The sequence below is a fragment of the Deinococcus sp. Leaf326 genome, assembly GCF_001424185.1.
GTDB lineage: Bacteria > Deinococcota > Deinococci > Deinococcales > Deinococcaceae > Deinococcus.
The window spans coordinates 111221-166826 of record NZ_LMOM01000021.1 but is presented as its reverse complement, the minus strand read 5'-3'; the positions used below and the strand labels follow the sequence as shown (position 1 = coordinate 166826).

The following is a 55606-nucleotide window of genomic DNA, read 5'->3' as shown; positions in this document are numbered from 1 at the left end:
GAGACGATGGCAAACGCCAGAAGCGCCCGCGCGTGGCTGCTGGCGGCCCTGAAGGACGACGCGGCGGTCGCGCGGCACTTCGTGGCCGTCTCGACGAACGCGGCGGAGGTCGGGAAGTTCGGCATCGACACCACCAATATGTTCGGCTTCTGGGACTGGGTCGGCGGACGCTACAGCATGGACAGCGCCATCGGCCTGAGCCTCATGCTGGCGGTCGGCCCGGACGGATTCCGCGAGCTGCTGGCCGGCTTCCATGACATGGACGAGCACTTCCGCACCGCGCCCGCCGAGAAGAACCTGCCGGTGCTGATGGGGATGCTGGGCGTCTGGTACAACAACTTCTTCGGCGCCGAGACGGTCGCCGTGCTGCCCTACGACCAGTACCTCGCGTACTTCAGCGCGTACCTCCAGCAGCTCGACATGGAGAGCAACGGCAAGCACGTGACCCTCTCGGGCGAGCACGTGAACTACCAGACCGGACCGGTCATCTGGGGCCAGCCGGGCACGAACGGCCAGCACGCCTTCTACCAGCTCATCCATCAGGGCACCAAACTCATTCCCTGCGACTTCATCGGCTTCTGCCAGACCCTCAACCCGCTGCCCATTCCCGGCGGCGCGCCGCACCACGACCTGCTCATGGCCAACGTCTTCGCGCAGACCGAGGCGCTGGCCTTCGGCAAGACGCTGGGCGAAGTGCTGGAGGGCGGCGTGGACCCGGCGGTCGCTCCGCACCGCGTCTTCGAGGGCAACCGCCCCACCAGCACCCTGCTCGCCGACCGCCTGACGCCGCGCACGCTGGGCGCCCTGATCGCGCTGTACGAGCACAAGGTCTTCGTGCAGGGGGCCATCTGGGATATCAACTCCTTCGACCAGTGGGGTGTGGAACTCGGCAAGGTACTTGCCGGCCGCATCGTGCCGGAACTGGGAGACGCGGAGCCGGAACTGGCCCACGACAGCAGCACGAACGCGCTCATCCGCCGCTACCGCACGCGCCGGAACGCGCAGTCGTGACCGCTCCCGAGATGGACGCCGAGACCCTGGCCTTCTTGCAGGGCGTGTTCGAGCTTGTCCGGGCGGGCGACACCGAGCAGCTCGCGCCTCTGCTTGAAGGTGGACTGCCGCCGAACCTGCGCAACCACAAGGGCGACAGCCTGCTCATGCTCGCGAGCTACCACGGCCACCACGCCCTGAGCGAGCTGCTGCTGACCCACGGCGCCGATCCCGAACTCGCCAACGATCAGGCGCAGACGCCGCTTCAGGGAGCCGCCTTCAAGGGTGACCTCGACATGGCGCGGCTGCTGCTGGCGCACGGCGCGCATGTCGAGGGCCGCGCCTTTGAAGGCGGCAAGACGGCCCTGACCTTCGCGGCGATGTTCGGCCGCACGGACCTCGTCGAAGAACTCCTCGCGCACGGCGCCGATCCCCGTGCCCGCGACGCCGACGGCACCACGCCCCTGGACGCGGCCCGCATGATGGGCGCGCACGACACCGCAGCTCAGCTCGAGCTCGTGCTGGCGCAGCACGGCGCCGACCCGTCCACCCTGAACTGAGCCCCCATAGAGCCGCCCCCACTTGAGCGTCCCTTGAGCGGGGACGGTACTTTGTCATCCGCTGTGCTTTGAGAAATGAGGTTTAGGCGCACACTGGGGGTATGTCTCCTTCCTCCCCCCTTCCCCTGTCGGTTCTTGACCTCGTGCCCGTGCCACTGGGCTCGGACGCGGCGCAGGGGGTCAAGGACGCCCTGACCCTCGCGCGGACGGCCGAGGCCCTGGGCTACGAGCGCTACTGGGTGGCCGAACACCACAACATGGCGTCGCTGGCGAGCAGCGTGCCGCTGGCGGTGCTCTCGGCAGCCTCCCAGGTCACGTCGCGCATCCGGCTGGGCTCGGGCGGCGTGATGCTGCCCAACCATGCGCCGCTGGCCGTCGCGGAAGGTTACCGCCTGCTCTCGGCATTGGCCCCAGACCGGGTGGACCTGGGCCTGGGCCGCGCGCCCGGCACCGACGGCCGCACGGCGAGCGCGCTGCGCGGCGCCGGCGCGTACATGGAAGAGCCCTTCGAGCGGCAGCTCGCCGACCTGATCGCCTTCGGCACGGGTGAGTTTCCGGCCGGACACCCCTACGCGGGCACCATTGCCTCGCCGGCTGGGGAGGGCCTGTTCCCGCCGCTGTGGATCCTGAGCAGCAGCGGCTACGGCGCACACGTGGCCGCCGGAGCGGGTGTGGGGCTGGCCTTCGCGTGGCACATCAACCCCGACACGGCGATGGCCCGCGCCGCCGCCGACGCCTACCGCCGCGCGTTCGTGCCTTCGGCGGCCTTCGCGCAGCCGCGCGTGCTCGTGGCCGCGAGCGTGATCTGCGCGGCCACACAGGAGGAGGCCGAGGAACTGAGCCTGCCCCTGGGCCTGATGTTCCTGCGCCTGCGCCGGGGCGAGACCGCGCCCTTCCCGACTGTCGAGGAGGCCAGGAACTACCCCTACACCCCGCAGGAGCGCGCCGTGGCCGAGGCCTCGCGGGCCCGGGCCATCGTGGGCGACCCGCAGACCGTGGCCCGGCGGCTGCGTCAGCTCGCGCGCGACACGGCCGCCGACGAGCTCATGCTGGGCGCGATGATGCCCGATCCCGCCACCCGCGCCGAGGGCTACCGCCTGATCATGGAGGCGGTCCGTGACCTGGAAGCCCAGGAGAGCCGCCGGGAGCCGACCACTTCTTATTGAGAATATTTCCTATTAGGAGTAAACTGGGGGCATGAACGCGCCTGCCCCTACCGTCTCCCCCGCGCCGCAGGCTCCCGCGCCCACCTCCACCGGGCATGACCCCGCGTTCGTGCTCCAGAAGGTGCAGCCCGCGCTGCTGGGGCTGATGGACGGATCGGTCAGCACCCTCGCGCCCATCTTCGCGGTGGCGGGACTGACAGGCAAGCCCATCGACGCCTTTTTCGTCGGTCTGGCCGCCAGCGTCGGCGCCGGTATCAGCATGGGGCTTGCCGAGGCCCTCAGCGACGACGGGGTGGTGTCGGGCCGCGGCACTCCCATCGCGCGCGGTGTCATCACCGGCCTGGCGACGGTGCTGGGCGGGATGCTCCACACCCTCCCCTTCCTGATTCCCGACCTGCGCACGGCGCTGACGCTGGCCTACGCGGTCGTGGTCGTCGAGTTGCTGCTCATCGCGCTGATCCGCTGGAAGTACATGAAGAGCCCGCTGGGCCAGACCATCTTTCAGGTCATCGTGGGCGGCGCGGTCGTCTTCGGTGTCGGTGTCTGGCTCGGCCGCCTGGGTGCGGGGGGCTGAACCCGGAGCCGACCGGACAACAGAAGCAGGGGGGAGACGTGTCGCCGCGTCTTCCCCCCTGTCCCTTGCAGGTGTCTCTTTCCGGCGCTCAGCCGAACGTCGCCCGCTCCGGCTCCGGCAGGCGCGAGGCGATCCAGGCACTGGGCAGCAGCAGCGACAGACTGACGAGCGCCGCCGTGGTCGGGCTGGTGGCGTCGGCCAGGGCGCCCACCAGGAACACCAGCATCCCCGCGAAGCCCCACGAGAACCCCATCATGATCGAGCTGGCGACCGCGACGTGCCCCGGCGCGTACTCCTGCGCCGTGACCACGCCCACCGGAATGCTGGCGTTCACGGCTGCCCCGACCAGGAAGGTCAGCGGGTAGAACCACCAGTTCGCCGGGTTGCTCAGGATCAGCAGGGCGAAAAACGGAACCGAGGCGAGGATGGCAGCGCGCAGGACGGGCGTGCGGCCGTAGCGGTCGCTCAGGCGGCCCCCCAGGATGCCCCCGGCGGCGCTGGCGACCGCAAACACGGCCAGCGTCACGGCGACCTCGCGCGCCCCGAACCCCTTGGCAAGCAGCATGAAGGGCAGCATGGCGTTGTAGCCCATGCTGGCGAGCGAGCGCAGCACCGCCATACCCCACAGCCACACGAGCGGCCCCCGGAAGATGCCCGCGTACTCGGCCAGCCCCACCCGCCGGGCCTTCTGGGTGCCGCTGGGGGTCACGGCGAAGGTGACGGCGGCGATCACCACCCCGATCAGGGCGAACCAGGGCAGGTGCGTGAGCCCCACCCCCGCGAAGACCGGCCCGAGCGCCATACCGGCCGTGCCGCCCGCACTGAACAGGCTGGCCCACAACCCGCGCTTGTCGGCTGGGCTGTGCTGCGCGACGTAGGCCGCCCCCGCCGGATGAAAGAACCCGCTGCCGAAGCCCGCGACCGCCACGAGCAGCACGAGCGCCCCGAACCAGGGCACGAAGCCCATCAGTGTGAGGCCCACCCCGGTCATGAGGGGCCCGAGCGCGGCGGCGTAGCGGCGGTCGACCCGCTCGCCCAGGATGCCCAGCAGCGGCTGGAGAACACTGCTCGTGAGGCTGTAGACACTGGACAGCAGCGTGACGGCGGCGATGGTCACCCCGTACTTGGCCTGAAGGGCGGGCGTCAGGGGCGTGAGCATGGCGCTGTAGGCGTCGTTGATGAAGTGGCCGGCCGTGACCGCCACCGCGATGGCGACGGCGGGACCGGCGACCGGCGTGGACCGGATCGCCTGGGCGACCGGGGAGGAAGGAGCGCGCATAGGCTCTACCCTACGCCCGGCCCGGCAGTCCCAAGAAGAGCCCAAGCCCAACTTCGGCCCGCCATGCCGGACTTTTGCTTATGCTGTAGGCAATGAATCCCACTTCTCCCTTCCGGGCCGCCGTCGCCGCGCAGCTTCCCTCCGAGGCGGCGGTGGACCGGCTGCTCGGCGCCATGACGCCGCGCGAGTGGCAGGAGGTGGGAAGTGTCTTCGCGGCCCGGCTGCCCGAGTTTGGGGTGGTGGTGGCTGCGCCGGGCGCGCACGATCTGGCGCGCGCCGTGGCCCAGGCACGCGGCGTGAGTGTGCTGGACGGTCCCTGGACGGGCGAGCCCGGCACGCTGGCCCTGGTCCTGACTGGGCAACTCCGCAGCGGCGAGGCCGAGCGTGACGCCGTACTGGCCGCGCGGGCGCAGGGCCTATGCGTCGAGGTCGTGGCCGCCGCCGTCGAGCGCACGTCCCTGGGCGGCCGGCACCTGCTGAGCGGGGTCGGCGTACGGGTCCGCGCCGCCCTGCAACTCGCCGACGCTCCCTGGGGCCTGCTGTTCGAGCGCCGCGCGCCGGACCGCTGGTCGGTGGCGAGCTGAGAGAAGCGGACGCTACAGTGACCCGCACAGGCTGACTTGGCTTTGCCGAGCTAGAGGAACCTATCGGTCAGGACAGCTGATCGGGTGCCCGAGAATCGGCCGATCCCCAGCGCTGCCGTTCCCAGAGAACCATGAACACCAGGCTGATCCCCACCAGGACAATACTGAACCGGGGCGTGGGCCGGCCCAGTAGGTAGGCCAGCGGCTCAACGTACAGCCACAGCCCCCAGAACAGCAGGGCCAGCCCGCCGTACAGGCGCCCCAGGGTCTCCGTGCCCATCACCGTCCGGCCTGACCTGCCGGACCGGTCCTGGCGGCATAGTCCTTCAGCGCCCGTTCCTCGGCCGGAATGCGGATGAAGAGCAGCAGCGCAGCGTTGAGCAGCGTGAAGGCCAGCGCTGTGCGCCACGCGCCGACCGCCAGCGGCGCCGAGGCGAGTTCCAGCGCCACAACGGCGTAGTTCGGATGCGGCAGGACCCGGAAGGGACCGCCCGTGACCCGCTCGCCCCCCGGCACGATCAGGATGCGGGTGTTCCAGTAGCACCCCAGCGTCCGGATGACCCAGTAGCGCAGCGGCTGCGCCAGCACGAACAGCAGCAGCGCGGGCACGTTCACCCGCCCGCGCGACGCCCGGCCCTCCAGCAGCAGACTCAGCATCCAGGCCGGGTGCAGCACGAAAAAGAGAGGGTAATGTTCGCGGCCGTACTCGACGGCTCCGTGTTCGCGGGCCCAGCGCTCGTTGGCGCGGGCGAGACGCAACTCCAGGAGACGCTGAACCGTGATGGCCAGCACCAGCCAGGGCGCCGCACGCCGGGCCGTCCAGCCGCTCATGCTGGCGCCCCCAGCAGCGTGTCGGCCGCCGCGTCGGCGTCCAGTTCGCCGTTCGCCACGCGGGCGTAGAGTTCGCCGCCCGCCGCCTGGGCGCGGCGCAGCAGCCGGGCCTGCACCAGCGTCCGGACCTCGAACTCGGCGCGGGCCTCGCGGCGGGCACCGAGGCCCGCCTCGCCCAGCCAGGCGCGGTGGGCCTCCACGGCCGCGACCAGTTCGGACACGCCCTGGGGTTCGCCGTCCACACCGCCGCCCGTTCGGCCCGCCACCGTGCGGCGCACCGGGGCCAGCCACGTCTCGGGGCCGTGGTGGCCCAGGCCCTGTGCGGCCAGCAGCTCGCGCACGGTGCGGTCGGCGCCGGGCAGGTCACTCTTGTTCACCGCGATCACGTCCGCTATTTCCATGATGCCCGCCTTGAAGGCCTGCACGCCGTCGCCGCCCGCCGGCGTCACCACGAGCAGGGTGTGATCGCAGGCGGCGGCCACGTCCACCTCGGACTGCCCGACCCCCACCGTCTCCAGAATGACCCAGCCGAAACCCGCGCCCTCCAGCAGCGCGAGCACGCCCAGAGTCCGCGCCGAGAGGCCGCCCAGCGCGCCCCGGCTGGCGAGCGAGCGCACGAACACACCCGCGTCGGCGTGATGGCGCAGCATCCGGATCCGGTCGCCCAGGATGGCCCCGCCCGAATACGGGCTGCTGGGGTCCACCGCCAGCACGGCCACCCGCTCGCCGCGCGCGCGCAGTTCGGCGATTAATGCGTCTACCAGGGTGCTCTTGCCACTGCCGGGGCTACCGGTCACGCCCAGCACCACGGCGCGCGTGCCCGGCGCGGCGGCGCGGGCGTGGGCAGCGCGCAGCAGGGGCCGGGCCGCGTCCTCGCCCGCCTCGGCCAGAGTCAGGGCGCGGGCCAGGGCGCGCAGGTCGCCCGCGAGGTAGCGCTCCAGCAGGGAGCCGGGGGAAACGGACGGGGAAGGCGCCGCGTCCGTCACGGCGTCGGCTCCCCTCTCGGGTGCGGGCGAGGTCTCATGATGACGGTCAGCCTAGAGCATTTGGGGCGCAGGCCGCGCCCAGAGGCGCGGGGTCCGGCCGGGTCACACGAACGCCGGCCGGCTCCGCCCGCAGAAGTTCAGGGCGCCTGACCCAGAACGTCGTCGGCCTCGGTGGCGTGGCTGAGGTCTTCGAGGTGCGCGTCGTCGTTGAAGCCCAGCAGGGTGCCCCGGCTGGCGTCGAGAAGCACGCGGGTGATGCTGGTGTTCGTCACGCTCAGGCGCGCCCAGGCGCCCTCGGGAACGCCGCCCAGCGCCAGCCCGACCGCCACGCGCACCACGCCGCCGTGCGTGAACACGAGCACCCGCTCGCCGGGGTGGCGCGCGCAGATCGCCCGCAGGGCCGCGCCGCTGCGCGCCGACAGGTCCTGCATACTCTCGCCGCCGGGCCGCCGAGTCTGCCAGGGGTCGGCGGTGAGGTCGCTGAGATACTGCGGATGCCGCTCGCGGATGTCGGCGTACACCAGCCCCGAGAGCTCACCCACGTCAATCTCGCGCAGTTCGGGCTCCAGCGTGAGGGCCGGTGGCCCACTGAGGCGCTCAGCCACAGCCTCGGCCGTCTGCACGGCGCGACGCAGGTCGCTGGAGTACACCGCGGCGAACGCCTGGCCGGTCAGGCGCTCGGCGAGGCTGGCCGCCTGAAGCACTCCCACATGCGAGAGCGGCACATCGGTCTGGCCCTGGTAGCGGCCCTCGATGTTCCAGGTGCTCTCGCCGTGGCGTACCACCCACAGTTCGGTCGCCGTGGCGCGGTCGGGCGGAACGAAGCCCATCGGCGCCAGTCGGCGGCTCAACGGCTCTCCCCGGCGGCGCTCTCCGGGCCGCTGCCGGGGCCGCCGAAGCTCACGCCCTCGCCCGCGACCATCTCCCCGATCACCCAGGGCGACTCGCCGGCGGCAAGCAGGGCCGACAGGGCCTCTTGCTGCTGCGCGGCGGGCAGGATGAACAGGAACCCCACACCCATGTTCAACGCGCGGAAGGCCTCCCGGCGCTCCGCCCCCGAACGCGCTACGATGAGCTCGAAGACCGGCGGAACAGTCCACGACCCGGTGTCGATCCGCATTCCCACGCCGCCGGGGAACACGCGTGGCGGGTTGTCCACCAGACCGCCTCCGGTGATGTGGGCCATACCGCGCACGTCCACCCCGGCGGCCTCCAGCGCCGCAAAGGCAGGCAGGTAGCTGCGGTGCGGCACCGGCAGCACCTCGGCCAGAGACAGCCCGCCGAGGTCGTCGCGCGCTTCCTCCCAGTCGAGGTCGTCGAGCGCCAGCCGCGCCAGCGAAAAGCCGTTGGTGTGCAGGCCGCTGCTGGGCAGGGCCACGACCACGTCACCGGGTTCGATGCGCCGGCCGTCGATGAGGCGCGGACGGTCCACGACGCCCACGATGGTTCCCACGATGTCAAGTTCGCCCTCGACGTATACGCCCGGCATCTCGGCCGTCTCGCCACCCAGCAGGGCCACGCCCAGCGCCTCGCAGGCCCCGGCGGCGCCGGTCACGATCTCGGCGACCTTCTCGGGCGAGAGGCGGCCCATCGCCACGTAGTCGAGGAAGAACAGGGGCCGCGCGCCCTGCACCAGGATGTCGTTCACGCAGTGGTTGACGATATCGGCGCCCAGGCCTCCGTACCGCCCGGTGCGCACCGCCACCTTGGTCTTGGTGCCCACGCCGTCGGTCGAGGCGACGAGCACCGGTTCGGCCATGCCCGCGAACTCGGCACGGAACAGCCCGCCGAAGCCCCCCAGTCCACCGAGCACCTGCGGCGTATGCGTGCGGGCGACCGCGCCCTTCATGAGCGCGACGGCGCGGTGCCCCGCGTCGATGTCCACCCCGGCGCGCCGGTAGGCCGCCCCCTGCCCCTGCCCGGTCTCCGCGTCCTGGGCGCCGTGCGCCGCTGCCGGGGCCGCGCCCGCGCCTGACTTGCTGTCCGTCATGTGCCCTGTCCTCCCGCGCCTGCCGCAGAGGGCAGACTCTGGCGGGCAGTGTAGCCCGTGGCCGCGCGGGCGCGCACCCGGCCGTCCAGCCGGTCCGCGCGTCCCCCACCGGGGTTATCGGCCGGCCGGCGGTTCGGAGGGGTGGGCGGGGGGTGCCGGCTCCGCGGCGGCAGTCTCGGCACCGGCGACGGCGACCCGGCGCCGCGCCGACCACCAACGCCACAGCGCGAAGACCCCCACCGCCAGCGACAGCAGGCCCAGACCCCAGGCCATGCGCTGCGCCGAGTCGCTGAGCCACACGACGAGGGCCGTGACCGGCAGCGCCCCGGCCGCGTTGGCGACCATGAAGGCCCGGAAGGGAATCTGGACGGTGCCCGCCACGAGATTCATGGCGTCGGCGCTCAGGATAGGCATGAGGCGGACCATGAGCACGCCCTGCACCCCGTGTTTCTGGGCGAAGTCGTAGGCCGTGCGCCGCGCCTTCTCGCCGGCCAGCAACCGCACGAGCGAGTCGCCCACCGTGCGCCCCAGCCAGTAGCCCGCCGCCGCCCCCAGGAGCGTGCCCACGTACACGATGAAAAAGCCCTCGATGGGTCCGTAGGCCCGCGCGGTCACGGCCGTCATGACCAGCGAGGGCAACACTGGGATGACCGCCTGCAGGACGAATCCCGCGATCAGGGCCAGTGGCCCAGCCCAGCCCAGGGTGTCGACGAAGGCGCGCGTGACCGCCGGGTCGCTGGCAGTGAGGGCGTGGTAGCCGCGCACCAGGAACTCGCGCACGTCCGGCAGCAGCCCGACGAAGACGAGCAGGGCGGCGGCCGTCCCGAGGATCAGCCAGCGCAGATACCGGGGCGGCGAGGAGGCGGCGGCAGACATGCCTTCACAGTCTAGGGAAGCGGCGCGTGAGTTGCGTCCCCCGGAAGATGCAGAGGCCGGCGTTCCCCCCGGCGTAGACTGCCCGGCGATGCGTTCCGAACTGCTTGACCGCGTACTGTCGCTGCTCCCGGAGGCCGGTCCCCACCCGGAGCTGGCCCGTTTCTACGAGATGCTGCGCGACTACCCCCGGCGGGGCGGCAAGGGCCTGCGCTCGGAACTGCTGCTCGCGGGCGCGCGGGCCTACGGCGTGCGTGAGGGCACCCCGCAGTGGGAGAGCGCCCTGTGGCTGGCCGCCGGGGTCGAACTGTTCCAGAACTGGGTGCTGATCCACGACGACATCGAGGACGACTCCGAGGAGCGCCGGGGCCGGCCCGCCCTGCACCGCCTGCACGGCGTGGCGCTGGCGATCAACGCCGGGGACGCCCTGCACGCCTACATGTGGGCGGCGGTGGCCCGCGCGGGGGTGAGCGGCGCCCACGAGGAATTCCTGGCGATGGTGCACCGCACCGCCGAGGGCCAGCACCTCGACCTCGCCTGGGTGGCCGGGCGCGAGTGGGGCCTGACCGAACACGACTACCTCCAGATGGTCGGCCTGAAAACCGCCTACTACACGGTCATCGTGCCGCTGCGGCTGGGGGCATTGGTGGCCGGAGCGCAGCCGCCCACGACTCTGACCCCCGCCGGGCTGGCGCTGGGCACCGCCTTCCAGATCCGCGACGACGTGCTCAATCTCGCGGGCGACGCGGTCAAGTACGGCAAGGAAATCGCCGGCGACCTGCTGGAAGGCAAACGCACCCTCATCGTGCTGCACTGGCTGGGGCAGGCGCCCGAGGAACAGATCATGGTGTTCCTGGACCAGATGCGCCGCGACCGCCCCGACAAGGACCCGGAGGTCGTCGCACGGATTCACGGCTGGCTGCTGGAGAGCGGCAGCGTGGACTACGCCCAGCGCGCCGCCCAGGCCCAGGCAGAGACGGGCCTGAGATTGCTGGCCGAGGTGCTTGGGGCCGCGCCCGACCGGGAAGCCGCCCGCGCCCTGCAGGACCGCGTGCGCGAACTGGCGACCCGCGAGGCCTGAACCCGGGCAGGGGGCGGCCCCTACTTCACCAGATCAAGCGCCGCGTCGGCGAAGCGCGCGAAACAGGCGTTGAGTTCCTGCAGCGCTCCCTCACGCAGCACCGACCACTCGGCGTAGTACAGCGCCACGTTCACCTCCAGCCCGAAGGCGGGAATGCCGGTGCGGGCGTGATGCGCCGCGCTGAGGGTATCGGTGGTCCAGGGGTCACCCACCGCCACTCGGCGGTACGTCCCGCCCAGCACCGGGGCGAAGGCGGCCTCGCAGGCGTCACGCAGGGCAGCCCACTGCTCGCGCGGAAAGGTGGGCGCGGCCTCGGTGCCCAGCATGAGCGTCAGGGCGGGGCGGGGGGTGCCGGTGTCGGGCCCCAGCGCGGGGCCGCGTTCAGCCATGCTGTGACCCACGATCATCAGGCGCGCGCCTTCCAGTTCGGCGCGGACCTGGGCGTCGAAGGCGTCCCAGATGCGCCGCAGCCGCGCTTCCCGCAGTTCGGGGGTCAGGGTGAAGCCGGCCGGATACAGCGGGTTGCGCCCGAAGTCCATGACCTTGAGCACGCCGTTGTCGTCCGCGTCGTCCCGCTCGCGGTTGAGGTCGGCGGCGAAGCGGCTCCAGGGGGCCTGGAGAAAGCGGGCACCCGGCACCGCGTAGATCAGCTCGGTGTAGGGATCACCCTCGAAGAACACCCGGCGCAGGAACTCCTCGCGCCTGTGGGCATCGAACACGTCGGCGCCCAGCATGTCGCGCAGCACGTCGGCCGGCACCTGTCCGGAAGGGTGGGGCGCCAGCACGAGCAGGGCGTCGCGGGCGGCAGCGGAGGCAGCTGGATCGGCGGAGGGGCCGGCACTCGGGGCAGTCATGCCGGCGAGCATATCGGACCCCCGGACCGCCTTCACCCCCGACACAGTCCGGACTGCCCGGTGCGGCATACAATCGGGGGCGTGCTGCTCTCGGGCCTGTCTACCCTGAACTACCGGAACCTCGCGCCGGACACGCTGGAATTTCCGGCCGGCGTGACCGGTGTGTTCGGCGAAAACGGCGCGGGCAAGACCAACCTGCTGGAAGCCGCCTATCTCGCCCTGACCGGCCTGAGCGACGTAACGCGCCTGGAACAGCTCGTGCAGTCGGGCGAGAAGGAAGCCTACGTGCGCGCCGACCTGCAACAGGGCGGCAGCCTGAGCATTCAGGAGGTCGGGCTGGGGCGGGGGCGCCGGCAGCTCAAGGTGGACGGCGTGCGGGTCAGGACCGGCGACCTGCCGCGCGGGAGTGCCGTGTGGATCCGCCCCGAGGACAGCGAACTGGTGTTCGGGTCGCCCTCAGGGCGGCGGGGGTATCTCGACGCCCTGCTCGCGCGCCTGAGCGCGCGCTACGGCGAGCAGCTCTCGCGCTACGACCGCACCGTATCGCAGCGCAACGCGGCCCTGCGCGCGGGTGAGGACTGGGCCATGCACGTCTGGGACGAGGCGCTCGTCAAACTGGGCACCGAGATCATGCTGTTTCGCCGCCGCGCCCTGACCCGACTCGACGACCTGAGCCGCGAGGCCAACACCGCCCTGGGCAGCCGCAAGCTCCTGCGTCTGGAACTGACCGAGTCCACCACCCCCGAGACCTACGCCCACGACCTCGCGGCCCGCCGCCCCGAGGAACTGGCGCGCGGAGCCACCGTGACCGGCCCGCACCGCGACGACCTGCTGCTGACCCTGGGCGACTTTCCGGCGAACGAGTACGCCAGCCGGGGAGAAGGCCGCACGGTCGCCCTCGCGCTGCGCCGCGCCGAACTGGAGCTGCTGGCCGAGAAGTTCGGCGAGCGCCCGGTGCTGCTCATTGACGACTTCACGGCCGAACTCGATCCGGGGCGGCGGTCCTTTCTGCTCGACCTCGCCGCGAGCGTGCCGCAGGCCATCGTGACCGGCACCGAGCGTGCGCCCGGCGCAGCCCTGACCCTGCGCGCCCACGCCGGGCGCTTTACCCCCGAGCTGGACATGGCCGAGGTGGGCGTGTGACCCGGCGCCGCCTGGGCGGCCCGCGCGGGCTCTCGGACCTCATGGGCGCGACGCTGGGCACCGCCAAGCTGGCGCGCGGGATAGGGCGGGCGCGGGCGCTGCTGCTGTGGCCGCAGGCGGTTGGCCCCGAGATCGCGCGCATGACCCGGCCCCGGTCGCAGCAGGGCGGAACCCTGTACGTCGAGGTGCGCGACTCGACGACCGCGCACCACCTCACCATGCAGCGCCACCACTTTCTCAAGCGCCTGAACGCCCTGCTGGCCGAGGGAAACGGCCGCGCCGAGGACGCCGTGCGTGAGCTGCGCTTCAGCGTAGGCACGGTGCGTGCGCCCGAGAACACGCCGCGCGCTGCGCCCCTGCCCGCCCCCGACCGCGCGCGCGCCCGGCAGCTCGTGCAGGAGGTGGCCGACCCCGAACTAAGGCAGGCCGCCCTGCGCGCCGCCGAGGCCGTGACCCGCGCGCGGCGCTGGCGCGAGGAACAGGGCTGGCGACCCTGCCCGGTCTGCGGTGAACGCTGCCCCGCGCCCACCCGCCTGCCCGGCGAGGCGCCGCCCCCCGAGGCTCCCCCCTGCCGCGCCTGCGCCCTGACGCTGGAGGACCCCAACGTGCGCCGCGCCGCGCGTGTGGTGGCCCGTACCCCCGAGCGCCTGGGTGCCCTGGAGACGACCCTCGGGGACAGCGGGCGGCTTGCGGCGCGATACCTCGCGCTGGAGCTGCTGGCTGACCAGCTCGGGCTGCTGGCCCTGGAGTGCGTGCGCAGCGGCGGCGAGAACAATTACCTGAGTTTCCTGCGCGCCCAGGCCGAGACCTACCTGATGCTCAAACTGGGCCGGACCAGAAATGACCTGCGCCGCGCCGACCACGCCGCGCTACCCGAGCGGGTGCGGCAGGTGCTCGCCGCCGGGCAGCCATGACCCGTTCCCTGGCCACCGGCGGGACCACCGACACCCCAGCCGACATCGCCGAGCGCAAGCTGCGCCACCTCGACGCGTGCCTCGACCCGCGCAGCCAGTACGCGGCGGTCCGCACCGGCCTGGAGGCGGTGCCCTGGCCCTACCGCGCTCTGCCAGAGCGCGACCTGGACGCCGTGGACCTCTCCACGACCTTCCTGGGCCGCCGCCTGAGCGCCCCGGTCCTGATCGGGGCCATGACGGGCGGAGCCGAGCGCGCCGGGCGCATCAATTTCAACCTCGCGCGCGCGGCGCAGCGCCTCGGGCTGGGAATGATGCTCGGCTCGCAGCGCGTGATGCTGGAGCGCCCCGAGGCCCGGCCCACCTTCGCGGTGCGCGACGTGGCCCCCGACATCCTGCTCGTGGGGAACCTGGGCGCCGCGCAGTTCGGGCTGGGCTACGGCCCCGCCGAGGCCACGCGCGCCGTGCGCGAGATCGGGGCCGACGCGCTCGCCATTCACGTCAACCCCCTGCAAGAAGCCCTGCAACCCGGCGGCGACACGCGCTGGGCGGGCCTCGCGGCGCGGCTGGCCGAGATGGTCCCGGCACTGGACTTCCCAGCGGTGCTCAAGGAAGTCGGGCACGGCCTGGACGCCGCGACCCTACGCGTGGTGGCAGGCGCGGGCTTTGCCGCCTATGACGTGGCCGGGGCGGGCGGCACGAGCTGGGCCCGTGTGGAACAGCTTGTACACCGGGGCGAGGTGAGCCGCCCGGACCTGTGCGAACTCGGCGTGCCCACGGCGCAGGCGCTGCGGGACGCCCGGCAGGTCGCGCCGCACGTTCCCCTGATCGCCTCGGGCGGCGTCCGCACTGGCCTGGATGCTGCCCGCGCGCTGGCACTGGGCGCGCAGGTGGTCGCCGTGGCGCGCCCCCTGCTGGAGCCTGCCCTGGAAAGCAGCGAGGCCGCCGAGGCGTGGCTGCGCGACTTCGTGCAGGAACTACGGGTGGCGCTGTTCGTCGGCGGGTACGGCAGCGTGGAAGAGGCGCGGGGCAGCGGGGCGTAGGGCAGCGGTCCCAGGCGCCGGCCTAGTCCAGTTGCCGCTCCACGCGCGTGCCCAGGCCGGTCAGCACCTCGTACTCGATGGTGTCGCCCCAAGCCGCCACGTTGCTCACGGTGATCTCGCCCCTACCCCACAGCTCGGCCCAGTCGCCCGGCCCTACGTCCAGGCCCGTCACGTCCACCATCATCTGGTCCATACAGATACGGCCCAGCACCGGCCGCCGCTCGCCGCCGATCAGGACGCTGGCCTTCAGGGTAGCGTTGCGCGGGTAGCCGTCGGCGTAACCCATGCCGATCACGGCGATTTCGGTGTCGTGCGTGGCCCGCCACAGCGCGCCGTAGCTCACGCCCTCGCCCGCCCGGACGGTGTGGCGCTGGCTCACGCGGGCGCACAGGGTCTGGACCGGGCGCAGGTCGGCCACGCCGCGCAGGTGCGGCGGCGCGAAGCCGTAGGCCGCCAGACCGGGCCGGGCCAGTCCCATGCCCGGCAGCGCTCCGAAACTCAGGACGCCGCCCCCGTTGGCCGCGTGGGCCAGCAGGGGGGGCAACTCGGCCAGCACCGCCCGGAACCGCGCAAACTGCTCATGGGCGAACTCCAGTTCCGGCTCGTCGGCGGTCGCAAAGTGGGTATAGGCGCCCTCCAGCAGCCCCCGCTCGGCCAGCAAGCGGCCTACCGCCACAGCTTCTTCCGGGCGCGCGCCCAGACGGTTCATGCCGGTGTCCACCTTCAGATGCGCGCGGGCGTGCGCGGGCAGCGCCCCGGCCTCGGCCAGCGAGGCGACGGGCAGCCGCACGCCCAGGTCGGCCAGTGGGCCGTATTCCTCGGGAGCGGCAGGAGTCAGCAGGACGACCGGTCGGCCCAGGTCCAGCCGCGCGAGGCGCTCGGCCTCGGCGGGGGTCGCCACCGCCAGCCCCCATACGTCCGGGTGCCGGGCTGCCACGCGGGCGACGAGCTCCAGACCGTGCCCGTAAGCCTCGGCCTTGACCGGCAACAGCAGCGGCACCCCGGCGCGGCGCGAGAGCGCGCGGAGGTTGTCGTTCAGGGCAGCTTCGGACAGGTGGGCGACGGCGCGGGCCAGCATGGCCCCCAGGATAGGCTCCGGCGCCGCGCACAGGGGCGCGCTGTCTGGCGACCGGTCGCCTACGAACCGGACCGCGCCCGGTAGAGCTTGGCCGGCCGGCCCGCCAGCCCGTACTGGTGGTCGAGTTCGGCCTGCCCAGCCCGCACGAGATGTTCGAGGTAGCGCCACGCGGTCACGCGGCTCAGGCCCACGGCCTCCCCGATCTCCTCGGCGCTCGCCGGCTGGCCGCGTTCGGCGAGCGCTGCCTCCACCCGTTCCAGGGTATGCGGGTCGATACCGCGCGGCAGGGCGGGGGCCGCCGCCCCGCTGACCCCCAGCAGGCGGTCGAGGCTGGCCTGATCGTGCCGCCCCGGCGCGCCCGGCCCCGCACCGGGCGGGCGCCGGGCGCGGTGCCGGGCGAGCAGCTCGGCCAGTCGCGCGCCCGTGAACGGCTTGATGAGGTAGTCGAAGGCCCCATGCGCCAACGCGAGGCGGATGCTCGGCTCGTCGTCGGCGGCGGTGATGAGGGCCACGTCGGTCGTGCGGCCCTGCGCGCGCCAGTGCCGCAGCAGTCCCAGCCCGCTGCCGTCGGGCAGGTGGACGTCGAGCAGGATCAGGTCGGGCGACAGCGCCTGGGCCAGCGCGTCGCCCTGCGCGCAGCTCGCGGCGCTGCCGACCACGTGCACGTCGGGGTCACGCTCGAGCAGGTCGCGGTTGATGCGCGCCACCCGCACGTCGTCCTCGACGAGCAGCACCCGCACGCGCGCCGTGCTCACGCCGTCCCCCGGCCGGACCGCGCGGGTAGGGCGCCGCGTCCCGGCACCGGCAGGCTGACCTGAAAGACCGTGAGGCCGCCGCGCCGCGTGTGCCGCACGTCGCCGCCCAGTACCTGAATACGCGCCATCACTCCGGCCAGCCCGTACCCCCGGCCCTCGCCTTTGCTGCTTGCGCCGCGCGTGAACAGCCGCTTGGCCACCTCGGGACGCACGCCGGGACCGGAGTCCTCGACCTCGACCTGCATGCCCTCGGGGTCCTCGCCGATGAGGACCGTGACCTGCCCCGGCTGCCCGCCCAGCGCCTCGAAGGCGTTCTCGGTGAGATTGCCCACCGCCGTGACGAGGGTGTCGGCGTGGCGTTCCCAGACCGGCGAGAGGCTGCTGCCCTCGACGACCTGAAACTCGATGCCCAGTTCCTGGGCGCGCTCGCGCTTACCGGCCAGCAGTGCCACCAGCCGGGGCACCTGCACGTCACGCAGAAGCTGGCGGAACTGCGCGTCCGAGTGGATCTCGGCGTTCAGCACCCCCAGCGCCTCCTCGGAGCGGCCCAGTTGCAGCAGGCCCGACAGCACGTGCAGGCGGTTCTGATACTCGTGGGTCTGGGCACGCAGCACGTCCACGAAGCCGCGCGCGTGGGTGAGCTCCTCGGCCAGCGCCAGCGCCTCGGCCCGGTCACGGAACCCCGCCACGAACCCCCCGCCCTCCAGCGGCTCGATGTTCACGAGCACCGGCTGGCCACGCAGGTTCAGTTCGAGATTCTGCTGCCGGCCCTGCCCGGCCAGCTGCGCCAGTTCGGGCCATACGCCCGCGAGCAGCGCCGGGGTCTGGCGGCTGCCCAGCATCTCGGCGGCGCGGTCGCTGATCAGGGTGACGGTCCCCGGCGCGCTCACGGCGATCACGCCTTCGCGCAGCGCGGCCAGCACGGCGCGCTGCTGGCGCACGAGGGCAGCAATCTGCTCGGGTTCCAGGTTCAGGATCTCGGCGCGCAGCCGCCGCGCCGCCCAGCTCGCGCCCGCCGTACCCAGCGCCAGCGCCAGCAGGAACCACGGCGCGAGGCTCAGGAGCGCCGACCCCACCAGATTCCAGGCCTGCGGCATGAGGTAGCCGGTGCTCACCACCCCGACCACCCGCGTACCGGGCTGCCCGCCGGCCCACACCGGCGCCTTGCCGCGCACACTCAGGCCCAGCGAGCCGCGCGCCACGCTGACGACCTCCTGCCCGGACAGCGGCTGCACGTTGTCGCCGCCCTCCATCGGCTGTCCCAGACGCTCGGGCAGCGGGTGTGAGAGCCGCCGGCCCTGACGGTTGCCCACCACGATGAAGTCGGCGCCGCTCTCGTCGAGCAGACCGTTGACCTGGGCATTCAGGGCGGGATTGGGCCCACCCGCCTCGGCCCCCTCGTACACGATGGGCAGCTGCGACACGAGGCGCGAGGTCGTCAGTGCCCGCTCGCCCAGGCGCTGCCGGGCCTGTCCGTAGGCCTGCACGGTCTGCACGAGCACGAGCAGGACGGTCATGGCGCACAGCACGAGCAGGTGCAGGCGCACCAGGCGGCCCTGCAACCCCACGCCCGGACCACCGAGCAGGCGGTGGCCCAGGGTCAGACGCGCCGGAAGCGGGCGGGAGAGGACAGACATGACGGTTCTGGGAGCAGTCTAGAGCATCCGGCACGGGCCCCGGCTTCCCGGGCGGCCACCGGTGCCAGGGAACAGAGAGCCGACTTGCGTACATTGCGTTCACGGTTGTGCATTAATCCCACAAAAAAAGCGTCCTAGACGTACAAAAGGACTTGCGGGCCGCCAAGATGAACGGTAGATTGAGAAGCGTTACACATCACCTAGAACCGTGCGGCCAACCGTGGCCCGCACCCGGAGGACCTATGAACAAAGCTGCCCTGTTGGCTGCCCTGGCCGTGACGACCGCGCCCCTCGCCAGTGCCCAGACCCTGAACAACGTCCGCATCATGGCCCCCGCCAGCCCCGGCGGCGGCTGGGACCAGACCAGCCGCGCCATCCAGACCGTGATGCAAAACCAGAACCTCGCCAAACCGGTGCAGGTATTCAACGTGTCCGGCGCAGGCGGCACCATCGGCCTGGCCCAGCTGTACAACAGCAAGGGCGACGGCAACCAGATGATGACCATGGGCCTCGTGATGGTCGGCGCGATCCTGACCAACTCGAGCAAGGTGGACCTGAGCCGCGTGACCCCCCTGGCCCGCCTGACCGGCGAGTACGAGGTGCTGGTCGTGCCCGCCAACAGCCCCTACAAGAACATGAAGGACTTCGCCGCCGCCTGGAAGGCCAACAACGGCCTGGCGGTCGCGGGCGGCAGCGCCGGCGGCACCGACCACATGCTCGTGGGCCTGCTTGCCAAGTCGGCCGGCGTGGACCCCAAGAAGATGAACTACGTGCCCTTCTCGGGCGGCGGCGAGACGCTGGCGGCCGTGCTGGGTAACCAAGTGGCCGGCGCAGTGGCGGGCTACGGCGAGTTCGAGGCCCAGATCAAGGCCGGGCGCCTGCGCGCCATCGGCATCAGCGCGCCCAAGCGTCAGGCCGGCATCGACGCCCCGACCTTCAAGGAGCAGGGCTACGCCGTGGAGCTCTCCAACTGGCGCGGCATCGTGGCCCCCCCCGGCGTGAGCGCCGCCGACAAGGCCAAGCTCGTCTCGGCGCTCGACAAGATGCACGCCAGCAAGGAATGGCAGGACACCCTCAAGACGCGCGGCTGGACCGATCTCTACATGAGCGGCAGCAAGTACGACATCTTCCTGAAGACCGAGGCCAACCGCGCCAAGGGCATCCTCCAGGAAATCGGCCTGGTGAAGTGAGGGCCTGACCCTCAGGCGTCAGGGGGCGGGGGCGTCCGGTATGCGGCACCCCGCCCCCTTTTTTGTTTCAAACTGACGAACAGATGAGTCCAGAGCCAAGGAGCGCGCATGACTGAACCTCACCTCTCTTCCCCCCCGCCCACGCGGCGCGGCGTGAGCCTGCCGGACCTGCTGGTGGCGGTGGGCATCCTGCTGCTGGGCGCCGCCCTGCTGTACGGCACCTCGCTGATTCCCTTCGGGATCAACGCGGTCGTGGGACCGCGCGTCTTCCCGCTGATCGTCAGCATCGGCACGCTGCTCTTCGGGGCGCTGCTGCTCTTCGGGGCACTGCGCGGTGACCGCGCCGAACCCGCCGCCGAGGAAGACACCGACCCCGACGCCGCCGTCACCCTCGCCAACCCGGCGATCATCCTGGGCGGCTTCCTGCTGGGCACCCTGATCCTGCAGCCGCTGGGCTTCGTCCTGGGCACGGCCGTCATGTACTTCAGCGTGGCCTACGCCTTCGGTGAGCGGAGGTACGGCCTGATGGCCTTCGTGGCCCTCGCCGTGGCGCTCGTCACCTACCTGCTGTTCACGCGCGGCCTGGACCTGAACCTGCCGGCCGGCGTGCTGAGAGGAATCCTGTAATGGACGCCCTGACTTCCCTGTTCGCGGGCTTCGAAACGGCCCTGAGCCCCCTGAACCTGCTGTGGGCCCTCATCGGCGTGACGCTGGGCACCCTGGTCGGCGTGCTGCCGGGCATCGGGCCGGCGCTGACGGTCGCCCTGCTGCTGCCGGTCACGGCCAAGCTGCCCCCGGTGAGCGCCTTCATCATGTTCGCGGGCATCTACTACGGCGGCATGTTCGGCGGCTCGACCACCAGCATCCTGCTGAACACCCCCGGCGAGTCGAGCAGCATCATCACGGCGCTTGAGGGCAACAAGATGGCCCGGCGCGGGCGCGCCGCCGCCGCCCTGGCGACCGCCGCCATCGGGTCCTTCATCGCCGGGACCATCGGCACCATCCTGCTGACCTTCTTCGCGCCCGCGATCGCCGACATCGCCGTGCAGATTCCGCCCTCGGCCAAGTTCGCCCTGATCATGCTGGCCTTCGTGACCATCAGCGCGACCTTTGGCGGCAGCCCCCTGCGTGGCCTAGTCAGTCTGTTTTTCGGCCTCGCCATCGGGCTGGTCGGCACCGACCTCCAGAGCGGGCAGTCGCGCTTCGCGATGGGCCGCCCGGAACTGCTCGACGGCATCGACTTCATCACGGTGGTTATCGGCCTGTTCGCCATCGGCGAGACGCTGTACGTCGCCAGCCGCTACCGCAAGAGCCAGGACGTGATCAAGCTCGAGGGCGGAGCGTCCATGAACCGCGAGGACTGGCGCCGCAGCTGGAAGCCCTGGCTGCGCGGCACAGCGCTCGGCTTTCCCTTCGGGGCCATTCCGGCGGGCGGCGCCGAGATTCCGACCTTCCTGAGCTACACCCTGGAAAAACGGCTCAGCAAGCACCCCGAGGAATTCGGCAAGGGCGCCATTGAGGGCGTCGCCGGTCCCGAGGCCGCCAACAACGCCTCGGCGGCGGGTGTGCTCGTGCCTCTGCTCACCCTGGGCCTGCCCACGAGCGCCACGGCCGCCATACTGCTCGCGGCCTTCCAGCAATACGGCCTGCAACCGGGGCCGCTGCTGTTCATCACGAACGGCGACCTCGTGTGGGGACTCATCGCCTCGCTCTACATCGGCAACGTCATGCTGCTGCTGCTCAACCTGCCGCTGGCGCCCGTGTGGGCCAAGCTGCTGCTCATCCCGCGTCCCTTCCTGTACGCTGGCATTCTGGTGTTCAGCACGGTGGGCGTGTACAGCCTGAACAACAGCGTCTTCGACCTCGTGCTGCTCGCCATCTTCGGCTTGATCGGCTACGGAATGCGCCGCTTCGACTTCCCGGTCACGCCCGCCATCATCGGCGTGGTGCTCGGGCCGACGGCCGAGTCGTTCTTCCGCACGGCCCTGCAGCAGAGCAACGGCGACGCGAGCATCTTCGTGCGCCAGCCGCTGACCGCCTTCATCCTGCTGATCGTGCTCGTGGCCCTGGTGCTGCCGCCCGTCCTGCGGATGCGCGCCCGCAAGACCGCCGCCTGAACCCGGCCACAAAAGCGCCCCCGACCGTCACTGGTCGGGGGCGCTTTTGTACGCCGCTGAGGCTTACTTAGCTTCGGCGTAGCGGCGGGCCACTTCGTCCCAGTTCACGACGTTCCAGAAGGCCTTGAGGTAGTCGGGGCGCTTGTTCTGGTAGTTGAGGTAGTAGGCGTGTTCCCACACGTCCACGCCCAGGATGGGGGTGCCGCTCACGCCGGCCACGCCCTCGCCCATCAGCGGGCTGTCCTGGTTGGCGGTGCTCACGACGGCAAGCTTGCCGTCCTTGACGACCAGCCAGGCCCAGCCGCTGCCAAAGCGGGTCTTGGCGGCGTCCTCGAACTTTTCCTTAAAGGCGTCGAAGGAGCCGAAGGCGTCCACGATGGCCGTCCCCAGGTCACCGCTGGGCGCGTTGCTCTCGCCCTTGCTCTGTCCCAAGACGGTCCAGAAGAGGCTGTGGTTGGCGTGACCGCCCGCGTTGTTGCGCAGCACGCCCTTCTTGTCGGTGGGCAGGCTGTCGAGCTTCTGGACGAGTTCCTCGACCGGCAATCCGTCGAACTCGGTCCCCGCCAGCGCCTTGTTGGCGTTGTCGATGTAGGCCTGGTGATGCTTGGTATGGTGAATCTCCATCGTGCGGGTGTCGATGTGGGGTTCCAGGGCGTCGTAGGCGTAGGGCAGGGCAGGCAGTTCGTAAGGCATGGGGCTCTCCTTGTGTGGACGGGTCACCGGGCTCTCGGGGCCGGTGCCGCGCCTCGTTTCGACGCTCATCTTACGCGCCCTTTCTGTGACGGCCCGACAAGAGGCGGCTTTATCAGAGCTTGAGAAAACGGCCCGGGCCAGCACAGCAAAACGCCTCCCCAGTCTGGAGAGGCGCCGGGGGGAGAAGTCTTACTTCAGTCGGCCCAGGGCGTCCTGCGCTGCGCGGTAGCCAGGGTTGAGTTTCAGGGCGCGCTCGTAGTTCTCGCGGGCCTTGAGGTTGTCCGGGGCAATCAGGCCGGCGCTGCGCTCGTAGGACACGCCGAGGTAGTAGGCGTACTCGGGCGTGGTGCTGTCCAGGGCCGCCGCCTTGGTCAGGTTCTCGCGGGCGGCGCGCAGGTCCCCGCCGTCGAGACTCAGGCGGCCGAGGTAGTAGTAGAACTCGGGGTAGCGCAGCGGGTCGAGGGCCACGGCCTGCGTGAGCTGCGAGCGGGCGGTGGCGGCGTCCTTGGCGAGGTAGCTGACCACGCCGTACTGCCCCACCGCGTAGGCATTGGCCGGCGCGAGGCGGGCGGCCTGCGCGGCCTCGGGCTTGGCGGCGACCACGTTGCCGCTCAGGGCCAGCAGCTTGGCGTAGTAGGCGCGGTTGTAGGGGTCACGCGGATCGGTGATGACCGCCTGCTGCAGGCTGCTGATGGCCTGCGGCAGGTTGCCGGTCGCAAAGTACATGTCGCCCAGATTGAACAGGATCAGGCTGTTGTCGGGATTGAGGGCGGTGGCCTGCCGGAAAGCCTCGATGGCGCGTGTGGCGTCGCCCTGAAGGCGGTAGACGTTGCCGCGCTCGTTGAGCACCTTGCTGAGGTTCAGGTTCCGGCCCTCGCCGCCCTGGGCCGTCACGACGGCTTCGGCACTTTGGAGAACCCCCAGGGCCGCCGCCAGATTGCCCGACACCGCCGCACGGTCGCCGCTGCCCCCGAACTGCTGCTGGTAGGCCTGCGACAGCGCGATGTAGCCGCTCACGCCCTGTGGATCGGCCTGCACGAGCTGTCGCAGGGTCTCGATGGCCGGGGCATAGAGCCGCAGCTTGACCTGCGAGCGCCCCAGCCCCAGCAGCGCCGAGGAGTTGCGCGGGTCGAGTTCGGCGGCGGCGCGGAAGGCCACGTACGCCTGATCGAATTTGCCCTGCTCGTAGTACACGTTGCCGACGATGACGTAGTTGGCAGCGGGGGGACGCGTGACCGGCACGGCCGAGGTCGTGGCCGGGGTCGCCGGGACGGGCGCCGCTGCCGGCACCGGGGTCGGTGCGGGGGTGGTCGGTGCCGTCTGGGCGAAGGCACCGGTCAGGGCGGCCGCGCACAGCAGGGCAAGGGTCAGTCGTGCATTCACTCAAAAACCTCCGTGCCTGGAGCGCGCGGGCTGACGGGGCCACCGCGGCGCCTCTCCGGCCTTGGGCAACATACCCGGCAATACTACTGTGCCCAGCCTAGGTCGAAGGCGGCAGACTGGGGGTGAAGTCCCTGTGAGAACCGTCCCCCGGCCCGCCGGGGCAGCCTGGCAGCGCAGCGTGACCGTCCTCTGACCGGCACTGTAGGGGTCCGGGACGCCCTACAGTGGGCTCATGGTTCCTCCCCCCTCTCCACCCCGGCGCCTGGGCCTGACCGGCAGCATCGGCGCGGGCAAGAGCACCGTGGCGGCGCTGCTGCGTGAGCGCGGCCTGACCGTGCTGGACGCCGACGAGCAGGCCCGGCTGGTCACGGCCGAGCCCGGGACCCTGGCGGCACTGGAGGCCGCCTTTCCCGGTGTGGTCCGGGAGGGGGTCCTAGACCGCGCGGCGCTGGCCGCCCGCGTGTTCGGAGACGCGGAGCAGCTCGCGCGCCTCAACGCCCTCACCCACCCCCGCGTGCGTGCCCGCATGGCCGCGCTGGAGGCCGGCGCCGCCGCGCGGGGCGAGGCCTGGGTCGTGCAGGATGTACCGCTGCTGTTCGAGGGCGGACTCGAGGGCAGCATGAACGCGACCCTGCTGGTGGACGCCCCGCTGGAGACGCGCGTGACCCGCGTCATGGCGCGCAGCGGCCTGACCCGGGAGGAGGTGCTGGCCCGCGACGCCCGCCAGATGCCCGCCGACGAGAAACGGCGCCGCGCGACCCTGACCCTGGACAACAGCGGCGATCTCACGGCGCTGGAGGCGCAGGTGGACGCGGCACTGCGGCAGCTCGGCCTATTGGCCACTCGGTAAAAGCGGCACCGACGCGGCCCTCACGCCCAAGCGCTACACGTCGCCGAACAACGGACGGCAGGCCTCCAGACCCGTCATCTCCACCGGAGGCCGGGGCGCCGCCTGCCATGCCGCGCGCGTGAGCCGTAGCCGGTCCGAAACGACGGCGCGCCCATTGAGCACATCCCGCTGCACCCCGTCCGGAACGTAGCCCAGCCGGCGCGAGACACCCTGCGAGGCGGCGTTGTCCTGAAAGACCACGCTGAGGGCCGCCTCCGCGTTCAGGCCGCCGAACGCCAGAGTCAGTAGGGCGGCGCGCGCCTCGGTGCCGTAGCCCTGACCCTGATGCTCCAGACCCAGCCAGGAGGAGGTTGTCACCTCGCGCAGCACCCGGAACTCGCGCGCCCGGACCGTCACCATCCCCAGCGGCCGGTCCTCCAGGAAGACGCCGAGATGCAGCGCCCAGACCTGCGGGGTCCAGTCGCCCCGCGCCTTCCAGACCCCCTGGAGGACGGAGCGGGCCCGCTCGTCGGGCGGCAGGTCGGTCCACGGCGTCAGAAACGGCCGTTCATGGGGCCGGTGGACCCCGGCCGCCGCCACACCCGCCAGGGCCACCAGTCCGGCCTCGTCAGGTAGCCGCAGCGTCAGGCGCCGGGAGGTCAACCGCAGGGCAGCCAGGGGCCAGAGATCGGCGAGCATCCGCCCAGCATAGGCCGAGCGGCGCCGCGGCCCGCGCCCGTCATTTCGGGGGCGACGGCTCCGGCTGTCACCGGAAGCCGTCGCCCCTGCCTGGACCTAGTCCTGGGCCTGGCGCTCCAGCGCCGCCGCCACGAAGCCGGCGAAGGGCGGACTCGGGCGCATCGGGCGGCTCTTGAACTCGGGGTGGGCCTGCAACGCCACGAAGAAGGGGTGGCCCGGAATCTCGACGCTCTCGACGAGGCCCGCGCCGCGCCCGTTCATGCCGGGGGTCACGCCGCTGACGGTCAGGCCGGCGTCCTGGAGGCGGGGGACATACTCGGGGTTGACCTCGAAACGGTGGCGGTGGCGCTCGCGGACGGTGCCGCCGGCCGGTACGCCGTACAACTCGGCGATGGTGGTTCCAGCGGCGAGCTGCATGGGCCAGTCGCCCAGGCGCATGGTGCCGCCCAGACCCTCGATATCCAGTTGCTCGGGCATCAGGCCCACGACCTTGTGGGGCGCGTACTCGTCGAACTCGGTCGAGTTGGCGCCTTCCAGGCCGGCTACATGCCGGGCGTACTCGATCACGGCGATCTGCATCCCCAGGCAGATGCCCAGGTACGGCACGCCGCGCGTGCGGGCGTACTCGGCCGCCCGGATCTTGCCCTCGATGCCGCGCACGCCGAAGCCGCCCGGCACCAGGATGCCGCCCACGTCCCCGAACTGGGCTTCGAGGTCCCCCTCGGTGAGTTCCTCGGCGTTGACCCACTTGATCTTCACGCGGGCGTCGTTGGCGACCCCGGCGTGCGTGAGCGATTCGAGCATCGACAGGTAGGCGTCGGGCATGGCCGTGTACTTGCCCGCGATGGCGATGGTGACCTCGCGTCCCGGCCGCTTGATGGTCTTCACGGCGTTTTGCCACACACCCAGGTTGGGGTGGATGCGTTCCAGACCCAGCAGGTCCTCGACTGCCTTGCCCAGACCCTGTTCCTCCAGCGCCAGCGGCACTTCGTAGACGTGCGCCACGTCGTAGCTGGAAAACACGCGGTTTTCGCGCACGCTCGTGAAGGCCGCGATCTTGCGGGTGATCTCGGGGGGCAGTTTTTCCTTGCTGCGCACCATCACGATGTCGGGGCTGATGCCGTAGGAGCGTAGCGCCGCCACAGAGTGCTGGGTGGGCTTGGTCTTGAACTCGTTGCTGGTCCCCAGGTACGGCACGAGGGTGAGGTGCAGGTACAGCACGTTCTCGTCGCCCTCGTCGAAACGGAACTGCCGGATGGCCTCCAGGAAGGGCAGCGACTCGATGTCGCCCACCGTGCCGCCCACCTCAATCAGCACGACCTCGGCGCCCGCCGACTCGCCCGCCACGCGGATGCGGCGCTTGATCTCGTCGGTGACGTGCGGAATGACCTGCACGGTCTGCGAGAGGTAGTCCCCGGCGCGCTCCTTGCGAATCACTTCCTGGTAGACCTGCCCGGTCGTGATGTTGCTGCCCGGCGGCACGTCGAGGTCGAGAAAGCGCTCGTAGTTGCCGATGTCGAGGTCGGTCTCGGCGCCCGAGGCGGTCACGAAGACCTCGCCGTGCTCGTAGGGACGCATGGTGCCCGCGTCGATGTTGATGTAGGGGTCGATCTTGACGGCCGTCACGCGGTAACCGCGCGCGCGCAGCAGCGCTCCCAGACTGGCGCTCGCCACGCCCTTGCCGAGGCTGCTGACCACGCCGCCGCTCACGAAGATATATTTCATGTTCATCCGAAAAGCGCCGGCCCCGCACCTGGGGGCCAAAAAGAAAAACCGGGGCGCTTCGGCCTCCGGGATTTCAGGATAGCAGTTTTCGGGCGGGACTACCGGAAGCCCACCACACCCAGCACGAAGCTCTGCACGTTGCTGATGAGCACGCCGATGGGTTCACGCGCCAGAAAGATGAAGGCCATCACGATCAGGAACGAGAAGGGCATCGCCTCGAACTGCGCGAGGCTGCGCCCGAGCGAGGGCACGAGCGCGCCCAGAATCCGGCTGCCGTCGAGCAGCGGGATGGGAATGAGGTTGAAGACCGCCAGCACGATATTCACGCCCAGCACCGTGAGCAACACCTGCAGCACCAGGGGCGTCTGAGGCAGCACGACCAGCAGGCCCGCCGAGATCAGGGCGATGATCAGGTTGCTGATCGGCCCGGCCGCCGCCACCCACAACATGCCCCAGCGCCCGACGTTGTTCGGATTGACCGGCACCGGCTTGGCGAAGCCGAAGCCCGCGACGAGCAGCAGCAACGTGCCGAAGGGGTCGAGGTGGGCCAACGGATTGACCGTCACGCGCCCGTAACGCCGCGGTGTGGGGTCGCCCAGCCGGTCAGCCACGAAGGCGTGGGCAAATTCGTGAACGGCGAGTGACAGCACCAGCGCCAGCGCGATGATCACGAAGGCGGTGGGATTGCTCGTCAGGAGGCTCAGTAGACCCATACGCCCTGCATTCTATGAGGGCCGGAGGTAGACGTCTGACCCAACGGCCCCATTGCGAGTTCCTTGCGGCTTCAGGTGGGGAGGCGCAGGTACGCTGCCAGGGCCGCGCGTTCCTCCTGGGCGCTGCGCACCTGTCCAGCCCGCCGCAACCCCGCCAGGTGGGCCAGCGCCTCGCCTACCCCCCGGCCCGGCACCGCGCCCAGGGCTAGCACGTCCTTGCCGGTCAGGGGCGTGTAGGCGCCCGGGCACAGCAGGGCGCGCAACTGCCGCTCGGCCGTTCCCTCGGGGAAAAAGGTGTCGCCGAGGGCGCGGGCCAGCAGCGCTCCCGGCTTGTCGCCCAGGCCCAGGCGGACCGCCAGCGCGGCGGGGTCGGAGGCAGCAGCCAGGGCGGCGGCGGCGTAGGTCTGCGGCGTGACCGTCTCGCCTGCGGCCTGCCGGGCATCGAGCGCCTCCAGCAGCGCGGGGTCGCCCAGCCATACGCCCGCGCCCCAGTCAGTCAGCAAACGGGCCGCGCGTCCCGGCCGGGGTTCGGCCAGCAGCAGCTTCAACTCGGCCCACAGGCGGGGGGTGGCGTCCGCCATCGTCAGGGCGTCCGGCATCTGGGCCAGCAGCTCCGGGTGGGGCGTGAGGTCCAGCCGCGCCGCCAGCCGGGCGCCGCGCGCGGCCCGGCTGGCATCCTCGTGAAAGGACCGGGGGTGCAACGGCCGCAGCTCGCGCCGCGCGAGGTCGTCCAGGCCGCCCACCACATCGTGCAGTTCGGCCCCGCCTTCCAGCCGCACGACCAGGGCCAGCGCGTTGAGCCCAAAATCGCGCCGCCGCAGGTCGTCGTCCAGCGTGCCCGGCTCCGGCACCGGATTCTGGCCGGGTGCCGGGTAGCTCTCGCGCCGCGCCCGGACCAGATCGGCTCCGCGCCCGTCTGGCAGCGTGACCGTAGCATTCTGGAAAGCCGGGTGAAAGGTGAAGGGCCGCCCCGTGGCGCGGGCCACGCCCTCCACGTCTGCTCCATCCAGCACCACATCGAGGTCCAGCGGCGCGCGCCCCAGCAGCGCGTCGCGCACCGCCCCGCCGACGAGGGCCACACGCGCCCCCTCCCCAGCCTGCGCCGCCAGCGAGGCCAACCACGCGCGGTCATCCGGCTGCAGAGCGGCCCAGGCCTGGGCGCCCCGGTCAGGTCCGGCGGCCGGCACTAGCGGCCGGCGAAGGCGCTGGCGTCCAGGGTGACCGTCACGTCACGGGTCTGTCCAGCACGGACCACCTTCAGGGTCACGGTGTCGCCCTCCTTCTTGTCGATCAGTGCGGCCTGGAGATCTTCGATACCGTCCACCGGTTCGCCGTCCGCCCCGGTGATCACGTCGCCGCCCAGGGCCACCTGCCCGCCCCGGAAGTCCTCGGTCCGGGTGCCGCCGCGCAGACCGGCGCGCGAGGCCGGCGAGTCGGGCGAGACCTGACCCACGACCAGCCCCGTCTCTGGGAGTTCCAGTTGCTGCTTGCCGCTGCTCGTCAGGGCACTCAGGCCCACCGGGATCTGGCCGCCGCGCGCCTGGGCGACGAGGCCGGCCTGCACGCCGATAACCGGGGCGAGTACCACGCCCCCATTCGCCGCCTGGAGCCGGGGCAGCAGATTTTTGGCCGCGTTGATGGGAATGGCGAACCCCACGCCCGCGCTCTGGCCGGTGCCGCCGCTCTGCACGCCGGGGCTGATGATCTGGGTGTTGATCCCGATGACGCGCCCGCCGCTGTCGAGCAGAGGCCCGCCGCTGTTGCCGGGGTTGATGGCCGCGTCGGTCTGGATGGCCTTCTGGGTGATGCCCGCGCCGCCGCCGCCGAAGCCGATGGGAATCTGGCGGGCGGTGCTGCTCACGATGCCCTCGGTCACGCTGAAGTCCAGCCCGAAGGGCGCGCCCATCGCGATCGCCTTCTGGCCGACCTTCAACGTGTCGCTGTCCCCCAGTGGAATGGGCTTGATGTCCCCCGCGTCCAGGCCCTCGGGCCGGATGAGGGCGAGGTCGTACTGCGGCGCGAGGCCGATGACTTTGGCCGGCACCGCCTCCTCGCGGTTCATCACCCGGATGAGGATGCGGTCGGCCGACCCCTGCCCCGACTCGCCCGCGACGACGTGGTAGTTGGTCAGGATGTCGCCCTGTGCATTGACGAAAAAGCCGCTGCCCACGCCGGTCTGCACCTGGGTGCCCGAGTCGCCGCCGTACATCCAGGCCATCGGGTCCTGGGTGGCGACCTCCTGCTCGGTGCTGATGAACACCAGCCCCGGCTCGTACTCGCCCACCACCTGCACCGTGTTGGCCTCGTTCTGGAGCTTGGCTCCGTCCTCGTTCAGTGCGGCCGTGCCTGCCGTGGTGGCCGTCGGCGCCGCCTGCCCGGGCGTTCCCGTCTGCGCCTGTCCCACAGGTACCTGATCGCGCAGCACCGTCGCGCCCAGCCCCAGTCCCGCGAGCACCAGCAGCACCGCGACTCCCTTTTTTCCCAGCCCACTCGGCTTCATATATTCTCAGTATTCGCGGGCATGGCCCGGAGGACGTGGGGCCGGGTTAAGGAGGGGTTGAGGGAATTAGGGGTAGGAGACCGGGGCAGTTGTGGCAGGGTGAATCATGCCGGCTCGTCCTCACCATCCTGGAAGGCCATTCAGAAGGCGCGGGGTAAAAAATTCCCCTCACCCATAGGGGGTGAGGGGACCGCGGATGGAGAAGGTGAGCCTCCTTCACCCCCCACACGCCAGCCGTTCACGCCTGAGCGCGCGTTTCCTCGGCGTCCATCGCCGCGATCTCCTGCGGCGTGATCTGGTAGTGCTCGCCGCACCAGTGGCACACGACCTCCTGGCCGCCGTCGTCGATCATCTCCTGCCGCTCGCTGCCGGTAAAGAACTTCAGGCTGTCGCTGGCCTTCTCGCGTGAGCAGCGGCACTGGAACCGGGCCGCCTGGGCGTCGGGAGCGAGTTGCAGGTCCAGCCCCTCGGCCGCGCGGTTCAGAACTTCGAGGAGGCCGCCCCGGCGCAGGTTGTCGGTGATCTGGCCCATCGCCTTGATGTTGGCCTCCAGTCGGCCGAGCGTCTCGTCGCTGACGCCGGGCATCGCCTGAACCAGCAGGCCGCCGGCATGCGCCACGCGGCCTTTTTCCTCGTATACGCCCAGCAGCACCGCGTTGGGAATCTGCTCGGAGGCGCCGAGGTAGAAGCTCACGTCCTCGGCGATCTCGCCGCTCTGGAGCCGGACACTGCCGGTGTAGGGCTCGCCGTTGTCGAGCAGACGGGTCACGGCCAGTTCACCGTCGGTGCCCACGATGCCGCTCACGTCGAGCTTGCCGTCGGACTCGCGGGGGGGCAGGTCCGCGCCGGGCGCGCGCACGTACCCGCGCACCTGACCGTCGGCGCTGCCCTCGGCCACGACCCAGCCCACCGGGCCGCCGCCCTCGACGCGCACAGCCACTCGGCTGTCGCTCTTTTTGCCCAGCACGACCGCCAGCAGGGCCGAGGCCGCCAGTGTGCGGCCCAGCGCCGCCGTTGCGGTCTTGCTCAGGTGGTGGCGCAGGCGCGCGTCCTCGACAAGGTCGGTCGCCTCGATGCCGACGAAGCGCAGGGTGCCCCCCGCCGCCGTGCCGCGCAGGAGGTAGGAGCCGGAAGCAGAAGCAGTCATTAGGAAATCTTACATCAAGGCACTCAACTCGGGCTGTGGGGTGGCTCGCATTCCCTTCATACCTCGGCTCCGGCCGTTGCCAGACGGGCGACGAGCTGCCCAGGGACAAACGACCTGATCCGGGACTGATGGACGCACAGCGTTTCTTCAGCAGGCTGCCAGCGGGGACTCACAGCCACTGCCTAGACTTTCATGCCGCTGACATCTTTTTGGAGCAGAGCCGTGCGCCCAGATATCCGCGCTTCTCAATCCCTGCTGTCCTCTTCCAGGAGTTTTCAATGAACAAAGGTAAAATTTTCGGCGCTCTCGCCCTCACGACCCTGTCCCTGACGCTGGCCGCCTGCAACAACAGGCAGGGCGACGCCGGCCAGGGCGCGACGCTGGTCTATCAGAACTCGGCCGACATCCCCACATTGGACCCCGGCACGACCTATGACACGGCGAGCGGCCAGGTCGTCGAAAACCTCTACGAAACGCTGCTTACCTACAAGGGCAACAGCCTGACCGAGCTCGAGCCCCTGCTGGCGACCGAGTGGCAGGAGGAAAACGGCGGTCTCGGCTACCGCTTCACACTGCGTGAGGGCGTGAAGTTCCACTCGGGCAGCGATTTCGGGTGCAAGGACGCCGAGTACACCTTCCGGCGTAACCTCGTGACGAACACGAGCGACAGCGGCAACTGGTTCCTGGCCGAGAGCCTGCTGGGCACGCAGTCCAATGCCAACGACGACACGGGCATCACCTGGGCCCGGATCACGGATGCGGTGAAGTGCGACGGCGAGACACTCGTCTTTACGCTGCCCAAGGCCGACCCGGCCTTCCTGGCGAAGCTGGCCTACACCGGCCAGGGCATCGTGGACAGCACCCACGCCAAGGAGATCGGCGAGTGGGACGGCACCGAGGCCACCTGGAAGGCGGCCGTCGGCAAGGACCTGACCGGCAGCCAGTTGAGCCAGAAGCCCAGCGGCACCGGCGCGTACAAGCTCGTGGGCCGCGACGCGACCACCGTGACGGCGACCGCCTTCGAGAACTACTGGGGCGAGCAGCCCAAGATCAAGAACGTCGTGATCCAGAAGGTGCCCGAGCAGGCCGCGCGCATCCAGGCCTTCCTGCGCGGAGACGCCGACCTCATCGAGTCGGGTGGGCGCGACATCATCGAGACGCAGCTCAAGGGCCAGAAGGGCGTGGCGATTCTCGACGACCTGCCCGACACCACCGCGACCGGCCTGAGCATGAACGAGAACATCAAGGGCGGGCAACTCGGCAGCGGCAAGCTCGACGGTCAGGGCATCCCGGCCAACTTCTTCAGCGACGTGAACGTGCGCCGGGGCTTCGTGTCGGCCTTCGACACCGACACATACATCAAGCAGGTGCTGCGCGGCAAGGGCAAACCCCGCAACTTCTTGCTGCCCGACTCCTTCCCCGGCTACGACCAGAACCTCACGCCCGTCGACTTTGATCTCGACGCGGCCCGGACGGCCTTCCAGCAGGCCTGGGGCGGACAGGTGTGGCAGCAGGGCTTCACGCTCAACGCCACCTACCGCGCCGGCTCGCGGACCGTGCAGACCGCGATGGAACTCCTAAAGAAGAACATCGAGTCGCTGAACCCCAAGTTCAAGGTGAATATCGTGCCCAAGGAGTGGAGCGACATCATCAAGGCCAGCAACCAGGGCAGCGAGGCGATGGTCGTCACGAGCTGGGCGCCCGACTACGCTGACCCGGACAACTTCGTCTACACGTTCTACAACTCCAAGGGCTACTACAGCCCGCGCATCAACGTGGCCGACACCCAGATCAACGCCTGGACAAACGAGGCCCGCAGCATTACCGACCAGACCCGGCGCAACGCCCTGTACGCCCAGGTCGCGGAACGCGCCAAGGAGCAGGCCCTGTATATCGTGATGCCCAGCCCGGTCGGCGTCTTCGCCTACCGTGACAACCTCCAGGGCGTCAGCGCCGAGAACTACAGCCCCCTGTCGGGCTTCATCACTGGCACCCTCTGGAAGACCCTCAGCAAGAGCTGAGCCGTACCCGCGCCGCGCCCTGTACAGCCGGGGCGCGGCGTTTTATGGTCTCCGGACGACCTTGGGGCCTGCCGGGCTCCGCGCGCCGCTATGCTGTGGCCCATGCTGGATACAGGCGACGCCCGGCCCATCACCCTGCTTCTGGTGGACGACCACCCGGTCGTGCGCAAGGGCACCCGCGAACTGCTGGAGGGCGAGAGCGACCTGCGCGTGCTGGGCGAGGCGAGCAACGGCGAGGAAGCCGTGGCCCAGGCCCGGCGCCTGACCCCCGACGTGATCCTGATGGACGTGTCCATGCCCGGTATGAACGGCATCGAGGCGACGCGCGCCATCAAGGCCGAGCAGCCGGGCGTGGGCGTGCTCGTGCTCACGAGCTACGACGACGACGCCTACGTGTTCGCGCTGCTGGAGGCGGGCGCGGCCGGCTACCTGCTGAAGAACGCCAGCGAGGACGACCTGCTGGGCGCCGTGCGGGCGGTCGCCGCAGGCGAGAGCGCCCTGCACCCCAGCATTGCCCGCAAGGTCCTGGAGCGCTTCAGCGCGAGCGCCACGCCCACCCCGCCCGAGGACGATCTCAGCCCCCGTGAACTCGAGGTGCTGCGCGTGGCCGCCACAGGGCGCACCAACAAGGAAATCGCGCGCGACCTCGACATCAGCCCGCGCACGGTGCAGGTCCACCTCGCCAACATCTTCTCGAAGCTCGGGGTAGGCAGCCGCACCGAGGCCGTGCTCCACGGCATCAAGCGCGGCTGGATCGACCCGAAGAACCTGTAACGGGGGCCGGCCCCGTTCCTGTCCCCGTGCGCCTCCCCTCCCCTATCCGATGATCCTGCCCCCCACTCTCGCCCAGGCCAGCACCGCGCCGCAATTCGGCGACGGGGTGGCGCGGTTCGCCTGTCAGGTCACGCAGGCGCACGGGGTCCGGGTCTGGGTGGTGTCGGGCGGGCAGCTCGGCGAGGTGGCCTGTGAGGGCCGCGGGCTGGGCCTCAGTGACGGCACGCTGGCGGCGCGCGCCCTGAGAAGCGGCGTGCTGGAGGAAACGGGGATGCTGGCCTGCGTGCCGTTCGGCTGCGGGGTGCTGGAGTGCGTGGGCGCCTCGCCGGAGGGCGTGCAGACCCTCCTGGGCCTCGCGCCGCTGCTGGGGCTGGCCCTTGAGGGCGTGCAGGCGCGCGAGGCGCGGCGCGGGCACGGCCGCCTGGCCGAGACGGTCGAGGGCCTCGTGCGGCGGCTGGGCGGCAGCCTCGACCTCGCAGAGGTGCTGCCGGTCACAGCCCAGAGTGCGGCGCTGGCACTGGGGTTCTCACGGGCCTTCGTGGGCCTGTTCAGCGAATTCGGAGAGGCGGGGGCGCGTACCGGGGAGGTCTACACCTACGGCTTCGACCACGAGTTCACCGGGGGCATCGGCGTAGGTCCGGTGTCCTTCGAGAAGCTCATCCGCCGGGGCGAGGCCATCCGGTTCGAGCGCGCGCGCGACGCCCAGTCGCCGCTGGCACACGGACTGGCCGAACTCGACCCGGTGGCCGCCGTGATCGCGCCGCTGAGCGCTCGTGGGCGCCCGCTGGGGCTGCTCTACGTCGACAGCCGCATTCCCGGCACCGCCGCGAGCGAGGACGACGCCCGGCTGGTGCTCGCGCTGGCCGAGCAGGCCAGTCTGGCCATCGACAACGCGCGGCTCTATGCCATCGAGACCCGCAAGCGCGAAGCGGCCGAGGCGCTGCGCGAGGCAGGGGCCGCGCTGGCGGGCAGCCTGCACCTGCAAGACACCCTGGCGCGGGTGCTCGACTGGGCGTCGAAGCTGTTCGGCACCGACGCGGCGGGCGTGTACGAGCTGCAACCCGACGGCCGCACCCTGAACATCCTGAGCGCGGTGGGCCTGCCCAGCGAGTACGTGCTGCGCGTGCGCGCTAAGGTGGGCGCGGGCGTGACGGGGCGGGCCGCGCAGAGCCGCGAGCCCGTCGCCGCGCGCGACCTGACCGCCGAGCATTACGGGGGCGGCAGCCGCTATACCCGGCAGCTGCTGGCCCAGGGCCGCTATCCCTACCGGGGCGTGGTGGGGTTGCCGCTGCTCTCGCGCGCGCGGGTCTATGGCGTCCTGACCCTGTACTGGCACGCGCCGCTGCCCCTGGACGAGGACGACCTCGCGCTCGCGGGCGTGTTCGCCGCGCAGGCCAGTCTCGCCATCGAGAACGCGCGGCTGTACGAGGAGGAGCTGCGTCAGGAGCGCGAGGCCGCCGTGCTGCTCGGGGTGGGCCGGCTGCTGGGCGAGGACCAGAGCGACCGCGCGCTGGAGGCGGCCGTCCGGCTCGCCACCCTGGCCCTGAACGCCGGGCGCGGCCTGGTCGCCCTGACCGGCCCGGACGGCGGGGTGACCCGCTGCGCGACCTACAACCTGCATCCCCCCACCGACGAGGAGCTCGCCTCGCTGCGGGCCCAGCTCGGGCGCGGCCCCCGGCCGCTGACCCGCCGGGCCTGCCTGCCGGTCGCGGGCAGCGGGCTGACCGTGCCGCTGCGCGGCGGTCCCGAGGCCGACGGAAACGCCCTGCTGGGCTTTTTATACATTGACGACCCCGGCACCGCCGCGCCGGGCGACCGCGCGCTGGCATTGGCCCGCAGCGTCGCCGACCAGATGGCCCTGACCCTGAGCCGCGAGTGGCTGCTCTCGGCGCTGGCCCGCGAGGAGGCCCGCTACCGCCAGCTGGCCGAGGGCGCCCACGACCTCATCCTGAGCACCGACGCCTCGGGCACCGTGACCTACGCCAACCCGGCGGCCACCCGGCTGCTGGGGCCGCTGACCGGGCCACTCGTGGGCGCCAGCCTGCTGCGGCTGCCCACCCCCGCCACCCAGGGCGCACTGGCACTGGCCTGGGAGCGCGCCCACCGCAGCGCTTCGGGGGGGCGCAGTGAGATCACCGTGGGCGGCATGCGGCTGGAGGTGCGCCTGAGCGTCGTCGGTGAGGGCCAGGGGGTGCTGATGGTCGGGCGCGACCTCAGCGAACTCCAGACCCTGGCCGATGAGATCACCCGCCGGGGCCAGGCGCTGGAAGCCGCGACGAGCCGGCAGGTCGAGCTGCGCACCTACCTCACGCTGTTCACGCAGGCGCAGGAGGAGGAGCGGCGGCGCATCAGCCGCGAGCTGCACGACGACACGGCGCAGGTCCTGATCGCCTCGACGCGGCGGGTGGCCCGGCTGGCGCGCGACCTGAGCGGCGACCAGCGCGGGCGCGCCGACGACATCCTGCACGACCTCAACGCCGCGATCGAGAGCGTGCGCCGGTTCGCGCGCAACCTGCGCCCCAGCGTCCTTGACGACCTGGGTCTGCTTCCGGCGCTTGAGTGGCTCGCCTCGCAGGCGCAGGCCGATACCCGGCTGGAGGTCAGCGGTCAGGAGCGCCGCTTGCCCCCGGCGGTCGAGCTGACCGTCTTCCGGCTGTCACAAGAAGCCCTGAACAACGTCGACAAACACGCGCGTGCGGGCACAGCGGCCATCCGGGTGGCGTTCGGACCGGGCGAGGTGCGGGTGGCGATCACGGACGACGGTCAGGGCTTCAGCGCCGAACAGGCCGAGGCGCAGGCCCGCGCGGGGCACCTGGGCCTGACTGGGCTGCGCGAGCGTGTGGCACTGGCGGGAGGCGAGCTGGACGTGCAGAGCGCGCCGGGCCAGGGCACCTCGCTGATCTTCACGCTGCCGGGCTAGCGCCGGGGCCTGTAGAGTCAGGGGACATGACCACCCGGGCCGTTCTCGTCAGCGAGCTGGTAGATGCCGTGCGCGGGGCCGTCGCGCAGGACGTGGAGCGCGAGGGAAGCCGGCCCGGTCTCGTCGTGACCGAGGTCGAACTGGAGGTCAAGGCGACCCTGCGCTCCGGCGCGGACGGCCGGGCGCAGTGGTACGCCCTGACGGCGGGCGCGCAGGTCTCGCGCGAACAGGTGCAGACCTTCCGGCTCGCCTGGGTCCGCACGGCGGAGGTCCGGCTGCGCGAAACCGCGGAGGTCCGGTACCAGCTCATCACCGGGCTGGACGCGCTGTACATCGGTCTGCGCGAGTGGACGGCGGCGGGCGCACTGCCCTTCCGCCCCCGCGACGCCGAACTGTGCCTGCAACTGGTCGTCTCGGAGAGCGGTGAACTGCGGCTCGCCGGCGTAGGCGTGCAGGCCGCGCAGGGCCAGACGCACCTCGTGACCCTGAAGCTGGGGCCCCGCCCGGACGCCTGACCCCTGCCCCGAAAGAAGCTCTGCCGCGCCCACTGTCCGGCGAACAGGGGCGTAGGCGACCGGGGTTCAGGTTGTGTGCCGAAAGAATTACGAAGGAGCAGGTGTGCTTGACTGGGCAGGTCTCGGACCGCCTCCTTCCCTCCTCTTCTTTTCCTACTCCGAGGACCCGGACACGACCCGCATGGACCCCTCTTCCTTTTTCGTCTCGCCGGCGGCCCTGCTGGGCGGCGTCCTGTGGCTGACCGTCACCTTCGTCTGCGTCCTGATGCTGGGCCTGACGTGGGGCCGGCCGTCGTATGCCGGTTGGCGGGGCTGGGCCTGCGGGCACGCGGCGGTCGTGCTGGGCATGTTGATCGGCACACTGCGGACACCCGACACCCAGCTGCTCTCAGTCCTGCTGGGCAACGGCCTGCTGTTGGCCGGGGCCTCTCTGCTGCTGCTCGCCTTCCGGCGCTTTGCTGGGCATCCCCCGGCCCGCCGGGCACTGCTGGCCCAGGTAGGAGCCCTAGGCGCCGTGCTGCTGGCCCTGACGGCCCTGACGGTCCTCACCGACCAGCCCACCCTCCGCTTCGTGCTCGTGGCCGCGTACCTGAGCGTGCACAAGGTGGGGCTGCTGCGGCTGGTGCTGCGCGAGCTGCGGCAGAAGCCCGCCCTGGCCAGCGCCTACCGCCTGAACCTGAGCATCCTGCTGCTCACCTACGTCCTGACGGTGCCGCGCACGTGGACGCTGCTCACGGGGCAGGCCGCCGCCGACGCCTTCGCCCCCACCCTGCCCAACCTGCTGACCGCGCTCTCGTTCCTGACGCTGTCCATCGGCGGCGCCTTCGCCTTCTGGGCGCTGCACGAGGACCGGCGGCGCGAGGAGGTGCGGGTGCTGCATCAGGAACTCGAACAGCTCGCCCACCGCGACCCGCTGACCGGCCTGCTCAACCGCCGGGGGTTCCAGCAGGCCCAGGAGAGGTGGAACGCGCAAGAGGGAGAGGCCCAGGCGACCCTGCTGGTGTTCGACATCGACGGGTTCAAAACGGTGAACGACCACCTGGGCCACACCGTGGGCGACGACTGCCTGCGCGCCCTGGCCGCGTGCCTGGCCGAGACGGCGCTGGACGGCGACGTCGCAGGCCGCCTGGGCGGCGACGAGTTCCTGCTGCTGCTCACCGGCCCGGCCGCGCAGATCGAGGCCCAGGTGAGCGGTCTCACGACCCGGCTGTATGCGGGCTGGGGCACACCGCTGGGCTTCACCGTCAGTTTCGGGGCGGCGCAGTTCCGGCGCGGCGGCTCGCTGGAGCAAGCCGTCCAACAGGCCGACGAGGTGATGTACGCGCGCAAGGCTGCGAGCCTGCCCCTGCGCGCCCCGCAGGCGTCCCGCGTTCCCGGCACGGCCGCGCTGCTCCGGACGGCCGTCTCCTGACGTGGGATGAGGCCATGTGCTTCAGGCCATGATGTCGGCTTTCCAGCCCTTTCCAACGGCCACAGACGAGCCGCACCGGACCCGCTGGGCCGCTTCCGGCCTGACCAAGAATCTCAGCCGTAGCGGTCCAGAAAGGCGTCCCTGGGCATCCAGGCCATCTTCGGCCACGCCTGACCCTCGCTGGGCGTGCGGGTGGTGCCGTAGGCCGCCCGCACGAGCCGGAACCCCAGGCCGTACCAGCGCGCCCGCAGAGGGGGCAACTCCAGCAGCGTGAAGCCGGACTTTTCCAGCGGCCCGTGAAACAGCGTCACGGCGAAGACCGCCTGCGCTGGGGCCAGTTCCGGACGCTCCCGCAGGGCGACCGCCACGTCCTTCAGGCTGCGCTGGTAGGCGCGGTAGGTGCCCAGCAGACTGCGGGAGGCCAACCCCACCAGCCGCGCCGAGTTGAGATGCAGTTCGGCAGTGGGCGTACCCGCCGGCAACGGCAGCGGTGCGGGCGCGTGGTCCAGCGGCGCCACCCGCATGACCGCGTCGGCCCGCTGCGAGAGGTCAATCACGCCCTCCTGCCGGGCGTAGCGGTCCTCGACCACCGCCGAGTACAGCGCGGCGGCGAGGTCGCGCGGTGTGCCGGCCCGCAGCTCGGGCAGGGAACGCACCGGCCCCGGCCGGTAGCCCAGCGCCCGCACGGCCGGCAGAAAGGCCCCGAGTTCGGCCGGCCACGCCCGGACGACTGCCCCCGGCTGGGGTTCGGCCACCGGGCCGGGCAGGGGCGCCACACCCCAGGACCACAGGCGGCGCAGCGCTGCGCCCGAGAGGGCCGCTCCGTCGAGCGCCCAGGCCGTGACCGGTTGCCCGGCGGCGGCCTCCAGCAGCGCCAGCCCCGCGCCGCCCAATTCCGGGGGCGGCCCGAAACCCGCAATCTCGTGCCCCGCCAGGGTGGCGGCCCTGAGATCGGCGGGCGCGCGGGTGGCCAGGTCGGGGGGCACGAGCAGGGTGGCCTGGGCACGCCCAGCGGCCAGGGCCTCCAGGGCGGCGCGCAGGTGCCGGGGCGAGTCGGCGGGGACCTCCAGACCCAGGGCGGGGTCGCCGGGATGGCCGCCGCGCAGCCCCCCGAAGGCGCCCGCCCGCAGCAGGGGCGGCCAGGGAGAAAAGGGGGCAGGAAGCCGCGTCACGTTCCCGACTGTAGCGTTCCGGCATGGACCCCCGGCACCGAACCGACGCGCCTCTCATGTCCCGAGGGCGTATGCTCGGCGTACATGCTTCAGGTTTCCTTCACCTCTGGCCCGGCGGACGTGCGTCCATGAAGCCTCTGCGTGTCGGCCTCTTCACCGATACCTTCCTGCCGGACCAGAACGGCATCGTGACCAGCGTCTGCCTGCTCAGCGACGAGCTGCGCGCGCGTGGACATCACGTCGAGGTGGTGGCGCCCGACTTCCCGGAGCATCTGGACCACCGACCCGACGTGCGGCGGGTGGCGAGCCTGCGTTACACCTTCTTGCCGACCTACCGTCTGGCGTGGCCCACCCGCAAGAGTTTCGAGCGCAAGTACGACGTCGTCCACACCCACACCCCGCTGACGCTGGGGCTGGCCGGGGCGCGGCTGGCGCGCAAGTGGCGGGTGCCGCACGTGGCGACCTACCACACCCACCTCGCGGCCTACACCCACTACGTGCCGGGTCTGCACATGGTCGACCAGGGCGTCGGTCTAGTCCGGCGCTATTCGGCCGCGCTGTACGGCCGCGCGGACGCCGTGATCACCCCGACCGCCGGGATGCTCGACGTCCTGCGCGCGGTGGGGGTGCAGAACCCGGTGGTCATTCCGACCAGCATCGAGCCGCGCGTGCTGGAGGCGGCTCCGCCCATCCTGAGTCCCTGGCCCGAGGGCACGCGCCGGCTGCTGACGGTGGGCCGGCTGGCCCGCGAGAAACGCTTCGACCTCGTGCTCGATACTCTCTCGGAACTGCCGGACGCCCACCTCGTGGTGCTCGGCGAGGGTCCCGAGCGCGGGGCGCTGGAGGGGCACGCCGAGGGGCTGGGGATCCGGGACCGCGTGACCTTCGTGGGCGTGCGGCCCTGGACCGAGATCGGGGCGTATTACCGGCTGGCCGAGCTGTTCGTGTTCGCCTCCGACACCGAAACGCAGGGGCTGGTATTGCAAGAGGCGCAGCTCATGGGCGTGCCGGTCGTGGCGGTCGGCGCGCGCGGCACCCTGAGCGGTGTGCAGAGCGGCTACAGCGGCTACCTGGTCACGCCCGGCGACGTGGGCGAACTGACCCGCCATGCCCGCGACGTCCTGGGCGACGCCGCACTGTGGACACGGCTCTCGGCGCAGGCGCGCGAGTTCGGCGGCCGCACCACGCCCGGCGGCGTGGCCGAACAGGTGCTGGAGGTCTACGGACGCGTACTCGGCGAGAGCCGCGACCGGGAGGGAGATCCGGCGAGGTTCATTCCCTCATTTCATCGAAATAGCCGCGTGTATGGCCGCTGACGTTGCGCACGTGCCGCCACAAGAAGGGCAGCACTCCGTCCTCGAGCCGGCGCGGGCTCGTCTCGACCAGGGCGCCCGGGACATAGCCCACCCCCCCCAGCCGGGCGAGGGCCTGCCCCAGCATCACGTCCTCGTAGGCCTCGACCACCGGGTAGCCCCCAGCCATCAGGGCGGCGGCGCGCGAGTAGGCCATGTTGGCCGCCGCCAGATTGGGCCGCCCCACCACCCGGCACACGTGCAGGAAGGCGCTGTACGACAGTCCCGACAGCTCCGGCCAGGGCCGGGGCAACCCGAAAAACCGCATGGGGCCGTACAGGGCGGTATGCCCCGGCACGGCCGCCTCCAGGGCGCTGAGCCACTCGGGCATGGGCAGCGAGTCCGCGTCGGTCGTGGCGACCCACGCGCAGCGCGTGGCCTCCAGACCCATCTGACGGGCGTGGGCCACGCCGCGTACCTCGCAGCTCAGGACCTGCGCGCCCCAGGCGCGGGCAATGGCGGCCGTATCGTCACGGCTGGCGTTGTCCACCACGATCACTTCGGCGGGCGAGAAGGTCTGACGTTCGAGAGCGCGCAGGGTAGCCGGAAGATAGGCCGCCTCATTGCGAGCAGGAATAACGACCGCAAAATCCGGCACCCGAACAGGGTAGCAGGTCACCTTGTCGAGGCGACCGCGCGTGCGCAGGGCCGGCCATGACGCCGGACACGCGGCCGGAGTCGAAATTCGGCCGCCTCAATCCCCTGCGGCCCGAGCTGACCGCCGGCGTCGCGGGCGCCGCCCTGACGCTGGCCCTGGCCGAATTCGTGCGCAACGGCCTGTACGCCGCCTACCTCACGCAGGTCATCGACACCCGGTTCGGGCTGCCGCTGGCTGCCGCCGCGAGTGCGTGGACAGTACACCTCGTCGCCGACACGCTCATGCGCGGCCCGGCCGGCGCGTTGATCAACCGGTTCGGGCTGCGCTGGGTCATGTTCGCGGGCGCGGCCCTGAGCCTGCTGGCAGTCGGGCTGCTGCCGCTGGCCCATCACCTGTGGCTGCTGCTTCTGCTCTCGGCGCTGCACGGCGTGGGGTTTTCAGTGATGTGGCCCGGCACCATGAACCTCACCGCCGACGCCGCCCGCGAGGGCTACCAGGGACGGGCGCTGACGTTCATCAACGTGGCGGTCACGCCGCTGATCGGGGCAGGGGTGCTCGTCTACGGCGCGCTGGCCGGGCGGGGAGACAGCGTGCCGCTGACCCTCGCCATCGGTATCCAGGCGGGAGCCACGCTGCTCTCACTGCTCATTCCCCGGCGCCGGCCCATGCAGGACACGGCCGGCGCACAGGCCACCCCCCGCGTGCCCACCGCGCAGCTGGCCCGGCAGCTCGCGCCACTGCTGCCCGCTGCCTTCATGCAGACCCTGACCCTGACCCTGCTGGGTTTGTGGCTGTTCCGGATTGCGCCGGGGCTGGGGCTGGACTACTGGGGCCTGGTGGGGCTGCTCGTGGTAGGCGGGGCCGCCGCCTTCGCCGCCATGCCCCTGACCGGCAAGGTGGCTGACAACGGCCGGGCGCTGCTGGCCGTCACGCTGGGGTACGCCCTCGTCGGGGTGGCGCTGGCGGGGTTTGTCCTGAAGCCCCCGGTTGCGGTGATGTACCTGCTCGGCCCACTGGCCGGCGTGGGCTACGCCTTTCTGGCCCCCGGCTGGGCCGCGCTCGTGACCCGCGTGCTGCCCGAGGCCCAGCGCCCCGCCGCCTGGGGCGTCCTGATGGCAGTTGAGAACATCGGCGTGGCCCTGGGACCGCTGCTGGGTGCTTTCGCCCTACGCCACCTCGGCGCTACCGGCCCTTTCAAGGTCAGTGCGGCGCTGGCGCTGCTCACCTCGCTGGGCTACGTACTGTTCCGCCACGCCTTCCGCGAGCGGCCACCGGAACAGGCGGGCGCGGAACCGGCCTGGGAGACGGGCCGGCAGGCCGGCCACGACTGAAGGCCGGCAAGGCTTCCCGCGCCTTCCTTCCGTATACTCGGGCCGGACTTCCCGAACATGATCCCGATCCCGCGCCTTCCCTTTCCTGTTTCTCGCCTCTGGGCGGGCGCGGCCGGTCTGGGCCTGCTGGGCGTCTTGACCGCCGAGGTCCTGGGCCGCGGCGCAGGCTGGGGTGCCCTGGGCACCGGTGACCGCCGCGTGCCCCAGGTCGCCCTGACCTTCGACGACGGGCCGTCCCCACACACCCCCGAGCTGCTGGCGGTGCTGGCCCGGTACGGCGCGCAGGCGACCTTTTTCGTCACCGAATCGGCAGTGCGGACTTACCCGGACCATCTGCGAGCCATCCAGGACGCCGGACATCAGACCGAGGCCCACGGGCGCTGGCACCGCCCGGCCCTGTTGCTGCCTCCCTGGCAGGAGTGGGCACAGATCGCGTGGCGCCCCCCCGGCGGCGGCCGGCTGTACCGCCCGCCCTACGGGGGCCACAGTCCCTTCACCCGGCTTCTGGCGGCGGTGCTGGGGCGGCAGATCGCCCTGTGGGACGCCGAGAGCCGCGACTGGACCGCGCCCGACTGGACCCCGTCTGCCGGCCCACAGGCGCCCGAGGCGCTGGCCCGGCGCACGCTGGAGCAGGTGCAGGCCGGCAGCGTGGTGCTGCTGCACGACGGCCCCGCCGTAACCTCCGCGCTGCTGGCCCACCTGCTCGCCGGCCTGGACGAACGGGGACTGCGGGCCGTCCGTGCGGACGCGCTGCCGCTGCGCCGGATCTCCCTGAGCGCCGGCCTGCGCCGACTGCGCCGCAGCTACGGAGGCTAGAGCCATGAGCGACTTCGATGCCCTCCAGGCCGTCATCCGCCGGCACGCCGAGGCGAGGCAGGCCGACCAGCAGGCCTGCGAGGCCTTCCTGAATGCCCTGTACCGCTCACTGCGCCGCGCGAGTGGGCCGGGCCTGCCCCTGAACAACGTCTCGCTGGACCCGGTCGCCGACCCTGCCCAGGGGCTACGGCCGGTGCCGGTGGGCGCCTATCACGCCGCGTGGTTCCGCCTGGGGCTGTGCGAGGTGCTCGTGCGGGTGCGCCGGGACGGCCGGCACTTCCGGGGCGAGTACGCGGGGGGGCTTTCCTTCGAGCTCCATTCCCACGACGAGGACGCGCTGACGGTCCTGGCCCGGCGGATGCTACGCGACATCGGCCAGGTCTACGGCGGCCCCGAAGGCGAGGGCACGCTGAACTGACCAGGAGGGTCGCCCGCCCGGCGGCTCAGCGGAGGTTGAACATCATGACGACGTGCGCAGCCGTACCGCCCAGCACGAACAGGTGCCAGATCTCGTGGAAGCCGAAGAAGCCGGGCTTCGGGTTCCAGCGTTTGGTGCCGTACACGACGGCTCCGGCGGTATAGAGCACGCCTCCGACCGCGAGCCACACTACAGCGCCTGCGGGCAGAGTCCGCACGAAGGCGGGCAGCAACGCGAGCGACAGCCAGCCCAGCGCCAGATACAGCGCGGTACTGACCCAGCGCGGCAGTCGCATGGTCAGGAGTTTGAGGGCCATTCCCGCGAGAGCCACACCCCACACCAACCCCAGCACCCCCACCCGCCAGCCGCCGCTGAGCCCGAAATAGACCATCGGCGTATAGGTCCCGGCAATGAGCAGGAAGATGCTGGCGTGGTCGAACTTGCGCAGCCAGAGCATCCCCCGCTCGCCGGGCCGGAAGGAGTGATAGCTGGCTGAGGCACCGTACAGCAGCGCCATGCTGCCCCCGAACACCACGAAGGGCCACAGCGCCAACCCCCGCGCCGAGGCCCAGCCCAGCAGGGGCCCCAGCACGAGGAGCGCCCCGGCCACCCCGCCCCAGTGCGTCAGGGCGTTGACCGGCTCGCGGGGGGCGCTCAGCAGGCGGCGCACGGCCCCGCGCCGCCTCTCGGGCGACTGCTCCGGTCCGCCCTCCGGCTTGGCCTCAGCGCCCGCCGTAGTTGGGCGCCTCCTTGGTGATCGTCACGCTGTGCGGGTGGCTCTCGATGAGGCTCGCGCCCGTGATGCGCACGAACTGGGCCGTGTCGCGCAGGGTCTGGAGGTCCGGCGCACCGCAGTAGCCCATCGAGCTGCGCAGGCCACCCGCGAACTGGTACAGCACCTCGCCCGCCGTGCCCTTGTAGGCCACGATGCCCTCGATCCCCTCGGGCACGAACTTGCGGCTGCCTCCCTGGAAGTAGCGGTCGGCGCTGCCCTGGTCCATCGCGCCCAGGCTGCCCATGCCGCGGTAGGACTTGTAGCGGCGGCCGTCGCGCAGGATGGTCTCGCCGGGGGCCTCGTCGGTGCCGGCCAGCATGCTGCCCATCATGACCACGCCCGCGCCCGCCGCGATGGCCTTGGGCACGTCGCCCGTCTGCTTGATGCCGCCGTCGGCGACGACCGGAATACCCGCCTCCATCGCGGCGGCGCTCGCCTCAAAGATCGCTGTGATCTGCGGCACGCCCACCCCTGTCACCACGCGCGTCGTGCAGATGCTGCCCGGCCCGATGCCCACCTTCACGGCGTCGGCCCCGGCCAGGATGAGGTCACGCGCGCCCGCCCGCGTCGCCACGTTGCCCGCGATCACGTCCACATCAAAGGTCTCTTTGACCCGCGTCAGTGCCTGGAGGATGCCCTGGCTGTGACCGTGCGCCGAGTCGAGCACGAGCACGTCGGCCCCCGCTGCAACGAGTGCCCCGGCACGGTCCATCAGATCGGCCGACACGCCGATGGCCGCGGCCACGCGCAGGCGGCCCAGGGCGTCCTTGGCGGCGCGCGGATACTTGATGCGCTTGGACAGGTCTTTGATGGTGATCAGGCCGCGCAGGAAGCCTTCCGCGTCGGTCACGAGCAGCTTCTCGATGCGGTGGCGCTTGAAGATCTCCTGTGCCTCGTCGAGTGTGGTTCCCACCGGCACGGTCACGAGGTGCTTGCGGGTCATTACGCTCTCCACCGGTGCCGACTGGTCGGCGATGAAGCGCATATCGCGGTTGGTGATGATGCCCAGCAGCTTGCCCTGGGGATCAGTGATCGGCACCCCACTGATGCGGTACTCGCCCATCATGCGGTCGGCGTCGGCCACCGTGGCGTGGGGCGGCAGGGTGATGGGGTCCACGATCATGCCGCTCTCGCTGCGCTTGACCTTGCGGACCATCTCGGCCTGGGCGTCGACCGGCATGTTCTTGTGAATCACGCCGATGCCTCCCTCACGGGCCATCGCCACGGCCATCTTGGTCTCGGTGACGGTGTCCATCGCGGCCGAGACGAACGGAACGTTCAGGCGCACGCGGCGGGTGAGCTGCGTCTCGATGCTCACCTCGTGCGGCAGTACCTGCGAGTGCCGGGGTTGCAGCAGCACGTCGTCGAAGGTGATGCCTTCCTGGCCGAACTTGTAGCCGTAACGGTCCTGTTGCGCCTGGTCTTGGTCGGTGCGCGGCACCGGCATGGTCGGGGAGGAGACGGTCATGCACCCGAGTCTAATCCTTGCTGGGGCACTCGACTGGGCCGCGCGTCCCGCTTGGCTGCACGCAGCCGGGCCTTGCGTGCCCGCGTGGGCCATGCTAGATTCCTGCTCGCCCGCCGTCAGGCTGGGAGTAGAAAACGGGGTCGTAGCTCAGCTGGGAGAGCGCGTCGTTCGCAATGACGAGGTCAGGGGTTCGATCCCCCTCGACTCCACCAAGATAAGCAGCCTCTACTGTCTCAGTAGAGGCTGCTTTGATAATTAGATGGTTTCTCTTACAAGAGGGGGCTCGCTTCGCGAGGGTTCCCCCTGTCAGTCTTTGTATCAATTGTTAACGACGTTGAAATAGGCTTCGCTTCCGATGCCCTTCACCGGGATAGCGAATGCTGCACCATTGCTACTGGTTCCAAAAAATTCGAGGTCTACCGAGCTGTAGGCGCTCGTCTCTGTACTAGTCGCTAGACCAATCAGCGAGCCGGCAAAGTTGATACTAACTGTTGAACTAGGAAGGCCATTGGCGCCAGTGACGTTTGTGCCATTTATGGGGCAGGAGAAATTTTCCGTGCGTTCATCACACTGATAACCCGAGGTGATGTACACATTCATGCCGGTGTTTTCGCCCGGAGGAGTCACTTCTTTGCCGTTCACTTCATAGCGCGTAATGCGGTAACCCGTAACATATGCGGCGTCGGAACCAGGGCGAGAAGTAAAGATGAAAGTGGCAGGGCCAGCGACACCTGTGCTGTAAACGACCGAAGCCGGAGTAGTAACAACTCCTTTATCATCTCGTTTTTCAGCCGTGATCGTCTTAGTAACCGTCACCTGCGAACCAGCATCCGAGGCACTCACACCGATACTGACCCGGCTGCTTCCACCGATCTGTCCGCAGCCACTCAGGCCGACCAGCGCCGGAATCAGCGCCAGCAAAGCGATTTTCTTCATTCGTTCTCCTCCGTGTCTGTGACTCTGAGATGTGGGTTGAGGATGTAGAACGCCAGGCGTTTCATCCCGGCCAGAAAGTCCACGTTCTCGACAATCACACCACGCCACTCGTCACCAATTTCTTGCTGACCGCTCGCCTCCGAGGTGCGGGGCTGGAGAACGATGGGGGCGAAGTTCAGGATGCCACGTACCCCCGCGTCCACCAGAGCCTGCGCGGCGTCCTGGGCACGGTCAGGCGGTACGGCGACGAAGCCCATGTCCACCCGCGCTTGCCCCTGCCCCGCCACGAAGTCGTGCAGCGTATCCATGTGCCGGATGTTCAGGCCCCGGACCTCACGGCCCATGAGTTCAGGGGCCACATCGAACAGGCCGACGTACTGAAAGCGGTAGTCGCTGGCCCCGGGATAGTTGGCGATGGCCTGTCCCAGCCGCCCCATTCCCACGATCACCACGTTCCAGGTCTGGTTAAGCCCCAGCACCCGCACGAGTTCACGCTTGAGGAGGGGCACGGTATAGCCCATGCCGCGCGTGCCGAAGCGGCCGAAGTAGGCGAGGTCCTTGCGTACCTGAAAAGCAGTGACACCCGCGCGCTCCGCGAGGTCACTGCTGCTGGTCCGGTCGATCTCCTGCGCTTCCAAGGCTTCCAGGATACGCAGGTAGGTCACCAAGCGGCTAATCGCCGCAGTCGGAATGTCTGCCATGCACCTTAACGTACACGGAAGTGGTCCATCCCTGCGGTATCGAGGCGACCCTCGGCGCGCAGAAGGGCGTCGCCGCTGTACGGCCCGACGAGCACCGTTACCTTACCCTCGGGCGGAGCGCTGACGGTGGGCGCGAACCCGGCGTCCCGCAACATCCCCACGAGACGCTGCGCGCTCTCCTCGCGGTCGAACGCTCCGACCTGGAGGTAACGCGGGCCGCTGGGCGCCGGAGCCTGCGCGGCGGGCGTGGCGGCATCCTGGCTGGGCGCCGTCTCAGCCGACGTCTCCGGGGCCGCTGACGTGGAGGAGGGACTCTCAGTCGTCGCCGGGGTACTCACGCGGTCGGCCTCGGTCTGGGCGGCGCGCTCGCGGGGGCGGTAGAGGAGCGCGCCGGGCGACGCCCGCTGAATGTCGGCCAGGGCCTGACGCGCCGTCGCCTCGTCGGCAAAGGGGCCGACCTGGGCCACGTACCCGTCCCCGATATTGATGGGATACACCGTGTAGCCCAGGCCCGATACCCCAGCCGTCTGGCTACGCACGGTGCGCTCGGTGGCGAAGCTGCCCAGGCTGATGCGGTAGTCGCTGCGCAGCGGCGTGCGGGCGGCGCTGGCGGCCACGGCGCCGCCCGCGCGTGGCGCAGCAGGGGTCGCCGCCGTCTGGGGCTGCGCGGGCTCGGCAGTCACGGGGGGCTGCACGGGCTGGGCATTCTCAGGGAGGGGCAGGGTGGTCAGCGGGCCCACGGGCGGCGTCGTCGGCACCGGAGGGATCTCGGTGGCGGCGGCCGTTCCGTTATCAGTCGTCTGGGGGGCCGTGGTCGCCGTACCTGCCCCGGTCCCGGTCGTCTGACCCTGCTGGGCCGCAGAGGTCTGAGGAGTCTGGGGCTGGGTCGACTGCTCCGTCGCCGCACCGCTCTGAGCCGGCGTCTGAGCAGTCGGCGTCTGGGTGCTCTGGGTCTGGGCCGGCTGTCCCTGGCCGCTCTGGGCGGTGGGGGTCGTCTGCGCTGGAGTCGTCTGAGTTCCGCTCGCCTGATCCGTCGCAGTCTGTGCGGGGGTTGTCTGGGCCGGGGCCGTCTGTACTGGAGTCGTCGGCGCGGTCGTCTGGGGCGTGGGCAGCTCGGACACGGTCCCGGGCGAAGCGGGAATCACGACGGTGGTGGACGGCTCGGTCGTCACCGGCGCCTGGGCCACCGGGCGCCGCTGATCGATGAGCAGGGCGCCGAATCCGCCCAGCAGTGCGAGAACGAGTACACCGATCATTACGTCAGGCCAGCGGCGCGGGCCACCCGAACGGGTTTTGAGTCTGGTCATTTCAGGGCCTCCCTGGCCCGGACATTACCAAGATTCGCCGCCGTCCGCAGGGACTGCCGTGCCTCCCCGTCACGGCGCTGAGAACGCTGAGAAAGCCCGAGCAGATACCACGCTTCGGCGTCCTTGGGACTGTCGGTGACCAGACCGCGCGCCACAGCCTCGGCCTCGGTGTAGCGGGCATCGGCCAGCAGCGCCGAGACGAGGTTGCGCCGCGCCTCGGCGCTGGGAGAAGCCTGCACGCTGGCCTGAAGGGCCGTGACGGCGCCCTTGTAGTCCTTCAGGGCGTAGCTGCTCAGGCCCAGCCACAGCGAGGTCTCGGCGCTGGCCGCGGCGGCGGCGCTCGAAGCCAGCAGGGTCCGGGCGCGGGCGTACTGGCCCTGGCGGTACAGTCCCACACCCTGCACGAACTGCGCGCGGGCGCGCGTGGCCGTGTCGGGACTGAGAGTCAGCGCCAGCGCGGCGTCCTGTGTGGCCTGCGCCGTCTGACCCAGGTCCAGACGCAGCGCGGCGAGGCTGGTGCGCACGGCCGCGTCCTTCGGGGCGAGCCGCGCCGCGCTCTGGTAGGCGCTGAGCGCTCCGGCACGGTCCTTGTTCTGGAGACGCAACTGGCCTTCGCGCACATAGGCGGCAACGTTCCGGGTGTCGGCGGTGCGGGCGTCGCGGGCCGCGAAGATGGCCCCGCGCAGGTCGCCCGTACTGGCCAGGATGCTGGCCTGTTGCAGCAGGAGGCCGGACCGGGCGGTTCCGTCCCCTACCCGGCCCACGGCGGCGCTCAGTTCGCGCAGGGCGCGCTCGGGCAGGCCCTGCGCCACGTAGATGTCGGCCAGCAGCGAGGCCGCGTCCGCACGGGCCGGTTCGCGCTGTAACAGGGCGTACAGGCCCGGCAGCGCCGCGACCCCCTGACCTGCCAGCGTGCGCGCCTGTGCCAGCCGGAACTGCACGTCGCCGTTCTGGGGTTGCAGCGCCGCGAGGTCGGTCAGGGTGGTGGTCAGGGACGCGAAGTCGGCGCGGCGGGTCTGCTCACTGGCGACCGCCTCAAGCGCCTGTCCCTGCGCCACCGGGTTTCCGGCGGTACGGGCCAATACGGCGGCGTCCTGGTAGAACTTCAGCGCGTCGTCGTAGCGGCCCGCGCGGCTGGCAAGCACGCCGAGGTTGTACGGCCCCTCGTAGCTGCCAGGCGAGAGCACCTGAAACTGCGTGAACTCGAAGGTCGCCCCCTTCTCGTCTTTTTGCGCCAGCAAGGTCAGCGCGAGGCCGAAGTGCGGCGCGGGGCTGCTGTAGTTCTGCGCCACGAGCGCCTCGAAGCCCGCGCGGGCCTGGGCGTAGCGCCCAGCCGAGAAGTCGGCCTGCGCGGCCGTCAGGGCGGTCTGCTGCGCGGCGCTGAGGGGCGTGACGGTGACCACGGGGACTGGCGTACCACCGGGCGCGGTCTGTGCCGGAGCCTGAGCCGGCTGGGCCTGCGCCGCCGCGGCCGGTGTGGTCTGGGCCTGGGGCGACTGGGGCACCGCCGGAACCGTCAGGATTCCGGGTAGGGTCGAGCTGTTCAGGGTGTTCTGGATACCGATGGAGGTGGTCGTCTCGACGAGGGACTGGGCCGAGGCCGCGCCGCAGGCGAGGGCCACGCTCAGCAGCGCGGCGAGGCGGACAGAAGTTCTGGAAACGGGTTGCATGTCGGGGGCCTCCGGAGGGTAGGGACGTCTCGCCCCAGCCTAATTCAGCCGGTCTTGCATGTTCCTGACGCTGCCCCAGCCCGCGCCCAGCCGTGCTTTTTCGCCCACACAGCAGCGCCCCACTTCACCATGCGGCTGCGCTATGTCGTCCAGCCATGCCCACAGCTGGCCGGGAAGCCGAGTGGCTTTCCCCCAACCTTTCCGGAACTGCCGGAGTGGATGGGCAGGCGTCGCCCTCCGTCTCTTGTCAGACCGCGCCGAACCGCGCTTCGCCGCTGGCGGCGTTGGGACGCTTGAGGGCCAGCTGTCCACACGCCGCCCCGGCGTCCTTGCCGCGCGACCGGCGCACGCTCACATCTACGCCGCGCGACTCCAGCACGTCGTAGAAGGTCTGGATCTCGGCCTCGGTGCTGCTCTCGAAGCCGCTGCCGTCCCAGGGGTTCATGGGGATGAGGTTGACGTGGCTGACCAGCCCGCTCAGCAGGTCGGCCAGCAGCGCCGCCTGCCAGGGATGGTCGTTCACGCCGCGCAGCATTGAATACTCGAAGGTGAGGCGCCGGCCCGTGACGGCCTGGTACTCGCGCGCCGCCGCCATGATGTCGCTGATGCCGTTGGCCGCGCCGGTCGGAATGATGCGCTGACGGGTCTCCTCGTCGGGAGCGTGCAGGCTGATCGCCAGCTTGAGGCCCAGGTCATCCTCGGCCGCCAGTCGCCGGATCCCCTTGGCGAGACCCACGGTACTCAGGGTGATGCGGCGCTTGCTCATGCCCAGCGCCAGGGGGTGCAGCAGGATACGCGCGGCGTTCATGGTGTGCTCGTAGTTCAGCAGCGGCTCGCCCATACCCATGAAGACCAGGTTGCGCAGTTCGCGCGGCGACGACAGGCCCTCGCCGCCCGCTACCGCCAGAATCTGACCCACGACCTCGCCGGGGGTCAGGTTGCGCCCGAAGCCCATTGCCCCGGTCGCGCAGAAGGCGCACTTGGCCGGGCAGCCCACCATCGTCGAGACGCAGATCGTCTTGCGGTCGAGGTAGGGCATGTAGACCGCCTCCATCTGGCGGCCATCCTGCAACGTGAATAGGTACTTCACGCTGCCGTCCGTGCTGCGGACCGTCTCAATCTCCCGGAAGGGGTTGAGCAGGTAGTCACGCTCCAGTTCGGCGCGCAGTTCGGCCGGCAGGGTGGCCATCGCCGCGAAGCTGCCGACACCCTGCCCGAAGACCCAGTCCAGAAGCTGCCGGCGCCGGTAGCCCTCCAGTGGGTAGTCGTCGGGATGCAGGTCGAGGAGCAGGCGCATCCGGCCAGTATAGGGCGTGCGCGGCATCCCGGACGAGGTGCCGCGCACGTTTGCCGGCCGGGACTCTACCCGTTCTGGCTGTTCTGGGATGGCGCGCCGTGGTCCGTCTGGGCAGTGGCCGGGTGCGCCGAGTGGTCCTGCTTGCCCGGTGCCGCCGCTCCCGGAGACTGGGGGCTGTCTTGATCGCCCTTCCCGGCTGTTACGAGGCTGTCGTCCGGGGGTTCGTCCGCCGGCCAGAAGTGGTCCGGCTCCGTGGGGGCAGGCGGCGCGCCGCGCTGGGCGGGACTGCCCAGCCAGTAGCGCGAGACCCACAGTTGCAGCAGCAGCGCCGCCGGAATCGCCAGGAATGCGCCCAGAAAGCCCGCCAGCGTGGCGCCGGTCAGGACCGCGACCAGAATCCCGGCGGGCTTGAGGGTCGAGGTCCGGCCCATGATGGTCGGGGCGATGACGTTCCAGGCGAGCTGGTTGAGGATGAAGTACAACCCGCAGACGAGCAGGATGGTCGTGGTGCCCTGCGGCAGCGCCTGGAGGATGACCGGCACGGCCGCGAGCACCATCCCCACCGCCGGGACGAGGTTGAGCAGACCGGTGAGGAGGCCGAGCGCCAGCGCGTTGGGCACGTTGAGCACGAGTAGCCCCAGCGCGGCCACGACCGCCGTCGCCAGCGAGGTGAGCAGTTGCCCGCGCAGATAGGTGCCGAAGGAGCGGCTCACGTCGTCCGAGAGTCTCTTGGCGGTGGGCTGCCAGTGACGCGGCAGCAGCCCCAGCAGCATGCGCCCCGGTCGCGTGTGGTCGAGCATGAAGAACACGCCCAGCGTCAGGACGATCACGCCCTGACCCAGCCAGCCCAGGAAACTCCCCACCCGGCTGAAGATGTCGGAGTTGGGGTTGAGCGCTCCCGCCAGGATCGGGCCGACGTTGCTGTTGATCTCGCCCACCTGATTGCGGACGTACTCGGTGAGGCGGGTCTGCATCTGGGCGATGCCGGGCACCTCGCTGTGGTCCTTGAAGGCCTTTTCGAGCAGCGAGGGCAGGCGGTTGAGCAGCACCGGCAGCCCCGAGATGAAGGCGCTAATCTGCGAAGCCAGGGTCCAGAACAGCACGCCCATGATCCCTAGGAACAGCAGCACGAGCAGCAGGGTGCCCCAGGGCCGCCCGAGACCACGTTTTTCCAGCCAGCTCAGGAGCGGGTTGACGAGATACGACAGCCCGTAGGCCATGCCGATCACGGCGACCACGTTGGACATGCGGCCGAGCAGTATCCAGGCCAGCCACAGCAGCGCCAGATAGAACGGCAGGCGGATGTAGGGTTTGTTCCACAGCAGGGCCAGGTACTGCGGCACGGTGCGGTTGGGAGGGAGGGGCTTGGCGTTCACGGGGGGTTCTCCTCTGATGGGTGGCCGGGGACCGGAGTAGGGCCAGGCCCAAGCTTACGCGCCCCGCCGTGACAGGCCGCCGCGCAGCCCAGAAGGGCCCGGACCCAGACAAGGCGGGCCCGCAGCGGGGCTGGGCCGCTTAGCCTGGGGCATGGCCGACCCTGTTTTCAGCGTCCTGACGGCGATGATCACGCCGGCCGTCCTCATCAGCGGGGCGGGCACGCTGCTCCTGAGCACCAGCAACCGCCTGGGCCGCAGCACCGACCGCGTGCGGACCCTCACCGCCCGCTTCAAACTCCTGATGGGGCCGCAGGGCCAGTCTGAACCCCTGGCCGCCGAGGAAAAACGCCTGATTCTCGAACAGCTGCCGCGCCTGACCCGCCGCACGCGCTACCTGCACCGCGCCATGCAGGCCTTCTATCTGTCAGTGGCGCTGCTCGTCGGTACGAGCATCCTCATCGGCACGCAGGGCCTGAGTGACCTGAACACCGGCCCCCTGCCCGTGATTCTGTCGGTCGTGGGCGCCTCGATGCTCGCCTACGGGGCGCTGCTCCTGAGTTTCGAATCCACCCTGAGCAGCCAGACCACGCGCCGCGAGATGCGGTTTCTGGAGGAACTCGGGGGCTACTACGCCGAGCAGGTCCGGCAGGGAAACCGGCCGGATTCCGCCTGACCTCTACTCGCCGAACAATCCCGGCGGCGCCGCGAGGGGCGGCCCCAGACCGGCGGCGGTCAGGCCCACGAGCCGCACGGCGCGCCCCGCGATGAGCCCCGGCGTGACAAGCCGCGCGGCGCAGGCGTGGAGCTCGGAGGCGGCCTGCACCGGATACGTCAGCGTGAGGCGGCGGGTCAGGACGGCGCGGTCGGCGAAGCGCAGCTTGAGAATCACGGTGCGGCCTGCCAGCCCCGCTGCGTGCAGGCGGCTCTCGACGGCAGGCGCCAGGTCCGCCAGGGCGCGCACGACCTCGGTGGGCGTGGACAGGTCGTCGGCGAAGGTGGTCTCGGCGCCGATGCTCTGATGCGGCCGCTCGGGCTGCACGGGCCGGTCGTCCTCGCCGTAGGCGACGCGCCAGAAGTGCTCGCCCTGCCGGCCAAACAGCCGCGCGAGCTGCTCCGGCGAGGCGGCGCGCAGGTCGGCCCCGGTGAAGATGCCCTGGGCAGCCAGCCGCGCGGCCGTCGCCGGACCGATCCCGTGAAAGGCCGCCACCGGCAGCGTGGGCAGCAGCTCCTGCGCCTGGGCGGGCAGCAGTACCGTCAGGGCGTCGGGTTTGTGCAGGCCGCTGGCGAGCTTGGCCAGGAACTTGTTCACGCTGACCCCGGCGGTGGCACTCAGGCCCGTCACCGCCCGGATGTCGGCGCGGATCTTCTGGGCAATGCGGGTCGCGCTGGGGCCACCCCGCAGCGGCTCGGTCACGTC

Annotated in this window: 53 protein-coding genes and 1 tRNA gene (2 of these 54 cut by a window edge); 24 read left to right on the top strand and 30 right to left on the bottom strand. The window is 70.9% G+C overall.

Annotated features, from left to right (window positions below):
- From pgi to ASF71_RS07755, 4 genes are all read left to right on the top strand, one after another.
- Positions 1-1011: the 3' portion of a glucose-6-phosphate isomerase gene (pgi, locus tag ASF71_RS07770; protein WP_056298334.1), read on the top strand. The gene continues 648 nt to the left of window position 1, outside the view; the window shows 1011 of its 1659 coding nt (coding positions 649-1659); the start codon falls outside the window, past its left edge; the stop codon is at positions 1009-1011.
- Between the two features lie 11 nt (positions 1012-1022).
- Entirely contained in the window at positions 1023-1550 is a 528-nt protein-coding gene (locus tag ASF71_RS07765) for an ankyrin repeat domain-containing protein (RefSeq protein WP_056298331.1), read from the top strand.
- A 101-nt stretch (positions 1551-1651) separates the two neighbouring features.
- Positions 1652-2716: an LLM class flavin-dependent oxidoreductase gene (locus ASF71_RS07760; protein WP_056297583.1), complete on the top strand. Its 1065-nt coding sequence runs from the start codon at positions 1652-1654 to the stop codon at positions 2714-2716.
- A gap of 31 nt (positions 2717-2747) precedes the next feature.
- Positions 2748-3290, top strand: a complete 543-nt coding sequence (locus tag ASF71_RS07755) for a VIT family protein (RefSeq protein WP_056297577.1) — start codon at positions 2748-2750, stop codon at positions 3288-3290.
- Between the two features lie 88 nt (positions 3291-3378).
- Here ASF71_RS07755 and ASF71_RS07750 read toward each other — a convergent pair whose 3' ends face one another.
- Positions 3379-4569: an MFS transporter gene (locus ASF71_RS07750; protein WP_056297573.1), complete on the bottom strand. Its 1191-nt coding sequence runs from the start codon at positions 4567-4569 to the stop codon at positions 3379-3381.
- 92 nt (positions 4570-4661) lie between these two features.
- Here ASF71_RS07750 and ASF71_RS07745 point away from each other — a divergent pair, with 92 nt between their 5' ends.
- The gene (locus ASF71_RS07745; protein ID WP_056297570.1) at positions 4662-5153 is read left to right on the top strand and encodes a hypothetical protein; all 492 of its coding nucleotides are present in this window, start codon (positions 4662-4664) and stop codon (positions 5151-5153) included.
- Positions 5154-5220: 67 nt separating this feature from the next.
- On the opposite strand, the gene ASF71_RS07740 is transcribed toward ASF71_RS07745, so the two are convergent.
- The 6 genes from ASF71_RS07740 to ASF71_RS07715 all read right to left on the bottom strand — a co-directional run bounded on the left by ASF71_RS07740 (position 5221) and on the right by ASF71_RS07715 (position 9836).
- Positions 5221-5433 (bottom strand): hypothetical protein, encoded by a 213-nt coding sequence (locus ASF71_RS07740; protein WP_056297566.1) that lies wholly within the window; start codon positions 5431-5433, stop codon positions 5221-5223.
- Positions 5433-5984, bottom strand: coding sequence for an isoprenylcysteine carboxyl methyltransferase family protein (locus tag ASF71_RS07735; RefSeq protein WP_056297562.1), 552 nt, complete (start codon positions 5982-5984; stop codon positions 5433-5435). Before ASF71_RS07735 ends, ASF71_RS07740 begins: the two co-directional genes overlap by 1 nt.
- Positions 5981-6970 (bottom strand): methylmalonyl Co-A mutase-associated GTPase MeaB, encoded by a 990-nt coding sequence (meaB, locus tag ASF71_RS07730; RefSeq protein ID WP_156372669.1) that lies wholly within the window; start codon positions 6968-6970, stop codon positions 5981-5983. Before meaB ends, ASF71_RS07735 begins: the two co-directional genes overlap by 4 nt.
- Before the next feature lie 137 nt (positions 6971-7107).
- Complete coding sequence (locus tag ASF71_RS07725; RefSeq protein ID WP_056297559.1) at positions 7108-7821, bottom strand: histidine phosphatase family protein; 714 nt, start codon at positions 7819-7821, stop codon at positions 7108-7110.
- Positions 7818-8960: a phosphoribosylformylglycinamidine cyclo-ligase gene (gene purM / locus ASF71_RS07720; protein WP_082505696.1), complete on the bottom strand. Its 1143-nt coding sequence runs from the start codon at positions 8958-8960 to the stop codon at positions 7818-7820. The genes ASF71_RS07725 and purM overlap by 4 nt, the downstream gene beginning before the upstream one ends.
- 114 nt (positions 8961-9074) lie before the next feature.
- Complete coding sequence (locus ASF71_RS07715) at positions 9075-9836, bottom strand: TVP38/TMEM64 family protein (RefSeq protein ID WP_056297556.1); 762 nt, start codon at positions 9834-9836, stop codon at positions 9075-9077.
- A gap of 88 nt (positions 9837-9924) precedes the next feature.
- On the opposite strand from ASF71_RS07715, the gene ASF71_RS07710 reads away from it, so the two are divergent.
- Complete coding sequence (locus ASF71_RS07710; protein ID WP_056297553.1) at positions 9925-10914, top strand: polyprenyl synthetase family protein; 990 nt, start codon at positions 9925-9927, stop codon at positions 10912-10914.
- 20 nt (positions 10915-10934) lie between these two features.
- Here the strand turns inward: ASF71_RS07710 and ASF71_RS07705 are convergent, their stop codons facing one another.
- Entirely contained in the window at positions 10935-11768 is an 834-nt protein-coding gene (locus ASF71_RS07705) for an N-formylglutamate amidohydrolase (RefSeq protein ID WP_056298320.1), read from the bottom strand.
- A 72-nt stretch (positions 11769-11840) separates the two neighbouring features.
- Here ASF71_RS07705 and recF point away from each other — a divergent pair, with 72 nt between their 5' ends.
- From recF to fni, 3 genes are read left to right on the top strand one after another with little or no spacing between them, the layout of a single operon-like run.
- Positions 11841-12911 carry a DNA replication and repair protein RecF gene (gene recF / locus ASF71_RS07700; protein ID WP_056298318.1) on the top strand — a complete coding sequence of 357 codons (1071 nt, stop codon included), beginning with the start codon at positions 11841-11843 and terminating at the stop codon, positions 12909-12911.
- Between the two features lie 41 nt (positions 12912-12952).
- Positions 12953-13825, top strand: a complete 873-nt coding sequence (locus ASF71_RS07695) for a DUF721 domain-containing protein (protein ID WP_056298315.1) — start codon at positions 12953-12955, stop codon at positions 13823-13825.
- Complete coding sequence (gene fni, locus ASF71_RS07690; RefSeq protein ID WP_056297550.1) at positions 13822-14865, top strand: type 2 isopentenyl-diphosphate Delta-isomerase; 1044 nt, start codon at positions 13822-13824, stop codon at positions 14863-14865. The genes ASF71_RS07695 and fni overlap by 4 nt, the downstream gene beginning before the upstream one ends.
- A 22-nt stretch (positions 14866-14887) precedes the next feature.
- On the opposite strand, the gene alr is transcribed toward fni, so the two are convergent.
- From alr to ASF71_RS07675, 3 genes are read right to left on the bottom strand one after another with little or no spacing between them, the layout of a single operon-like run.
- Positions 14888-15943, bottom strand: coding sequence for an alanine racemase (alr, locus tag ASF71_RS07685; protein WP_056297546.1), 1056 nt, complete (start codon positions 15941-15943; stop codon positions 14888-14890).
- A gap of 59 nt (positions 15944-16002) precedes the next feature.
- Positions 16003-16698 carry a response regulator gene (locus ASF71_RS07680; RefSeq protein WP_235514217.1) on the bottom strand — a complete coding sequence of 232 codons (696 nt, stop codon included), beginning with the start codon at positions 16696-16698 and terminating at the stop codon, positions 16003-16005.
- On the bottom strand, positions 16695-18215 hold the full coding sequence (locus ASF71_RS07675) for a sensor histidine kinase (protein ID WP_235514265.1): 1521 nt from the start codon (positions 18213-18215) through the stop codon (positions 16695-16697). The genes ASF71_RS07680 and ASF71_RS07675 overlap by 4 nt, the downstream gene beginning before the upstream one ends.
- Before the next feature lie 362 nt (positions 18216-18577).
- On the opposite strand from ASF71_RS07675, the gene ASF71_RS07670 reads away from it, so the two are divergent.
- The 3 genes from ASF71_RS07670 to ASF71_RS07660 all read left to right on the top strand — a co-directional run bounded on the left by ASF71_RS07670 (position 18578) and on the right by ASF71_RS07660 (position 21642).
- Complete coding sequence (locus ASF71_RS07670; protein WP_056297543.1) at positions 18578-19525, top strand: tripartite tricarboxylate transporter substrate binding protein; 948 nt, start codon at positions 18578-18580, stop codon at positions 19523-19525.
- A 108-nt stretch (positions 19526-19633) separates the two neighbouring features.
- Positions 19634-20152, top strand: a complete 519-nt coding sequence (locus ASF71_RS07665; RefSeq protein WP_056297539.1) for a tripartite tricarboxylate transporter TctB family protein — start codon at positions 19634-19636, stop codon at positions 20150-20152.
- Positions 20152-21642 (top strand): tripartite tricarboxylate transporter permease, encoded by a 1491-nt coding sequence (locus tag ASF71_RS07660; protein ID WP_056297534.1) that lies wholly within the window; start codon positions 20152-20154, stop codon positions 21640-21642. The genes ASF71_RS07665 and ASF71_RS07660 overlap by 1 nt, the downstream gene beginning before the upstream one ends.
- Before the next feature lie 63 nt (positions 21643-21705).
- On the opposite strand, the gene sodA is transcribed toward ASF71_RS07660, so the two are convergent.
- Both sodA and ASF71_RS07650 read right to left on the bottom strand, forming a co-directional pair.
- Positions 21706-22335, bottom strand: a complete 630-nt coding sequence (sodA, locus tag ASF71_RS07655; RefSeq protein ID WP_056297532.1) for a superoxide dismutase [Mn] — start codon at positions 22333-22335, stop codon at positions 21706-21708.
- A gap of 189 nt (positions 22336-22524) precedes the next feature.
- A complete protein-coding gene (locus tag ASF71_RS07650) occupies positions 22525-23718 on the bottom strand; it encodes a lipopolysaccharide assembly protein LapB (RefSeq protein WP_056297530.1) in 1194 nt (397 codons plus the stop codon).
- A gap of 232 nt (positions 23719-23950) precedes the next feature.
- Between ASF71_RS07650 and coaE the strand changes: the two genes are divergently transcribed.
- Positions 23951-24568 (top strand): dephospho-CoA kinase, encoded by a 618-nt coding sequence (gene coaE / locus ASF71_RS07645; protein WP_056297527.1) that lies wholly within the window; start codon positions 23951-23953, stop codon positions 24566-24568.
- Positions 24569-24601: 33 nt separating this feature from the next.
- On the opposite strand, the gene ASF71_RS07640 is transcribed toward coaE, so the two are convergent.
- From ASF71_RS07640 to hslO, 6 genes are all read right to left on the bottom strand, one after another.
- Complete coding sequence (locus tag ASF71_RS07640; protein ID WP_056297524.1) at positions 24602-25246, bottom strand: GNAT family N-acetyltransferase; 645 nt, start codon at positions 25244-25246, stop codon at positions 24602-24604.
- A gap of 96 nt (positions 25247-25342) precedes the next feature.
- The gene (locus ASF71_RS07635) at positions 25343-26971 is read right to left on the bottom strand and encodes a CTP synthase (RefSeq protein ID WP_056298305.1); all 1629 of its coding nucleotides are present in this window, start codon (positions 26969-26971) and stop codon (positions 25343-25345) included.
- Positions 26972-27069: 98 nt separating this feature from the next.
- Complete coding sequence (locus ASF71_RS07630) at positions 27070-27684, bottom strand: site-2 protease family protein (protein WP_056297521.1); 615 nt, start codon at positions 27682-27684, stop codon at positions 27070-27072.
- Positions 27685-27755: 71 nt separating this feature from the next.
- Positions 27756-28871, bottom strand: a complete 1116-nt coding sequence (locus ASF71_RS07625) for a CCA tRNA nucleotidyltransferase (protein ID WP_056297517.1) — start codon at positions 28869-28871, stop codon at positions 27756-27758.
- The gene (locus ASF71_RS07620) at positions 28871-30184 is read right to left on the bottom strand and encodes a S1C family serine protease (protein ID WP_056297514.1); all 1314 of its coding nucleotides are present in this window, start codon (positions 30182-30184) and stop codon (positions 28871-28873) included. Before ASF71_RS07620 ends, ASF71_RS07625 begins: the two co-directional genes overlap by 1 nt.
- A gap of 238 nt (positions 30185-30422) precedes the next feature.
- Entirely contained in the window at positions 30423-31331 is a 909-nt protein-coding gene (hslO, locus tag ASF71_RS07615) for an Hsp33 family molecular chaperone HslO (protein ID WP_056297510.1), read from the bottom strand.
- A 278-nt stretch (positions 31332-31609) separates the two neighbouring features.
- Between hslO and ASF71_RS07610 the strand changes: the two genes are divergently transcribed.
- The 5 genes from ASF71_RS07610 (at position 31610) to ASF71_RS07590 (ending at position 38972) form a co-directional block, all read left to right on the top strand.
- Positions 31610-33352 carry an ABC transporter substrate-binding protein gene (locus tag ASF71_RS07610; RefSeq protein ID WP_056297508.1) on the top strand — a complete coding sequence of 581 codons (1743 nt, stop codon included), beginning with the start codon at positions 31610-31612 and terminating at the stop codon, positions 33350-33352.
- A 102-nt stretch (positions 33353-33454) separates the two neighbouring features.
- Positions 33455-34126 carry a response regulator transcription factor gene (locus tag ASF71_RS07605; protein WP_056298302.1) on the top strand — a complete coding sequence of 224 codons (672 nt, stop codon included), beginning with the start codon at positions 33455-33457 and terminating at the stop codon, positions 34124-34126.
- Positions 34127-34175: 49 nt separating this feature from the next.
- A complete protein-coding gene (locus ASF71_RS07600) occupies positions 34176-37046 on the top strand; it encodes a GAF domain-containing protein (protein ID WP_056297505.1) in 2871 nt (956 codons plus the stop codon).
- A gap of 26 nt (positions 37047-37072) precedes the next feature.
- Positions 37073-37561: a trypco2 family protein gene (locus tag ASF71_RS07595; protein ID WP_056297500.1), complete on the top strand. Its 489-nt coding sequence runs from the start codon at positions 37073-37075 to the stop codon at positions 37559-37561.
- A gap of 181 nt (positions 37562-37742) precedes the next feature.
- The gene (locus ASF71_RS07590) at positions 37743-38972 is read left to right on the top strand and encodes a GGDEF domain-containing protein (protein WP_056297497.1); all 1230 of its coding nucleotides are present in this window, start codon (positions 37743-37745) and stop codon (positions 38970-38972) included.
- A 113-nt stretch (positions 38973-39085) separates the two neighbouring features.
- Here ASF71_RS07590 and ASF71_RS23560 read toward each other — a convergent pair whose 3' ends face one another.
- The gene (locus ASF71_RS23560) at positions 39086-40144 is read right to left on the bottom strand and encodes a hypothetical protein (RefSeq protein ID WP_056297495.1); all 1059 of its coding nucleotides are present in this window, start codon (positions 40142-40144) and stop codon (positions 39086-39088) included.
- A gap of 128 nt (positions 40145-40272) precedes the next feature.
- On the opposite strand from ASF71_RS23560, the gene ASF71_RS07580 reads away from it, so the two are divergent.
- Entirely contained in the window at positions 40273-41460 is a 1188-nt protein-coding gene (locus tag ASF71_RS07580; protein WP_056297493.1) for a glycosyltransferase family 4 protein, read from the top strand.
- Here the strand turns inward: ASF71_RS07580 and ASF71_RS07575 are convergent.
- On the bottom strand, positions 41417-42094 hold the full coding sequence (locus ASF71_RS07575; protein WP_056297490.1) for a glycosyltransferase family 2 protein: 678 nt from the start codon (positions 42092-42094) through the stop codon (positions 41417-41419). The genes ASF71_RS07580 and ASF71_RS07575 overlap by 44 nt on opposite strands.
- A 56-nt stretch (positions 42095-42150) precedes the next feature.
- Here ASF71_RS07575 and ASF71_RS07570 point away from each other — a divergent pair, with 56 nt between their 5' ends.
- Genes ASF71_RS07570 through ASF71_RS07560 form a run of 3 tightly spaced genes read left to right on the top strand, consistent with a single transcriptional unit; the run spans position 42151 to position 44659 of the window.
- Positions 42151-43425: an MFS transporter gene (locus ASF71_RS07570; RefSeq protein WP_056297487.1), complete on the top strand. Its 1275-nt coding sequence runs from the start codon at positions 42151-42153 to the stop codon at positions 43423-43425.
- A gap of 57 nt (positions 43426-43482) precedes the next feature.
- Positions 43483-44241, top strand: a complete 759-nt coding sequence (locus tag ASF71_RS07565) for a polysaccharide deacetylase family protein (protein WP_082505689.1) — start codon at positions 43483-43485, stop codon at positions 44239-44241.
- 4 nt (positions 44242-44245) lie between these two features.
- The gene (locus ASF71_RS07560; RefSeq protein WP_056297485.1) at positions 44246-44659 is read left to right on the top strand and encodes a hypothetical protein; all 414 of its coding nucleotides are present in this window, start codon (positions 44246-44248) and stop codon (positions 44657-44659) included.
- 25 nt (positions 44660-44684) lie between these two features.
- On the opposite strand, the gene ASF71_RS07555 is transcribed toward ASF71_RS07560, so the two are convergent.
- Both ASF71_RS07555 and guaB read right to left on the bottom strand, forming a co-directional pair.
- Complete coding sequence (locus ASF71_RS07555) at positions 44685-45329, bottom strand: hemolysin III family protein (protein ID WP_056297481.1); 645 nt, start codon at positions 45327-45329, stop codon at positions 44685-44687.
- 52 nt (positions 45330-45381) lie between these two features.
- Positions 45382-46902 (bottom strand): IMP dehydrogenase, encoded by a 1521-nt coding sequence (gene guaB, locus ASF71_RS07550; RefSeq protein WP_304437947.1) that lies wholly within the window; start codon positions 46900-46902, stop codon positions 45382-45384.
- Positions 46903-47038: 136 nt separating this feature from the next.
- Here guaB and ASF71_RS07545 point away from each other — a divergent pair.
- A tRNA-Ala gene (locus ASF71_RS07545) sits at positions 47039-47114 on the top strand.
- Between the two features lie 106 nt (positions 47115-47220).
- Here the strand turns inward: ASF71_RS07545 and ASF71_RS23555 are convergent.
- The 6 genes from ASF71_RS23555 to ASF71_RS07520 all read right to left on the bottom strand — a co-directional run bounded on the left by ASF71_RS23555 (position 47221) and on the right by ASF71_RS07520 (position 54189).
- Entirely contained in the window at positions 47221-47838 is a 618-nt protein-coding gene (locus ASF71_RS23555; RefSeq protein WP_156372666.1) for a hypothetical protein, read from the bottom strand.
- Complete coding sequence (locus ASF71_RS07540) at positions 47835-48539, bottom strand: redox-sensing transcriptional repressor Rex (RefSeq protein ID WP_056297474.1); 705 nt, start codon at positions 48537-48539, stop codon at positions 47835-47837. The genes ASF71_RS23555 and ASF71_RS07540 overlap by 4 nt, the downstream gene beginning before the upstream one ends.
- A gap of 5 nt (positions 48540-48544) precedes the next feature.
- Entirely contained in the window at positions 48545-49846 is a 1302-nt protein-coding gene (locus ASF71_RS07535; RefSeq protein ID WP_156372665.1) for an SPOR domain-containing protein, read from the bottom strand.
- Positions 49843-51516 (bottom strand): tetratricopeptide repeat protein, encoded by a 1674-nt coding sequence (locus tag ASF71_RS07530; protein ID WP_056297468.1) that lies wholly within the window; start codon positions 51514-51516, stop codon positions 49843-49845. Before ASF71_RS07530 ends, ASF71_RS07535 begins: the two co-directional genes overlap by 4 nt.
- 247 nt (positions 51517-51763) lie before the next feature.
- Positions 51764-52813, bottom strand: coding sequence for a 23S rRNA (adenine(2503)-C(2))-methyltransferase RlmN (rlmN, locus tag ASF71_RS07525; RefSeq protein ID WP_056297465.1), 1050 nt, complete (start codon positions 52811-52813; stop codon positions 51764-51766).
- Positions 52814-52878: 65 nt separating this feature from the next.
- The gene (locus ASF71_RS07520) at positions 52879-54189 is read right to left on the bottom strand and encodes an AI-2E family transporter (RefSeq protein ID WP_235514216.1); all 1311 of its coding nucleotides are present in this window, start codon (positions 54187-54189) and stop codon (positions 52879-52881) included.
- A 151-nt stretch (positions 54190-54340) separates the two neighbouring features.
- On the opposite strand from ASF71_RS07520, the gene ASF71_RS07515 reads away from it, so the two are divergent.
- The gene (locus ASF71_RS07515) at positions 54341-54862 is read left to right on the top strand and encodes a DUF2721 domain-containing protein (RefSeq protein WP_056297462.1); all 522 of its coding nucleotides are present in this window, start codon (positions 54341-54343) and stop codon (positions 54860-54862) included.
- Positions 54863-54865: 3 nt separating this feature from the next.
- Here the strand turns inward: ASF71_RS07515 and dinB are convergent, their stop codons facing one another.
- Positions 54866-55606, bottom strand: partial view of a DNA polymerase IV gene (gene dinB / locus ASF71_RS07510; RefSeq protein WP_056297459.1) — the 3' portion only. Its footprint extends 321 nt past the window's final position; the window shows 741 of its 1062 coding nt (coding positions 322-1062); its start codon lies beyond the right edge, outside the window; its stop codon occupies positions 54866-54868.

Coding starts and splice junctions, on each gene's coding strand:
- ASF71_RS07765 (WP_056298331.1), top strand. CDS start 1,023: ATGGACGCCGAGACCCTGGCCTTCTTGCAGGGCGTGTTCGAGCTTGTC.
- ASF71_RS07760 (WP_056297583.1), top strand. CDS start 1,652: ATGTCTCCTTCCTCCCCCCTTCCCCTGTCGGTTCTTGACCTCGTGCCC.
- ASF71_RS07755 (WP_056297577.1), top strand. CDS start 2,748: ATGAACGCGCCTGCCCCTACCGTCTCCCCCGCGCCGCAGGCTCCCGCG.
- ASF71_RS07750 (WP_056297573.1), bottom strand. CDS start 4,569: ATGCGCGCTCCTTCCTCCCCGGTCGCCCAGGCGATCCGGTCCACGCCG.
- ASF71_RS07745 (WP_056297570.1), top strand. CDS start 4,662: ATGAATCCCACTTCTCCCTTCCGGGCCGCCGTCGCCGCGCAGCTTCCC.
- ASF71_RS07740 (WP_056297566.1), bottom strand. CDS start 5,433: ATGGGCACGGAGACCCTGGGGCGCCTGTACGGCGGGCTGGCCCTGCTG.
- ASF71_RS07735 (WP_056297562.1), bottom strand. CDS start 5,984: ATGAGCGGCTGGACGGCCCGGCGTGCGGCGCCCTGGCTGGTGCTGGCC.
- purM (WP_082505696.1), bottom strand. CDS start 8,960: ATGACGGACAGCAAGTCAGGCGCGGGCGCGGCCCCGGCAGCGGCGCAC.
- ASF71_RS07715 (WP_056297556.1), bottom strand. CDS start 9,836: ATGTCTGCCGCCGCCTCCTCGCCGCCCCGGTATCTGCGCTGGCTGATC.
- ASF71_RS07710 (WP_056297553.1), top strand. CDS start 9,925: ATGCGTTCCGAACTGCTTGACCGCGTACTGTCGCTGCTCCCGGAGGCC.
- ASF71_RS07705 (WP_056298320.1), bottom strand. CDS start 11,768: ATGACTGCCCCGAGTGCCGGCCCCTCCGCCGATCCAGCTGCCTCCGCT.
- ASF71_RS07695 (WP_056298315.1), top strand. CDS start 12,953: ATGGGCGCGACGCTGGGCACCGCCAAGCTGGCGCGCGGGATAGGGCGG.
- fni (WP_056297550.1), top strand. CDS start 13,822: ATGACCCGTTCCCTGGCCACCGGCGGGACCACCGACACCCCAGCCGAC.
- alr (WP_056297546.1), bottom strand. CDS start 15,943: ATGCTGGCCCGCGCCGTCGCCCACCTGTCCGAAGCTGCCCTGAACGAC.
- ASF71_RS07675 (WP_235514265.1), bottom strand. CDS start 18,215: ATGACCGTCCTGCTCGTGCTCGTGCAGACCGTGCAGGCCTACGGACAG.
- ASF71_RS07670 (WP_056297543.1), top strand. CDS start 18,578: ATGAACAAAGCTGCCCTGTTGGCTGCCCTGGCCGTGACGACCGCGCCC.
- ASF71_RS07665 (WP_056297539.1), top strand. CDS start 19,634: ATGACTGAACCTCACCTCTCTTCCCCCCCGCCCACGCGGCGCGGCGTG.
- ASF71_RS07660 (WP_056297534.1), top strand. CDS start 20,152: ATGGACGCCCTGACTTCCCTGTTCGCGGGCTTCGAAACGGCCCTGAGC.
- sodA (WP_056297532.1), bottom strand. CDS start 22,335: ATGCCTTACGAACTGCCTGCCCTGCCCTACGCCTACGACGCCCTGGAA.
- coaE (WP_056297527.1), top strand. CDS start 23,951: ATGGTTCCTCCCCCCTCTCCACCCCGGCGCCTGGGCCTGACCGGCAGC.
- ASF71_RS07640 (WP_056297524.1), bottom strand. CDS start 25,246: ATGCTCGCCGATCTCTGGCCCCTGGCTGCCCTGCGGTTGACCTCCCGG.
- ASF71_RS07635 (WP_056298305.1), bottom strand. CDS start 26,971: ATGAAATATATCTTCGTGAGCGGCGGCGTGGTCAGCAGCCTCGGCAAG.
- ASF71_RS07630 (WP_056297521.1), bottom strand. CDS start 27,684: ATGGGTCTACTGAGCCTCCTGACGAGCAATCCCACCGCCTTCGTGATC.
- ASF71_RS07620 (WP_056297514.1), bottom strand. CDS start 30,184: ATGAAGCCGAGTGGGCTGGGAAAAAAGGGAGTCGCGGTGCTGCTGGTG.
- hslO (WP_056297510.1), bottom strand. CDS start 31,331: ATGACTGCTTCTGCTTCCGGCTCCTACCTCCTGCGCGGCACGGCGGCG.
- ASF71_RS07610 (WP_056297508.1), top strand. CDS start 31,610: ATGAACAAAGGTAAAATTTTCGGCGCTCTCGCCCTCACGACCCTGTCC.
- ASF71_RS07605 (WP_056298302.1), top strand. CDS start 33,455: ATGCTGGATACAGGCGACGCCCGGCCCATCACCCTGCTTCTGGTGGAC.
- ASF71_RS07600 (WP_056297505.1), top strand. CDS start 34,176: ATGATCCTGCCCCCCACTCTCGCCCAGGCCAGCACCGCGCCGCAATTC.
- ASF71_RS07595 (WP_056297500.1), top strand. CDS start 37,073: ATGACCACCCGGGCCGTTCTCGTCAGCGAGCTGGTAGATGCCGTGCGC.
- ASF71_RS07590 (WP_056297497.1), top strand. CDS start 37,743: ATGGACCCCTCTTCCTTTTTCGTCTCGCCGGCGGCCCTGCTGGGCGGC.
- ASF71_RS07580 (WP_056297493.1), top strand. CDS start 40,273: ATGAAGCCTCTGCGTGTCGGCCTCTTCACCGATACCTTCCTGCCGGAC.
- ASF71_RS07570 (WP_056297487.1), top strand. CDS start 42,151: ATGACGCCGGACACGCGGCCGGAGTCGAAATTCGGCCGCCTCAATCCC.
- ASF71_RS07565 (WP_082505689.1), top strand. CDS start 43,483: ATGATCCCGATCCCGCGCCTTCCCTTTCCTGTTTCTCGCCTCTGGGCG.
- ASF71_RS07560 (WP_056297485.1), top strand. CDS start 44,246: ATGAGCGACTTCGATGCCCTCCAGGCCGTCATCCGCCGGCACGCCGAG.
- guaB (WP_304437947.1), bottom strand. CDS start 46,902: ATGACCGTCTCCTCCCCGACCATGCCGGTGCCGCGCACCGACCAAGAC.
- ASF71_RS23555 (WP_156372666.1), bottom strand. CDS start 47,838: ATGAAGAAAATCGCTTTGCTGGCGCTGATTCCGGCGCTGGTCGGCCTG.
- ASF71_RS07540 (WP_056297474.1), bottom strand. CDS start 48,539: ATGGCAGACATTCCGACTGCGGCGATTAGCCGCTTGGTGACCTACCTG.
- ASF71_RS07535 (WP_156372665.1), bottom strand. CDS start 49,846: ATGACCAGACTCAAAACCCGTTCGGGTGGCCCGCGCCGCTGGCCTGAC.
- ASF71_RS07530 (WP_056297468.1), bottom strand. CDS start 51,516: ATGCAACCCGTTTCCAGAACTTCTGTCCGCCTCGCCGCGCTGCTGAGC.
- rlmN (WP_056297465.1), bottom strand. CDS start 52,813: ATGCGCCTGCTCCTCGACCTGCATCCCGACGACTACCCACTGGAGGGC.
- ASF71_RS07515 (WP_056297462.1), top strand. CDS start 54,341: ATGGCCGACCCTGTTTTCAGCGTCCTGACGGCGATGATCACGCCGGCC.